A 57547-nucleotide genomic window follows, 5' to 3' on the forward strand; every position below is an offset into this window, starting at 1 on the left:
GCTCGGAGTTCATCGCATACTCCACCGCCACCAGCCCGACCGGGCCGTGGACCTACCGCGGCACGATCATGCCCACCCAGGGCAGTAGCTTCACCAACCACCCCGGAATCATCGACTACCAGGGCGGCTCGTACTTCTTCTACCACAACGGCGCCCTGCCGGGCGGCGGCGGCTACACCCGCTCGGTCGCGGTGGAGAAGTTCACCTACAACGCCGACGGCACCATCCCGACGATCAACATGACCACCACAGGGGCACCCCAGATCGGCACGCTGAACCCCTACACCCGCCAGGAGGCCGAGACCATCGCCTGGGAGTCCGGCGTCGAAACCGAGGCCTCCAACGAAGGCGGAATGAACGTCGGCTTCATCGACAACGGCGACTACATCAAGGTCAAGGGCGTCGGCTTCGGCACCGGAGCGACCTCCTTCTCCGCACGGGTCGCCTCCGGCGCCGGCGGCGGAAAGATCGAACTGCGCCGCGACAGCGCCACCGGCACCCTCATGGGCACCTGCGACGTCCCCGGCACCGGCGGCTGGCAGACCTGGACAACCGTCTCCTGCCCCGTCACCGGCGCGACCGGCACCCACGACCTGTACCTCAAGTTCACCGGCGGCAGCGGCTACCTGTTCAACCTGAACTGGTGGCAGTTCACCGGCGACGGGCCGACCACCAGCCCCTCGCCGTCTCCCTCGCTGTCTCCCTCGGCGTCTCCCTCACCGACGGGCACTCCGCAGGCGACGAACGCGATCCGGGGCACGGGCTCGGGCCGGTGCCTGGATGTCACCGAGGCCTCACAGGCCAACGGCGCGCAGGTGCAGATCTGGGATTGCAACGGGCAGTCCAATCAGCAGTGGGCCTCCACGAGCGCGGGTGAGCTGCGCGTCTACGGCAACAAGTGCCTGGACGTGAACGGCGCGGGCACGGCGGACGGCACGGCGGTGATCATCTGGGACTGCAACGGGCAGAACAACCAGAAGTGGCGCTTCAACTCCGACGGCACCATCACCGCGGTCGGGGCGAACAAGTGCCTGGACGTGTCGAACTACGGCACCGCCAACGGCAGCAAGGTGCACATCTGGACCTGCCACGGCGGCACCAACCAGCAATGGACCCGCATCTGACGCTGTCCCAGTCGCCCTGGCTGCCAGAGGATCGACCAGATCAGGGGCGGCGCGCTGAGCGCCGTCCCTGATGTGCGGGCGACAGCACAACTGTGAAGGATGAGCGGCGAACCCACGGAACCCGAGCGAGCGCCGAGCGCCGCCCGACGAGTGGGTTCGCAGCCTTCGCCGTCCGCAGGGCCGTCCGAAGACGCGCACGCCGCGGACAGGCCGCTCATGGCCGAGGGGACGACGCCCGCACCCGCACGCCCCGGCTCTCGGACCGGCCAGCCGCACGTCACGCGCGTCGGCGAGCGGCTCTCTCGATGATCGCCACCCCGGTCTCGGACTCCAGCGCCGGGGTGTAGCCGGCGGCGCGCAACCGGGCCAGCGTCTCCTCCTCGCCCACCGCACTGATCAGCACGGTCGGGGCGATCTTGCGCAGGCCCAGCGTGCGCAGCGCCTGAGAGCGGGCGAGTTCCTCGACGAGCGCTTCGTCGTCGGAACGGAGGCAGCACCCGGAGCGCACCACCCGGACGCGCCCGTGCGTACGGGCGGTGTCCTTGATCAGATATTCCAGCGGTTGCGGCAGGGGCGCCTCGGCCACCTCCGTGAGCCGCGCGAGCAGAGCGCTGGCCTCGTGCCCCCGATCGAAGGCCCGGCGCACGGTCGAACCGGAGAAGCGCCAGACCACGGCGTGCCCCTCCGACTCGCGGTCGGCGACGTCGTCGAGCAGTTCGGCGAGCTCCGGGCCGGGCATCCCGCGGACCACGGCCGTCAGGTCGGCCTGGAAGAAGGCGCTGGCCTGCGCGGGCGGGAGCATGACCGCCAGGGCGGCGGTCAGCGCGGGCTCCGGCGACGTCCACGCCTCACCGCTCAGCAACAGATCGCGTACGACACGGCCGACGCCGGTGAGGGCGCCCGCGGCGACCAGGCCGAGCGACTCGGCCTCACGCACGACGGCGCCGACCAGATCGTCGCCCGCCCCGGACTCGGCGAAGTGGTGCGGGCGGTGCCAGGCCGCCCGTTCCGTCACGTACGGCAGGCCGTCGGCGGAGACGCCCTTGCCCGGAGGAAGCGCGGCGAGCGCCTCGAAGACGGCGCCCCTGATGCCGACCGCGTTCGGATCGTCGGGCTCGGTGAGGGCGACCGGCGTCCCGGCCTCCTCCGGCCAGAACGTGTAGACGGCCGGTATGGTCGCCCAGGTGGCGATGATCGTCACCAGCCGCTCGACGGGAGACCGCTTCAGCCAGTCGTCGTACTTCGTCTTGGGCAGCAGACTCACGACCGGCTCAGGCAGCTTGCCGCGATGGCCCTTCGGCCGCTGCACCGGCTCGGCATGCAGGCCGAGCAGCCCGGCCTGCGTGGCCAGGTCGAGCCAGAACCGGGTGACGTCATCGGCCACGCCGGCCGCTTTGGCGATCCGCTTGGTGTCGCGGACCGCCAGACCGCCGGCCTTGCGCAGGAGGGGAGGCTGGTCGGCGCACGCGGCGAGCACGCGCTCGATCTGGGACAGCGCGGCGGTGGCGGCCGCCTGGGCGGAACCGTCGGCCCCGGCGGCGTCGGGCAGGCCGGCCGGGGGTCGCGGCGGCTCCGGGGCGAACGGAACGCGCAGCTCGCCGAGCGCGGCCACGGCGACCTCGATCGGCACCTCCGCCGTGTCGTACGGCCCGGCGGGCAGGAGGAGCCCGCGCGCGGCCAGCCAGTCGGTGTTCGGGTCGCCGGAACCTCCGGGCCGGAAGGCGTACTTCGGCGCCTGCTGGTAACCGAAGCCGCCGCGCGCCTGATAGGCGTGGGTGAGCACCTGCGATCCGTGCCCGATGATGTCGAGCAGCCACTCCCGGGCGTCCGCGGGGGCCTGTCCGAGCAGGGCCCGCACCCGCTCCTGGTCGGTGAGCAGGCCGAGCACGTTCCGCTCCGCGCCCTCCCGCGCCCTGGCCTTCGGGAATCCCAGGGTCTCGGCGATCGCGTGGACCTCCGGAGCGTTGAAGTGGAGCCTGATGAGCTCGGCCGCCGGGCGGCCCAGCCCCGCTGCCTCGGCGAGGTGCGCGTGGATGCCTGTGGACACGATCACCTGGTCGTCGTGCGGCGGAAGCACCAACGCCATGTCGGCGAGCGCGTCCAGAGTGGCGGCGGCGCGCGCCCGCAGGGCCGGATCACTCCCGGCCAGCAGGTCGAGCACGTCGGCGCGGGGCACTGCCCTCGTGGCCGGGTCCGCGTCATGCCAGAGGTTGAGCAGCGGCCCGTGCCGCTGCGCCGCCAGCCACGCGACGGCCGACAGCGCCTGGTGCTGAGGAAGGGTGCAGAACCGCGCGAGCGAGAGCGCCGCACGCGGCTGGAGCAGCAGCCGGGCGAGGTCCTGCGGGGTTACGTCGTCATCGGAGGTGAACCCGACCCGGGCGAGGATCAGCCGCCGGCCCTCTGGCGACTTCGTCTTCAGCCATGTCGCCAGGCGGCGCCGGGTGCTCACCACCGCAGCGTATTACGCCGCGTCCGGTGGCCGGACCTGTCGCCGGTTCACGCCCCGATGCGAGCCGCCGGGTGGAGTCGCTTCTCCACGGCATGGACTGCCGGACCCGCAAGCTCCCGGGCAAGCGGCACGATCCGTGCGCGCCGAGTCCCCCGGCGCGCAGGGGTTTCCCCGTACAGGCGTGGCGGCGCGCCCCCACCTCGTGGACCGATGGGCGGGCGTCGTGGTTTCACTCGGTGAGATAGCGCTGGACCGTGGGACTCAGCCAGGCGATGAGCTCTTCCTCCGTTGCCGCCGCCATCGGCGGGAATTTCAGGATGTAGCGGGACAGGGCCAGGCCCAGGAGTTGCGAGGCGACCAGGGAGGCCCGCAGGGGAGCGCGCTCCGGATCGCCGGTCAGTTCGATCACGAGCGGCATGACCTGGCCGCCGAAAATCGTCCGCATGCGTTCGGCGGCGGCCTCGTTCGTCACGCCGGTGCGGAGCAGGACCTGCAGCCCTTCGTCGGCCTCCCACTTGCGCAGGAAGTGGCGGACCAGGCCGGCACCGGCCTGGTCCGGCGCCAAGTCGGGCAGTTCCAGGTCGAATTCGGCCGCGGCGGCGAACAGCTTCTCCTTGGTGCCGAAGTAGCGCATGACCATGGCCGGGTCGATCCGCGCGTCGGCGGCGATGGCCCTGATGGTGGCCTTGTCGTAGCCGTCGGCGGCGAAGCGTTCGCGGGCCGCGGCAAGGATCACGGCCTTGGTCTCGGCGGAGGATCTCCTCATGTCAACGATTGTAGGCCAACAAGTGTTGACTTTCCATTCGTGGCGGGCTTACGTTCATGCCAACAACCGTTGACCAAGGAGGCGCCATGAACGCCGAAGTGCTCATCGTCGGAGCCGGACCCGCCGGGCTCACCGCCGCGATCGTCCTGGCGCAGCACGGGCGGCAGGTCATGATCGTGGACGCGCAGGCGGAGGGCGCCAACACCTCTCGCGCCGCCGTCGTGCACGCACGCACTTTGGAAGTCCTGAAGCCGTACGGCGTGGCGGACCGGCTGGCCGCGCACGGCATCCACACTCCGGTCTTCACCATCCGCGACCGCGACAAGGTGCTGATGCCGGTGCCCTTCGGCGGCCTGCCCACCGCCTACCCCTACACCCTGATGCTCTCCCAGGCCGACACCGAGGCCCACCTGCTGGCCCGTTTCCAGGAGCTCGGCGGCAAAGTGATCAGGCCCGCCCGGGTGAGCCGCGTCGAGCACGACGCCGACGGCGTCACCGCCGTCCTGGACGACGGGCAGCAGATCCGGGCCGCCTACCTGATCGGCGCCGACGGCCTGAACAGCACCGTCCGCCAGAGCGCCGGGATCGGCTTCACCGGCGGCACCTACGCCGAGTCGTTCGTCCTGACCGACGTCCGCCTGTCCGGCGGGGTGCCACGGAACGAGGTCATCCTGTACTTCTCGCCCGCCGGGCTGGTCGTCGTCGCCCCGCTGCCCGGCGGCCTGCACCGCATCGTCGCCACCGTGGACGAGGCTCCCAAAGAGCCCGGCATCCCCTTCGTGCAGCACCTGCTCGACACCCGCGGCCCCGAGGCCGAGCCCGCACGGGTGCAGGAGCTGATCTGGAGCTCGCGATTCCGGATCCACCACCGCATCGCCGACACCTACCGCCAGGGCCGCCTCCTACTGGCCGGCGACGCCGCCCACGTGCACTCGCCCGCCGGCGGCCAGGGCATGAACCTGGGCATCGACGACGCCGTACACCTGGGCGAGGCGCTGGCCCGGGTGCTCGACGGCGAACCGGACAGCCTGCTCGACTCCTACGCTGCCACCCGCCGCGCGCAGGCCGAGCAGGTGGTCGCCCTCGCCGGGCGGCTCACCAAGCTGGCCACCGCCGCCGCCGGCCGCCGCGTGCTGCGCAACCTCATCCTCGCCCTGGCCGGCCACATCCCCGCCGTCCGCACCCGGCTGGCCTGGCAGTTGTCCGGCCTGTGCAGACGGCACGCCGCGTGAACCTGTCCGCGTTCCTGCCGGGCCTCCTCTTCCGGCCCACCTTCCGCAGCTTCGTGCTGGCTGATTTCGCGGCGAACGGCATCGCCGCCCAGCCGATCACCTACCGGCGGCTCTGAAGCCGACCGTGACCGTCGCCCTGTCGATCCTGTGAGCGCGGCACGCTGGGGAACTCTGCCCGCTACTCCTCGGGGTCGCTCACGGCCACTGCCGGCGCGTCGCCGTACATCGCGTCATGCTGCTTGCGTGGGGCGCAGACGCTGGCCTTGGAGCAGGCGCAGCGGCGGCCGCCCTCGTTGAGGCGGACGATGACGGAGTCGGACGGCACGTTGTGCCCCACCACCGTGCCCGGACCCTGCGGGGTGTCCACCGCGAGGCCCGTACGCGGCGCCGACGCCCGGAACTCCTGGTAGAGCGGGTGCTCGTATTTCAGGCAGCACATCAGCCGGCCGCAGGCGCCCGCGATCCTGAGCGGGTTGACCGGGAGGTCCTGGTCCTTGGCCATCCGCACCGAGACCGGCTCGAAGTCCTTGAGGAACGTCGCGCAGCACAGGTCGCGTCCGCAGGGGCCGATGCCACCCTGGAGCCTGGCCTCGTCACGCGGGCCGATCTGCCGCAGCTCGACCCGGGCACGCAGGTTGCGGGCCAGGTCGCGCACGAGCGCCCGGAAGTCGACCCGGTGGGGCGCGGAGAAGTACACGGTGTAGACGTTGTCGGCGTCCAGGTAGTCGACGCCGACCACCTTCATCGGCAGCTCGTGCCGTTTGATCAGGCGCTTGGACACGCTGCGGGCCTCCGCCCTGCGGCGGCGGTTGGTCTCGTCGCGGGCCAGGTGCTCCTCGGCCGCGATGCCCTGGCAGACGGGCAGGCCCTCGACGTCCTCGCTCACGTACTGCGGCGCCCACACGCACTCGGCGACCTCGGGCCCGGAGTCGGTCGGCACGAGGACCTTGTCGCCCACCTTGGGAGAGTGGCCGCCCGGATCGAGGTAGTAGAGCCGTCCGTAGCGGGTGAAGCTCACCGCCATCATCATGCCCAAGCGCCGGCCCTCCTCGATCCGTACGGCTAACGCGTCCGAACCCACCATACGTGCCGTACGGCACCGGCAATCATCGCCTGTGGACAACCTCCGGCGGATCGGGAGACCCGGCCCGCCGGAGGACTCCGCCTACAGACCGCCTACCAGGCCGCCTACCAGGCCGCCGTCCGCGCGACGCCGCCGTCGTCCGTGAACAGCGTGCGGTATCCGGATTCCGTCACCTGTCCCGTCTCGTCCAGCCCGACCACCAGCACGAACCGCCCGGTGCCGTCCACGTCGACACGCTCGAAGAGAGGCCGTCTTTCCTCATCGCGATAGAGGGTCTGCACGGCCTGCCCGGTGCCGACGTCGTACGCCACGACCTCGGCGACGGCCCCCGCGAGCTTGGTCACACCCTGCACCTGCGCCAGCCTGCTCCAGCCCACCGTAGCCAGGACGCGTCCTCCGTCCGGCGTGAGGGCGACGTCATGGACCCCGCCCGTCGTCGGGGCGGACGATCCTCCCAGCGTGATCGTACGCACGTCGTCGAGGCCGCCGGAGGTGCCGGTGTCGAGCACCCACACGGTGCGGGACATCGAGCACTCCCAGGCGACCTCCGTCGCCGGTCTGGCGGAGGAAGGCGCCGTGCCCGAGACCGGATTCTCCGTCGGATTCTCCACCGCGCTGGCCGGTATCAGGCAGGTCCACCCCTTGGGCAGCGGCGGAGCGGAGGGCTCGGCCGACTCCGCCACGGGCTGCTCTCGCGGTGCGGCCCCCGCTTCCGGTTCCGCCGAAGCAGCCGGGAACGGCGCCGCCCCCGGTTCTTCCGGGGTCACGCGGGACTCCGGCAGGACGCCGCCGTCGTCCTGTGGGAGAGCCGATTCCACGGCGGCGGGGGATGCGGAGGTCGTCTCCGGCATGGCTTCCGGCTCCGCGGTGGCTACCGGCTTCGGGGTGGCTACCGGCTCCGCGGTGGCTACCGGCTCCGCGGTGGCTACCGGCTTCGGGGGCGCTTCCGCCGGGACGGCCGGCTCCGTGGTCGCCTCCGTCGACGTGCCCCAGACCGCACCAGCCCGGCGGAACACGAGGGTGCGCCCGTCCTCGCTCATCGAGACGTCCCGGACGGCCGACGTGCGCGCGGACGTCCAGGTGCGGCTGTCACCGGTCGCCGTATCCGTGACGACCAGAGAGGCGCCCTTATCGCTTGGAGCGCAAGAGGACAGCCCGTAGGCCAGCGTGGAGCCGTCCCCGTTCACCGCGAGCGAGGTGACGGCGGTGCCCTCCGGCGGCGTGAACGGGAGCGCGCCGATGGAGCCGACCTCCCCGCTGTCGCTGAGACTGAACCGGTAGAAGCGGGACCGGCACGTGTCCTGCTCGGTCACGGCGTAGAAGAGCCGGTTGTCCCGGGTGGCCTGCACCTGGGTGAACCGCTCGCCCCCCGGTCCCGGCACCGTGGCCGTCACGTGGCCGTCGGCGACGCTCCTGACCGCCATGTCCCCGGAGCGGATCTGCACGAGGAAGGACGGCTGGACGGCGGGGCCCGCCGTCGTGCCGGCGGCCGTGTCCATGGTCCCGCCGCCGTGGCGCGCGACCGCCGCCCCGCCCGCGACCGCGACCGTCACGGCGGCCGCCGCCGCGACCGGAATCAACCAGGACCTCGTCCGCCTGGAGCCCGCAGGCGTACGGCGGACGGGCGCGGTGGCCGGGTCGAACGGCGGGACGGCCTCGACCGTCTCCCCCACCGCGTGGGCGGCGTCCTGCAACCGGCGGATCACGTCGTCGTTCATCGGGTCTCTCCCAGGAGGCGGCCGAGCGCGTCGAGCGCCCGGGAGGTGGTGGACTTCACGGTGCCCCGGCTGATCTTCATGACCCGGGCCGTCTCCTCTTCGGACAGCTCGGCGTAGTAGCGCAGGACCAGGGCCTCACGCTGGCGCGGGGGCAGGCGGTGGAGGGCCTCCATGACCTCCCGCCGCTCCGCGCCGAGGATCGCGGCCGACTCGGCCGACCAGACGGGCGGGTCGTACGTGCCGGCGAACCAGGACGGCAGCCGCCGCCTGCGCAGCACGGAGCGGGCGTTGTTCAGCACCGCGGCACGCACGTAGACGAGCGCCTTGTCCCGGTCACGCAGGCCGTCGAAGCGCCGGTGCAGGCCGAGGAACGCCTCCTGCACCACGTCCTCGGCGCTCTCCCGGTCGCCGACCATGATCAGGGCCAGCCGGGTGAGGCCGAGGGCGTGCTCGGCGTAGAGCCCGCTGATCGTGTCGTCGGCGCCCGCCGACAGGGGCGGGACACTCACGGGCCCCCCGGATTGCTGATCGAGATCGAGCGTTTCGGCCTTCATGTACCAGAGACGCCGTACGCCCGCCGGGGTTGCTCGCGTCCTATGCGGGCGAGCGGAGAGCGAGGGTCATGGCTTCGACCGCGATCTGCGGGTTCACATTGGCCGCCAGCCGCTCCCGGCACTTCATGATCGCATCAGTACGGCGGAGCGTCTGCTCGGCGGTGGACGCGCGCGCGACCGCCTCCACCTCGTGCCTGCGGTCCTCGTTGGCCAGCTCGACCGGGGCCCCGAACTGCACGGCCAGCACGTCACGGTAGAACGCCACGAGTTCGAGCAGCGCGAGGTCGAGGGAGTCGCGCTTGATGCGGGTCGCCCGCGACTTCTGCATCGTCTCGAGTTCCTTGAGCGCTCCCGCGCCGCCCCGCACGAGGCCCTTGTTGAGCCCCTTGCCGGAGGAGCCCTCGCCGTAGACCTTGCGCAGCTCGGCGGTCTCGACCTCGTTCAACGCGGTCGTGGCCGCGTCCGCGTCCTCGGTGGAGGTTTTCACCAGCCGCTCGGCGGCGGTGATGCACTCCGCCACACCGGTCAGCGACCGGGGGATCGACAGCACGTCGTCGCGCCGGCGCCGCGCCTCCTCGTCCAGCGCGAGCCGCCGCGCCCGGCCGATGTCCCCCTGGGCCGCCCGCGCGGCGTCGAGCGCCACGTCGTGGGGCACCCCGTCGCGGGTCACCAGCACGTTCGCGACCGCCTCGGTGGAGGGCGTGCCCAGCGTCACGACCCGGCAGCGCGAGCGGATCGTGATGATCATGTCGTCCGGGGAGGGCGCGCACAGCAGCCACACGGTCCGCGGCGGCGGCTCCTCGATGGCCTTGAGCAGCGCGTTGGCCGCCGCCTCCGTCACCCGGTCGGCGTCGTCGAACAGCACGATCCGCCACCGGCCGAGCGTGGGCGCCCCCGCCGCCTTGAGCACGAGTTCGCGCGTCTGGCGCACGCTGTACGACAGGCCCTCGGGCCGGACGAACGTGACGTCCGGGTGCGAGCCGACCTCGACCTGATGGCAGTCGTCGCAGTGGCCGCACCCCTGGTCGGGGCAGAGCAGCGAGGCCGCGAACGCCGTGGCTGCCGCGGACCGCAGGGCCGGCCCGGTGAACAGCCAGGCGTGGGTCATGCCCGCGCCGCGCCCTCCGGCGATGGCCTCCGCGGCGGCCGACGCGGCCCGCCGCATCACGTCGATCGCCCGGTCCTGCCCGATCAGATCCCCGAAAACGGTCATGTGCGGCTACCCGAAGTCGCGGATGGCGGGCATCGTGCCGGTGGCCTCCTCGGCCTCCTGCGGCACCGGGTCGGGCAGGATCTCACGCACCCGGTCCTGGATCAGGCGCGTCACCTCGCGCTGGTCAAGCGTGCCGTCCACCATGAGGTAGCGGTCGGGGTCGGCCGCGGCCAGCGCCCGGAACTCCCGCCGCACCCGCTCGTGGAACTCCAGCGGCTCGGCTTCGATGCGGTCGGCGGGCGAGGCCATCCGCCGCAGCCCGACCGCGGGCGGCACGTCGATGAGCACGGTCAGGTCGGGGACGAGCCCGCCCGTCGCCCACCTGTTGATCCTCGCGACGTCCTCCTGGTCGAGAGAACGCCCGGCGCCCTGGTAGGCCAGGGACGAGTCCACATACCTGTCGGAGATCACCGTCGAGCCGCGCTGCAGGGCGGGCCTGATGACCTTCTCCACGTGCTCGGCCCGGTCGGCGGCGTAGAGCATGGCCTCGGCCCGCGGGGACAGGCCCTGGTGGGCGGCGTCGAGCAGGATCGCCCGCAACCGCATGCCGACCTTGGTCGAGCCCGGCTCGCGGGTCTGCACGACGTCGAAGCCCTGGTCGCGCAGCCAGATCGCGAGCAGCCGCGACTGGGTGGTCTTGCCCGAGCCCTCGCCGCCCTCGAAGGCGATGAACAGACCGCGCTCGGGGTCCGCCTCCTCCGGCACGAACCGCCGCCCGCGCAGGGCGGTCAGCAGGTCGACCGCGATGGGAACCCCCGGCCGGTCGTCCATGTGCCGCAGCGCGACCACCCCGACGGCGATCGCCAGCAGCGCGCCCAGGAGCAGCACGAGGTTCGTGCCGTCGAAGCGGTAGCTGATGCCGGCGACCCCGAGGGCGTGCGTGCCGAACAGCGCGGCCAGCGTCGAGGCCACCGCCACGACCAGCAGCAGCACCACCCGGGCCAGCGACTGCAGGAAGGAGAACGTGCGGCCGCGCAGCCCGTCCTCCACTTCTAGGCCGATCACCGTGTAGCCGATGATCCAGGCGATGCCGGCGCAGGCGCCCAGCAGCACGGTCAGCACGACCACGACGACCAGGTTCTGGATGAGCGCGACGGCGGCCAGCGTCAGCCCCGCGAGCACGATCGACAGCCCGAACAGCCGCCGCCTGGACAGGCCCTTCAGCAGCCGCAGGCCGAAGAACATGCCGAACGCCATGCCGAGGAAGACGGCGCAGAAAACGGCGCCGTACCCCGCGTCACCGCCGCCCAGGGCCTGCACGTACGCCTTGGCGACGCCCACGACGGCGCCACCGGCGGCGAACGCCCCGAGCATGCCGATGATCAGGCCGCGCACGATGCGATTGCCGCCGACGAACCGCCATCCCTCGGTGATCTGCCGGAGCACCGAGGGCGTGGACACGTGGCTGATGTGGTTCTTCGGAATGGCCCGCAGTGTGAAGACCATCACGGCGGAGGCGAGATAGGCCAGCGCGTTGGCGTACAGCGCGACGCTGGTGGCGGCGACGTCGAACGACGGGGCGGCCGCCGAGATCGTCGTGACCACGCCCGACACGATCGCGAACAGCGCCGCGGCCACGGGGGCGGTGCCGTACGTGACGAGGAGATTGAGCTGGTTGGCCTCCTCGAGCCGCTCCTTGGGCACGAGGTTGGGCACGGTGGCGTCCTTGGCCGGCACCCAGAAGAGGTTCACGCACTCGACCAGGAACGTCGCGATGATGACCCACTGGTAGTTGCCGACCAGCGGGATCGACAACACCACCGCGAACCTGGCGAGGTCGGCGACGACCATCGTCACCCTGCGGTCGAACCGGTCGGCCACCGCTCCCGCGAGCGGGCCGAGCAGGATCGCGGGCAGCATCTTGGCGACGAAGACGCCGCCGATGGCGAGGCTCTGCGCCTGGAAGCCGGACCTCGCGGTCAGGTTACCGGCCAGGGCGGTCAGCGCGATGATGTTGAGCCAGTCGCCGAGGCTGCACGTCGCCATCGCCGTCCACAGCCTGCGGAACGGCGCGTTCGCCAGCACGTGCGGCTGCTTGCGGCGCGCGGCGGCCCGGCCAGTGGTGCTCATGATGTCAGCGTATCCAGGTGCTCGCTGGGCTTGGGAGACGGACGAGCGGGCCGCTGGGGCCTGCCCGTCGCCTGAGGGTATTACGTCCGCCTCGTCCTCGCTGTCGAGATGGCGCCAATGCTCTGCCCGATTCCGCTTCCGGGGATCCGGAGCGGTCAGGCGCGCAGCTCGATGAGGGTGATCTCGGGCGGCGCGCCCACGCGGACCGGCGGCCCCCAGAAGCCCGCACCTCGCGTCACGTAGACCTGGGTGTCGCCGCCGCCCGTGCGCGGCACGCTCGCCAGCCCCGCCACCACGGGCTGCTGCAGCGGCACGAGCAGGTTGAACGGCGCCATCTGCCCACCGTGGGTGTGCCCAGACAACTGGAGATCGACGCCGTGCGCGGCGGCCTGCGTCACCTGGACGGGCTGGTGGGCCATGAGCACGACGGGCCGGTTCGCGTCGCGGCCCCCGAGCGCCTTGTCGAGGTCCGGGCCGTCGCCCGACGGCACGCCGTTGAGGTCGTTGACGCCCGCGAGGTCCAGTACGGCTCCCGCGTGCCGGATCTCGACTCGCTCGTTGCGCAGCGGCCGGACGCCCAGCGAGCGCAACTCCTCGATCCATTCCTGGGGGCCCGCGGCGGTGTAGTACTCGTGGTTGCCGGTCACGAAATACGCGCCGTAGCGGGATTCGAGGGACCTGAGGGGCGTGGCGAGACGGCCGAGCTCGGCGACCGTGCCGTCCACCAGGTCGCCCACGATCGTCACCGCGTCGGCCTCCAGGCCGTTGATCATCCGGACGATCCGCTCGGTGTGCCCCCGGCCGCTCAGCGGGCCGAGGTGGATGTCGCTGACGACCGCGATGCGCAGCCCGCTCATCCGGGGGTCGAGCCGGGGCAGGCGAATCGGCACCCGCTCGATCACCGGATCGCCGAGGGCCCGGCTCACGCCATACCCCACGGTCGCGAGCGCTCCCGCGGCCACGACCGCGGAGGCCGTACGGGAGATGAACAACCGGCGGTCGATCGCCGGGGCGTCCGCCACGGCCCCCTCCACCGCCGGCCTGCCTGTCGTGGCCGTGCCGTGAGCGGTGGCGCCTCCCCCTGCCGCCGCTCCGGCGAGGACCACCTCGTCCACCGGCGCCGTCTCCCCCTCGGCCCGCTCGGCCGGGGCCGCGGTCTCGGCCGTACGGAGGTGTCTGGACACGACGAACGTCGCGACCGCCCTGGGCACCTCCATGACCAGGCCGAACACGAACAGGTAGAACATCACGGCCAGCCACAGGTAACCGGGCCAGGCCACGACCCGCTCGACGTCCATGCCGAGGCCGAGCCGGCTCCCGGCGAAGGTCACCACCATCAGGGCGGCGAGGATCACGAGCGCCCACGTCAGCACCCGGCGCGGACGCGATCCCGGCGTCGTCGACGCCCTGACGAGCCGCCGCCACAGATACACGTGCACAACGACGACGGCCGCCAAAATCATGCCGACGAACCCCACGAGAACTCCCCTCGACCGGCTGGCGATCAAGGGCCGGCTGACGACGATGCTACGAGCTCACGCCGACAGCCGCGTCCGTTGTCCACAGGTAGGCCGGGTGTCCACAGGTAGGCCGGGTGTCCACAGCCAGGCCTGGGGTGTCCACAGGCGCGGCGACGCGATGCGCAGCCGCGCCCGGGCATGCCACCGCACCGGCCACCGCACCGGCCCACCGCACCTGCCATCACACCGGCCCACCGCACCTGTCACCGCGCCCTGGCGGGACCGCGAGACGCGGGGACCGGGGGTCAGGACTTCCCGGCGGGCTTCTTCGCGGCGGTCCTGGCCCGGGTCGTGCGCTTGGGGGCGGGCGCCCGCTCCCGCCGCTCGGCCAGCAGCTCCGCCGCCCGCTCCAGCGTGATGTCCTCGACCGTGTCGCCCTTGCGCAGGGACGCGTTGGTCTCGCCGTCGGTGACGTAGGGACCGAAGCGGCCCTCCTTCACCACGATCGGCTTCTTGGAGTTCGGGTCCTCGCCCAGCTCACGAAGGGGCGGCGCCGCGGCGGCACGGCCGCGTCCACGGGCCTTCGGCTGCGCGAACAGCTCCTTGGCCTGCTCGATCGTGACCGTGAGCAGGTCCTCCTCCGAGGTCAGCGAGCGCGAGTCGGTGCCCTTCTTGATGTAGGGCCCGAACTTGCCGTTCTGCGCGGTCACCTCCTCGCCGTCGATCTCGCCGACGACCCTGGGCAGCTGGAGCAGCTTCAGCGCCTGCTCCAGGGTGATCGTGTCGAGGGACATCGTCTTGAACAGCGAGCTGGTCCGCGGCTTGGGCGCGTCGGCCTTCTTCGTCCGCTTCTTTCCGTCGGCCGGCGCGGGCTCCTCGGGCAGGATCTCCGTGACGTACGGGCCGAAACGGCCGTCCTTGGCCACGATTTTCCGGCCGGTCGCCGGGTCGACGCCCAGCTCGCGGTCGCCACTCGGGCGCGAGAACAGTTCCTCGGCCTTCTCGGCGGTCAGCTCGTCCGGCGCCATGTCCTCGGGAATGTTCACCCGGGCGCCGTCGCGGTCGAGGTAGGGGCCGTAGCGGCCGACCCTGATCACGATGTCCGTCCCCTTGATCGGGAACGAGCTGATCTCCTTGGCGTCGATCTCGCCGAGGTCGGTGACCATCTCCTTCAGGCCCTCGTCGCCGTCGCCGCCGCCGAAGTAGAACCGGCGCAGCTCGGGCACCCGCTCGGCGCGGTCGTTGGCGATGTCGTCGAGGACCTTCTCCATCTCGGCCGTGAAGTCGTAGTCGACCAGGTTGCCGAAGTGCTGTTCGAGCAGGTTGACCACGGCGAACGCGAGGAACGACGGCACCAGGGCGGTGCCCTTCTTGAACACGTAGCCCCGGTCGAGGATCGTTCCGATGATCGACGCGTACGTCGACGGACGCCCGATCTCCCGGTCCTCCAGCTCCTTGACCAGCGACGCCTCGGTGTAGCGCGCGGGCGGCTTGGTCGAGTGCCCGAGCGCGGTCAGCTCGGCCGCCGTGAGCCGGTCGCCCTCGGTCAGCGTGGGCAGGCGCTTCTCCGAGTCGTCCCGGTCGGTCGAGGGGTCGTCCGCGCCCTCCACGTACGCCTTGAGGAAGCCGTAGAAGGTGATCGTCCGGCCGGTGGCGCTGAACTCCACGTTCTCGCCGGCGCTGGACGTGCCGCCGACCTTGACCGACACCGACTCGCCGACCGCGTCCTTCATCTGGGAGGCGACCGTACGCTGCCAGATCAGCTCGTACAGCCGGAACATGTCCCCGGACAGGCCGGTCTCGCCCGGCGTCCGGAACTCCTCGCCGGACGGCCGGATGGCCTCGTGCGCCTCCTGGGCGTTCTTCACCTTGCTGGTGTAGACGCGCGGCTTGTCCGGCACGTACGCCGAGCCGTACAGCTTGATCGCCTGGCTGCGGGCGGCGGCGACGGCGGTCTCCGACAGCGTGATGCTGTCGGTACGCATGTAGGTGATGTAGCCGTTCTCGTACAGCCGCTGCGCCACCTGCATCGTGTACTTGGCGGAGAAGCCCAGCTTGCGGCTCGCCTCCTGCTGCAGCGTCGTGGTCCGGAACGGCGCGTACGGCTTGCGCGTGTACGGCTTGCGCTCCACCGAACGCACGGCGTACGAGGCGCCGGCGAGCCGGCCGGCGAGGGCGGTCGCGGCGGCCTCGTCGAGGTGCAGGATGTCGGGGCTCTTGAGACGTCCGGTGGAGGCGAAGTCGCGGCCCTGGGCCACGCGCCTGCCGTCCACACCGGTCAGCGTGGCGGAGAACGTCCGGGTGTCGTCGCCCGCCCGGCCGGTGTCGAACAGCGCCTGCAGGTCCCAGTAGTTGGCGGCGGTGAACGCCATGCGCTCCCGCTCGCGCTCCACCACCAGCCTGGTGGCGACCGACTGGACACGACCGGCGGAAAGCCGCGGCTTGACCTTTTTCCACAGGACCGGGCTGACCTCGTAGCCGTAGAGGCGGTCGAGGATGCGCCGGGTCTCCTGGGCGTCCACCAGGCGGAGGTTGAGGTCGCGGGGATTGGAGACCGCGTCCCTGATCGCGTGAGGGGTGATCTCGTGGAACACCATGCGGTGCACCGGGATCTTGGGCTTGAGCACCTCGCGCAGGTGCCAGGCGATCGCCTCGCCCTCCCGGTCCTCGTCGGTGGCCAGGTAGAGCTCGTCGGCTTCCTTGAGAAGCTGCTTGAGCTTGGACACCTGCGACTTCTTGTCCGGGTTCACGACGTAGAGCGGCTCGAACTCGTGGTCGACGTTCACCCCGAGGCGGGCCCATGCCTCGCTCTTGTACTTCTCCGGGATGTCATCGGCCTTCTCCGGAAGATCGCGGATGTGGCCGATGCTCGACTCGACGATGTAGCCGCGCCCGAGGTACCCGGCGATCGTCTTCGCCTTCGCGGGCGATTCCACGATCACCAGGCGGGTTCCGCCGGCGTTGCCGTTGTTGGCTGGCACGCTGCTTCCTACCTCGCTGTCCGCTGTCATTCCCCGTGCTGCCGGGCTTCGTACTCCCGGCTCATGACACCCTCGTCATCCGGGCCGGGGGCGCTTACCCCCGTGGGGCGCCGACGAGGCGCCGCTTTGACGGTACCTGCCGCCGCACGTTCCTCCCCCTCGGGCTACCCGGTTATGTCCGGGAATGTAACCCGCCTGGCGCTGTTATCCACGGAGACGCAGAATAGAGCCCATCGAGTTCCCTAGCACGCCCCGGAGACCAATGGCTGTGCTCGACTACTCCTATCTGGACCTGTATCTCCCTCGGGGCACCCCTCGTGAGGTGGCGAGGCAGATGCTCACAGAGCATGCCGAGCACGGAGACTGGGAACTGGAGCGGCTACGCCTTTATCCCGACGGCAGCAGGCGCGTCCGGCTGCGTCGGAAGATCATACGGGCCGCCCGGACCATGTGAGCCCCGGGGGCGCGGACGCCACGGTCAAAAGGGCTTTGCCCATCCGCAATGTGGTCGGCGCCATGACCGTAAGTGCTCCATCCGTCCCGAAACAGTACCCGACAAAAGGGCTTTGCCCGCCCCGGGCCGCGCCCCCGGAACGGGCAAAGCGTTCGTGCCTCCCTCCACTGGCGGTGGGGGGGCGTCCTGGTCGCCCGCGCCGGGAGCACCTGTCGGACACTCCCTGGCGCGGGCGAGTGATATCCCTCGCCTCCGTCAGCCGCGCGCCGCCGGATCACTTCCGTACGGCCGTCGCCGCCGGAGGCGTTCCCGTGCCGTCACGCGCGGCCGTACGACTACTTGCGGCCGAACCGGAAGCGGCGGGTGACGGCGAACAGGCTCGCCGAGGCGGCGAACATGGCGCCGATGGCCAGGGCGAGGAACGACGCCGGGTTCATCCCGGTCAGGCCGACGGGCTGCTCGGCGCTCATCAGCTTGAGAGGGCTCAGCTTGCCCAGCGGCAGCACGTCGGCGCTCTTCCCGAGGTCGCCCGTCGGGAGGTCGCGCGCCGTGTCGGAGACGGGCAGCGAGGCGGTCGCGTCCTCCAGCGTCTGGTTCGTGGGCAGCGAACGAGTCGCGCCGTCGAGCGTGCCGCCGGCCTTGGAGACGGCCGCGGGGGTGCTGCCACCCTTCGCGCCCTTCCCGGCGGGGACGGCGGGCAGGCTCGGCGTCTCCGGCAGGCCGAGCATGTTCGGCAGGTCCCCGACCACCGGAGCGGAAGGAGTGGCGGCGGCGCTCATCGGCTGCACCGTGTGCTTGCCCGACAGCACCGACGCGCCCGGCATGGCGGGCATGACCCCGCCGCGGGCGGCCTTGTGCTGCGGGTGGGCCCAGTAGCCGTGGCCCTTCCAGCCGCCCACCTGGGCGCCGCCCAGGCACCCCGCGGCGGCGTCGCCGAGCACGGCGACGGAGTTGCCGCAGACGTTGATCGGGGCGGTGATCGGGGCGACGATCTGGTTGCCCGCGAGGATCCCGTGCCTGCCCGAGGTGATGTTGCCGCCCGCACCGGCACCGCCGCCGAGGACCGAGGCGCCGCCCCGGCAGCCCGCGTGGGACCGGCCGATGACGCTCACCGCGTTGCCGCAGACGTTGATCGGGGCCGTGATCGGGGCGACCACCTGGTTGCCTCCGAGGATCGAGCCGCGGCCGGACGTGACGTTCCCGCCGGCGCCCCAGCGGCCGCCGTGCCTGCTCCAGCCGCCGATCACGGTCGCGCCGCCGCGGCAGCCCGCGAAGGCGTGACCGACGACCGCGACGGCGTTGCCGCAGACGTTGATCGGCGCGGTGATCGGCGCGACCACCTGGTTGCCGCCGCCGACGCTGTGCACCCCGCTGGTGCGGTTGCCGCCCGCGCCGCCGCCGGACCAACCGCCGGACCAGCCGCCGTGACCACCGTGCCCGCCGTGACCACCGTGACCGGGCGTGGAGCCGCCGTGGCAGCTGCCCGAGCCGTTGCCGCACACGTCGGCCGGCGTGGTGATCGGCGCGACCACCTGGGTGCCGCTGCCGGCCGAGTAGCGGCCGTCGGTGTCGTGGCCGGTCGAACCGGGACGGTGCCAGTGACCGCCTCCGTGGTGGCCGCCGTACCCGCCGTGACCACCGTGACCGCCGTGTCCGTGGCCGCCGTGGCCGCCGGAACCGCCCACGGACGAACCGCCGCGGCAGCCCGAGAACGCGTCGCCGAGGACCGCGACGGAGTTGCCGCAGACGTTGACGGGCGCGGTGATCGGCGCGACCACCTGGTTGCCGCCCAGGATCGAGCCACGGCCGCTGGTGCGGTTGCCACCCGCACGGACGCCGTCACGGCCGCCACCGACGAAGGCGCCGCCACGGCACCCGGCGGTGGCGTCGCCGAAGACGGCGATCGAGTTGCCGCACAGGTTGATCGGCGCGGTGATCGGCGCGACCACCTGGTTGCCGCCCCCGATGCTGTGCACCCCGCTGGTGCGGTTGCCGCCCGCGTTCGCGCGCCGCCCCGAGCCCTTGACCGCCGCGCCGCCCCGGCAGCCCGCGTCGGACCGGCCGAAGACGGACACCGCGTTGCCGCAGGCGTTGATCGGCGCGTTGATCGGCGCGACCACCTGGTTGCCGCCGAGGATGCTGCCCTCACCGGAGGTCCTGTTGTGTCCGGCACCCACGCCCGCACCCTGTGCGGTCGCGCCGCCCAGGGAGGAGGCCCGGGAGTCGCCGGCGACCGCCACCGCGTTGCCGCTGATGTCGATCGGCAGGGTCACCGGGATGTCGACCTGGTTGCCGCCGAGCACCGAGTGACTGCCATCGGTGTCGGCGAAAGCCGTACCGCTGCCAAGGGCCATGACGCCGGCGGCCAGAAACGCCGCGGAGGCCGAGCCCTTCGCCCACGTTCGCATGATGAATGCTCCTAGTGGTTCTTCTAGGGGGGTTACCTGACAGCTCGCGACGCATGTCCAGGCCGCATGAGCACAGCGGAGCCGTGGACGGTCACGAGGATGGGAAATTCCGCGTCACCCGCGGGAGCCTGCCGCCCGGGCACCACGAGCGAGGGCAGGCGGTGGCACCGGTCGCCGTACGACGGGGACCGGTACGAAGGCGGGATCAGTCAGGAGAGAAAGACGGGTCGTCCGCCGCTGTGCGGACCACCGGGGGAACAACCGCCGCCAGTGGGGCGGGCAGCTTGGTGAGGCGCGGTTCGAACACATCCCGCGCGACATCCCCGAACAGGATGTTTCCACCGCTCGACTGCGGGACCAGGCCCTGGTCTGCGGGCGCGTGGTCCGCGGTGGAGGGCGGAGGGAGCAGAGGCTTCGACTGGCTGGTGAGCCCGTCGACCGTGCGCCCCGCCATCGCCTCGGCGTTCGCCGAGACGTCGTCCGCCGCCGTGGGGAAACCGTCGGTGCTCTTCCCGTGGGACTCGACCGCGCCCGGCGAGGGCGGCAGACCGAGGTCCGGACCTGAGAGACGATCGGGAAGAGCCGACCCGGCGACATCATGTGAGGGTGCGGTCCCGGCCACGGACGTCGCCGTGCCGAAGACACCGAAGTTCACGCCGAGCAGCCATCCGGCGGCGATCAGCCCGCCGATGACCAGCAGGCGGCCCAGACGGGAGCCGGCCGCGAACCGCGCCATCCGGCTCCGCTCCGCAGAGCCGGGAGACGTGACGCGCACGCCGGGAACGGCGGCGGGCGAACTCGCCCTCCGCTGTTCCTGCGACGTGCGCGTCACGCGACCTCCCCAAACCGCTGAGTCAACAGTCCGCTGGGTCAACCCGGTGCGGATCCAACCCCCAACGGAGAGTTACTGTAGCGGCACGGCATGTGATCGCAAGGGCTTTCTCAGCAGTATTCGAGGAAACGGTCAAGGACCCGGACGCCAAACCGGAGCGAATCAACCGGAACCCGCTCGTCGACGCCATGGAACATCCCGGAGAAGTCCAAGCCTTCGGGAAGGCGCAGCGGCGCGAAGCCGTAGCCGCTGATGCCGAGGCGGCTGAACGCCTTGAGGTCGGTGCCGCCGCTCAGCGTGTACGGCACGGCCCGCGAGCCCGGGTCCTCCTCGTGCAGCGCGTCCGCCATCGCCTTGACCAGCGGGCCCTTGAAGGGGGTCTCGACTGCCACGTCGTGATAGACGAACTCCCTGGTCACGTTCGGCCCGAGCAGCTCGTCCACGGTCTGGAAGAACTCGTCCTCGTACCCCGGCAGGAACCTGCCGTCCACGTGCGCGGTCGCGATCTGGGGGATGACGTTCGCCTTGTAACCCGCCTGGAGCATGGTCGGGTTGGTCGTGTTGCGGAGAGTGGCGCCGATCATCCGGGCGAGCGGCCCGAGGGTGGCCACCGCCGCCTCCGCGTCCTCCGCCTTTACCTCCGTGCCGAAGACCTCCTCGAAGAACGCCTGCACGGTGGGCGTGAGCCGCACCGGCCACTTGTGACGGCCGAGCCTGCCGACCGCCTCGGCGAGCTCGGTCACGGCGTTGTCGTCGTTGAGCATCGAGCCGTGCCCGGCCCTGCCCTTGGCGGTCAGGCGCATCCAGGCGATGCCCTTCTCCGCCGCCTCGATCAGGTAAAGCCGGCCCTTCTCGGTGGTCACGCTGAAGCCGCCGACCTCGCCGATGGCCTCGGTGCAGCCCTCGAAGACCTCCGGATGCCGCTCGGCCAGCCACTGGGCGCCGTAGTGGCCCCCGGCCTCCTCGTCCGCAGTGAAGACGAGGACGACGTCCCTGGGCGGCCTGCGCCCCTCGCTCAGCCGCCGCCGCACGACGGCGAGGATCATCGCGTCCATGTCCTTCATGTCGACCGCCCCGCGGCCCCAGACGCAGCCGTCGGCGATCTCGCCGCTCAGCGGGTGGTGGGTCCAGTCGTCGGCGTCGAACGGCACGACGTCCAGATGACCGTGGAGGACCAACGCGTCCCTGCCCGGGTCGGTGCCCTCGACCCGGGCGACCACGTTCGCCCGTCCGGGATCGGACTCGAGGATCGTCGGCTCCAGGCCGACCTCCGACAGCTTGCCGGCCACGTACTCCGCGGCCTCGCGTTCCCCGGGCCCCGCGTTGTCCCCAGCGTTGACCGAGTCGATGCGGATCAAGTCGCGGCACAGCTCTGCGACCTCGTCCTCCCCGTAGCGTGGGGTCATTACGCCTCCTCCTGCCGGGTGGGCCGGTCAGCGGCCCCCCGCCTTTCCCGTCGTACGGCTCGCGCCTCCATCCTGCCGCCGTACAGGCGTGACGTTCACCCCCGGGCTCCGGCGATCTGCGTGAGGGCCGTTTCCCGGTATGAACCAGGGGCGAGAGAGTGCTAACCTGTATCAGCCGACGCGGGATGACGATCCTGCGTGAGGCACCACGTCCGGGTGGCGGAATAGGCAGACGCGCTAGCTTGAGGTGCTAGTGCCCAGTGATGGGCATGGGGGTTCAAGTCCCCCCTCGGACACCAGAGAGGCCCCGAGAAGATGCAGGTCATCGGCTCGGGGCTTTGTCGTGCTCGCGCTTGTGTGCCTTCAGTAGCTGCCACGGTCGCCTCGTCGACATCGACGACGCGCGGCTTGCAGTCTTGGACGGCCCCTCCTCCGCACAGCCGGTCCAGGTCCGGTTCTACGTCTGCGGCCCTACGAGCAGTCTCCACGACGGGGAGAAATGGCCCGCCCACCCGACCGGCGATGTCGTGCCGGTCGTCTCCGAGGAGACGATGAAGAGCTGAGGTCCGTACGGCTCGCGCCACCCCACCTGGCGCGAGCCGTACGCTCGTCAGCTCTTCCTGAGGGACCAGACGCTATCAGCCTTGATCGTGACGAGGATCGTTCCGCCGGGGAGCGGGACTTCACCGTGCCAACTGCCGATCTCGTTGATGAGCAGTTCCCTGCTCGACTCGGTCCAGGCCTCTACGATGAAGTTCTCGCTCCCCGAGTGCCGCGCGTTCACCGTCGTGAGGCCGGAGCTCTGCGGCGAGACGATGGCCACCTCGTCGCCACGACCCGTGAGCGAGTCGCCAGACCAGACGCGGGCCATCGACAACGGCTTCAACGTGATCGTCCACGCCCCATCGGCTTGGATCTTCAGCGCGGCCGTCTCCTTGCCGTCGTCCTCGTTGAGCAGGACGCTCCCCTTGTAGTTGCCGATCTCGTTGACGATCGCGCCTTGCTCTGCGCCGCCGGGGTCGAGCGGGGAGACGATGAAGTTCGAGCCTCCGCGATGAGTGAGGGTGACCAGCCACACGGCCGACCAGTCGCTCTTGCGCAGCTTGAGGACCTTCGCCCCGGCGCCGCTGTAGGTGCGCGGCTTGGGCTGGGGTCGGCCGGCGCGCTCGACTTGCGGGCCTTCACGACGGGGCTCGTCGTGCTCGACGTGTTGGAGGCGAGGGAGCCGATGGCGGCCATGCAACCGAAGAGGAGGACGAACGGCAGCCCGATCACCAGCAGCCAGAAGACGGGTCCCTTGCCCTTCTTCCGGTGAGGGGGCGGTGGTTGCCAGGCGGGCGGCCGCTGACCAGGCCCGCCGTACGGAGGCTGTTGGGGGTTTCCGCCGTATAGGTGCTGGCCGGCGGGTGGTCCGTAGGGACCGTTCGGCGGGCTGGGCTGCTGATGCATGCCGTTACTCCAGAGGCTCGGGTTGCTCTGTGCGGTAGGGGGACGTGGTCTCGACGGGGAGGGTTGGCGGCCGAGATTGGAACGTTGCAAAAACTCGTTGAGCGCCGTCCGGGACCGCACGGAACGGGGGGAATGTCGGGAACGGGTCGAGGGCGCCGCGCGGTGCGTGTGGCCCCGCACCGTCCCGACGTGGCCTCGCCGCTGTACCCCCTCAGGTGCGCGGCGGGGCCACCGTCTCGGCCCGCCAGCCGTCCCGAACCGGCAGGCCGAGCCCTGCCTGTGCGTAGATGTCGGCCTTGTCGACCGTCTGACGCGGCCGCGCCCGCGCGGCGACGAGCCGCACGTTCTTCCTGATGCGCCGCCTCAGCCGAGCGCCAGCTCGGCGACCCGGCGGGCCAGCAGGCGAGCGGGATCGACGACGGGGACGGGGACGCGGGAACCGTCCAAGGCCAGGACGATCTCGGTGCACGCGGCGACGACGCGCTCGGCGCCGCGGTCCGCGAGGGCGCGGGAGACCTCCTCGAGCACGTGCCGGTGGGCCGGGCCGACGGCGCCGCTCTTGACCGCGCCGATGGCCGCCATGACCCGCCGCTGGTCGGCCTCGCCCGGCTCGATCACCGCGACGCCGCGCCGCCGCAGCGCCTCCGCGTACAGGCCCGCGCGCAGGGTGCCCGACGTGGCGAGCACGCCCGCCGCGCGCACGCCGGCGGCGGCGAGGGCGTCGGCGGTGACCTCGATGATGCTCGCCAACTCCAGCCCGGCCTCGTCCGCGAGGCGGGGGACGAACGCGTGAGCGGTGTTGCACGGCACGGCGAGCACCTGGCACCCGGCCCGTTTCAGGCCCTCGATGCCGCGTCGCAGGTATGGGGTCGGGTCCTCGCCGTCGCCGACCAGGCTCAGGGAGCGGTCGGGGACGCGGGGGTCGCCCCAGATGACGACGGGCACGTGCCCCTGGTCGCAGGTCGCCGGCGTCTCCTCCACGAGCTTGCCGTAGAAGTCGACCGTGGCCGCCGGTCCCATGCCGCCCAGGACGCCGACCAGACGGGGTCCGCTCACCGGCCGCCTCCGGCCGGGCCGCGGACCCGCCGGGTGCCGCAGAACCGAGTCACCGAGATTCGTCCTCTCCCCGAGTCGCACGGTTCCCCGCGCGGTCGCGGAAGCGTCAGCGCCGTACGTCCGGGAGCCGCGACGGCTACCCGCACAAGGATCGATCTATAAGGTGATTTCGGCCTAAGAACGCAGCAAACAGCCATTGGAGGGGTGATTGTGCAGGATTCCGGCACAGAGTCGCCTCGGTTGCTGTCGGAGGCCGACCTCGAACTGATCGACGCGCTCCAGATCAACCCGCGCGCGAGCTGGGTGGACATCGGGGCGGCGATCGGCGCCGATCCGGTGACGGCCGCCCGGCGCTGGCAGCGGCTGAACGCGTCGGGCGAGGCGTGGACCACCGTCGCCCTCGGACAGCGCCAGATGCACGCGATGAGCATGGCGTTCCTGGAGATCGACTGCGAGGCCGGAGCCGCGGTCGACGTGGCGGACCGGCTCGCCACGGCCGGGCACCTCATCACCGTGCAGCACGTCGCCGCGGGCCACGACCTGTTCGTGATCGCCGTGGCCGCGTCGATGCCGGCGCTCGCGGACTACCTGCTCACGGACCTGCCGCGGGTGCCGGGCGTGGCGAAGGTGCGCACCCACGTCGCGACGCGCGTCTTCGAGGCCTCGTGCCGCTGGCGGCTGCGCGTGCTGCCCCCTCGTGCGGCGGCCGCGCTGGCGCGGCGGCCCGGCCCGCCGGAGTCGACGAGGCGGATGGACGCACTCGACCGCCTGCTGTTCAAGGCCCTGCTCGCCGACGGCCGGGCCGGTTACTCCGAGCTGGCCCGGACCGTCGGCGCATCCGAGCGCACGGTGCAGCGCAGGCTGTCCCGGCTGGTCGCGACGGGCGACATCGACTTCCGCTGCGATCTCGCGCGCTCGCAGGCGGGCTGGCACTCCTCGGCGATCCTGTGGCTGCGGATGCCGGACGGCCTGCTTGAGGAGACGGGCCGGGCGCTGCTTGGCTGGCCGGAGACGCGCACCTGCGCGGCGCTCGCGGGCACCCGCAACATGCTCCTCACCGTGGGTCTGCACGGGGTCTCGGACCTGCACCCGCTGGTGGTCCGCCTGGAGGAGCGGTTCCCCCACGTCAGCGTCGCCGACCGGCAGATCGTGCTGCGGCAGGCCAAGCTGTACGGCCGGGTCCTCGACCGGCTCGGCCGCTGCACGGCCGTCGTCCCGGTGGACCCGTGGACCCTGCCGCGGCACGCCTGAAGGGTCAGCGGGGCTCGGGGACGCCGCCGCCCCGCGCCTCCCGGCAGAGCCCGGCGCGCAGGACGTCCGCCTCGCGGCGTCCCACCACCTGCAGGTCGCCGACCGCCAGCGCGGGCAGGCCGAGCGCGGACACGACGGCGGTGAGGCGGCCGACCTCGCCGCGTACGGCGGCCTCGTCGCACCCGAACCGGGGCGCGGGGCCGCCGAGTGTCGGCATGATCAGGAGATCGACCCCGGACATCTCCGCGCAGAACCGGGCCCGGACCGCGGCGAGCTCCTCGATCGCCCGGCGATACTCCCGGTGGCCGATCCCCGCGCCCTCCAGCTTGCGCCGCACCCCCTCGCTGTAGCTCTCGGCCGCCCTCGGATAGGTGGCCTCGTGCGTGCGGCGGGCCTGCGCGCCCACGATCGTCCAGTACGGCGGGAGGATGTCGTACGGCAGGGCGATCTCGCGGACCTCGGCGCCGAGGCCGGCGAACTCCCCGGCCTGCGCGCACCCCTCGGCGACGCCGACGACCAGCCCCGACAGCGAGTCCGGCGGCTCGACCGCCTCGCCGGAGAGCACCCGCCACACGCGGGCGCAGTCGGCGACCGAGGTGGTCATGGGCCCGACGACGTCGAACATGGGGGCGAGCGGCGCGACGCCCTCGGACGGGACGGCGCCGGCTCCGGGGCGCAGGCCGACCACGCCGCAGCAGGCGGCCGGGATCCGTACGGAGCCGCCGGTGTCGGTGCCGAGGCCGAACCGGGCGATGCCCGCGGCGAGCGCGGCCGCCGTGCCGCCGCTCGATCCGCCGGGAGACAGGTGCGGGTGGCGCGGGTTGCGCACGTCGCCCCAGTGCGGGTTCTCGCTGGTGACGCCCCAGGCGAACTCGTGCTGGTTCGCCTTGCCGACCAGCAGCGCCCCCGCGCGTTCCAGCGCCCTCACGCAGGGGGCGGTGGTCAGCGCCTCCTCGCTCCCGTACAGGGCGGAGCCGCGGGTCGTGGGGAGCCCGGCGACGTCGATCATGTCCTTGACGACGAACGTCCACGCCCACAGCTCCGGCGGGTCGTCGGGGGCGGGGCGCTCGTGGCGGGCGAGCCGCTCGATGACCGGCTCGGGGCCGGCCTCGATGAGGATGGCGTGCCCGCTGTGCAGGCGGATCGCCTCGGCGGACCGGGCGATCGCCGCCTCGCGTGCCGCGACCGCCTCGGTCGATCCGGTGATCGCCGCCTCGCGTTCCATGGCCGAGGGCCTCCTCACGCCTGCTCCGGCGGCGGGGGGGCCGTCCGGTGGGGACGGCGCGGCGGGTCGTCGCCGGCCGCGCCCATGATCCGGCAAATGCTGACATATCCCCCGTTCCGCGTCGAGAGCCCCGCGCGGACCGTACGGTCAGACCGCCAGCGCGTCCAGCAGGGACAGCAGGCGGGCGGTCTCCCGCTCGGGGCGGGCGAGGGCGAAGATGCTGCGGCTGGTGTTCAGCCACGGCACGTCGGCGACCACGACGCCCGGGCCGTGCCCGCGCAGCGCGAGGCCGGGGACGAGCGCGGCGCCCATCCCCGCCTCGACCATCGCCAGTGTGATCTTGAAGTCGTCGGAGTAGCCGGCCACCCGGGGGTGCAGGCTCCAGCGGGCGAACACGCCCTCGAAGAAGGAGGCGTCACTGCTGCCCGGGTGGTGCATGATCCACGGCAGGTCGACGAGCTGCTCGGCCCGGTACGGCGCCAGGTCGCCCCACTGTGCGGGAAGGACGACCTTGTAGCGGTCCTCGGCGATCCAGCGGCGGCCCAGCGCGGACGGCCACGAGAGGCCGGAGTTCCCCACCTGGTAGACGATCGCCGCGTCCATCTCGCCTCCGGCGCCGAGACGCGGGATGAGCTGGGAGGACTCACCAACGGTGACCCTCACGCCGGCCCGGTCCCTGTCCTCCATCCGCCCGAGCACGCCGGTCAGCACGTCGGCGAAGCTGGGGAAGATGCCCAGGTGGATGCGCCGCTCGCTGTTCCGGTGCACGGCCTGGACGGTGGCGATCATGCGTTCCATGTCGCTGAGCACGGTCGCCGCCTGCCTGGCCAGCACCTCGGCGGCGCCGGTGGGCAGCACACTGTGCGCGGACCGCTCGAACAGCCGCACGCCGATCTGCCGTTCCAGCGCGGCCATCTGCTGGGAGACGGCCGACGAGGTGTACCCGAGCCGATTCGCCGCGGCGGCGAAGGAGCCGAGCTGGACCACCTCGCGCAGAGTGCGTAGGTGTTCCGGCTTCAGCATCAGCGTTCCTTGCCCTCAGGGTTGCTAAATGTCGTGTTTATAGCGCTTCCGCCTTTTTTTCGCCACTCCTACAGTGATGGACCACCGTCCTCCGAACCCGTTTGAGAGTCACATGAGCATCCGCGTGTACCGCAACGCCGCCATCCACACGAGAGCCGGCGGCGCCCCGCCCGCCCAGGCCATGGCCGTGGACGGCGAGACGCTGCTCGCCGTCGGCACGGAGGCGGAGGTGCGCGCGGCCGCAGGCCCGGGAGCGGAGCTGATCGACCTGGACGGCGCAGCGGTGCTCCCCGGCTTCTACGACGCGCACATCCACACCGCGCAGTACGCCCAGAGCCTCGGCGCGGTGGACCTGCGCGACGTGCGCTCCCTGGACGAGGCCCTCGCCATGGTGGCGGCGCACGCGGCGCGGCTGCGGCCGGGCGCCTGGCTGTTCGGCGGCCGGTGGAACAGCAACACCTGGGATCCGCCCGCCCAGCCGGACCGGTACGCGCTCGACTCCGTCTGCCCCGACCTGCCCGTCGCGCTGCCCAGCGTGGACGGCCACACCGTGTGGGCCAACTCGGCCGCGCTGCGGCTGGCCGGCATCGACGCGGGCACGCCGGACCCCGTGGGCGGCGAGATCGTCAGGGACGCGAGCGGGGAGCCCACCGGCATCCTGCGCGAGGCGGCCTCCTACCCGCTGCGCGACCTCATGGTCTCCCCCGACCTGCGCGACCTGCTCCGCGCGGCGCAGGAGGAGCTGCTCGCGCTCGGCCTGACCAGCGTGCACGACATCGACGGCGAGGACTGCCGGGCCGCCTACCTGGAGCTGCGCGACGCGGGCGAGCTGAAGCTGCGCGTCCACAAGGCGATCCCGATGGTCCACCTGGAGACGGCGATCGCCGAGGGCCGCCGCACCGGGCAGGGCGACGACTGGTTCCGCACCGGCCCGGTGAAGATCTTCAGCGACGGGGCGCTGGGCTCGCACACCTGCCACATGAGCGAGTCGTTCGCCGACGATCACGGCAACACCGGCATCGCGGTCACACCGTACGAGGAGCTGGTCGCGCTGTTCTCCCGGGCGGCCGGAGCCGGCATCGCCGTGGCGACGCACGCGATCGGCGACCGCGCCAACCACCTGGTCATCGACGCCTACGAGGCGGTCGGCCCCACGCCGGGGCTGCGGCACCGCATCGAGCACGCCCAGCACCTGCGGCCCGGCGACCTGGCGCGGATGGCGCGGCTGGGCATCGTCGCCTCGATGCAGCCCGTGCACTGCACCAGCGACATCGACCTGGTGGACCACCTGCTGGCCGGCCACGAGCTGGCCTCCTACGCCTGGCGGGGGATGCTGAACGTCGGCGTGGCTCTGGCCTTCGGCTCCGACGCCCCCGTCGAGCACCCCAACCCCTTCGCCGCGCTGTACGCCGCGGTGACCCGCACCCGGACCGACGGCACCCCCGCCGGCGGGTGGCAGCCGGAGCAGCGGCTGAGCATGGCCGAGGCCGTCACCGCCCACACCCTGGGCGCGGCCTACGCCGCCGGCGAGGAGGAGCGCAAGGGCGTCCTGACGCCCGGCAGACTCGCCGACTTCATCGCGGTGGACACCGACCCCTACCTGGAGTCGCCCGAGGCGGTGCTGCGCACCAAGGTTCTGACCACCGTCGTCGGCGGCGCGGTCCGCTGGCGGCGCATCTGAAGGAGCACCCCCCCTTGAACACCCGGATCCTCACCATGCTCGCCGTCGGCGGGCTGCTCACCGCGACCGCCGCCTGCGGCGCCCAGTCCCTGGACGCCGGCGACTCCGGCGACTCCGGCGACTCCGGCGCGGCGGCCTCGGCGCCGGCCGTCGTCCTCGACCAGGCCCCCGCCGAGGAGAAGGCGGCCGACGTCATCAACGCCATCACCCCCGACCAGGAGCTCGCGGCCAAGGCGCCGGCGAGCCTGAAGTCCGGCGGCCTCAAGGTCGTCTCCTCCATCGGCTATCCGCCCATGGAGCTGTACGCGAGCGACGGCAAGACGCCGATCGGTTTCGACCCCGCCCTGGCGCGCGCCATCGCGAGAAAGCTCGGCGTCAAGGTGACCATCACCGACGAGGAGTTCAACTCGCAGATCCCCGGTGTGCTCACCGGCCGCTACGACTTCGTCATCTCCTCCATGAGCGACACGCCGGAACGACAGGGCCAGGTCACGTTCGTCGACTACGTGCAGGCGGGCGCCGCGCTGCTGGTCAAGAAGGGCAACTCGGCGGGCATCACCGGGCCCGGGGACCTCTGCGGCAAGACGGTCTCCGTCGTCGACAACGGCTCCTCGATGGAGCTGGCCGAGAGCTATGACGCCGACTGCAAGAAGGGCGGCAAGCCCGCCGTGGACATCCTGAAGTTCCCCGGCGACACGGAAGCCATGCTCCAGGTGAGCAACGGCCGCGCGCAGGCGAGCGTCACCGACTATGTGGTCGCCGCGTACAAGGCGGCCGACCCCGCGCTCGGCATGGAGGCGATCAGCCTCGACGGGACCGCCAGCCCCTGGGGGATCGGGATGCGGCCGGACAACAAGCAGCTCGTCGACTCCGTCAAGGGCGCGCTCGACTCCCTCATCAAGAGCGGGGAGTACGGCGGGCTGCTCAAGGCGTGGAACCTGGACGCGCTGGCCGTCGAGTCGGCCGTGGTCAACGGCGGTAAGTGACGTGCGCACCGAACCGATCGCCGACGGGTCCGGCACGCCGGTCCCCGTCGCGCGCACCTGGCACTGGGGCCGCTGGCTCGCCGCGGCCGTCGCGCTCGCGGTCGCCGGCTGGCTGGCCTACCTGGTGGTGGTCAACCCGCACCTCGACTGGGGCAAGGTCGCCGAGTATCTGTTCAACGAGCGGATCCTGTCCGGCGTCTGGGTCACCATCGAGATCTCCGTGCTGGCGACGGCACTCGGGCTGGTGCTCGGCGTCCTGGTCGCGGTCATGCGCCTCGCGCACAACCCGGTGCTGAGCGGGCTGGCCGCGTTCTACATCTGGTTCTTCCGCGGCACGCCGGTGCTGGTGCAGCTCATCTTCTGGTACAACCTGGCGTTCCTGTTCCCCGAACTGGTGGTCAAGATCCCGTTCACGATGATCGGCCTCAGGTGGGACACCAACCAGGTGATGACCGGCTTCACCTCGGCCATGCTGGGGCTGGGGCTGAACCTGGCGGCGTACTTCGCCGAGACCGTGCGCGCCGGGATCCAGGCGGTGGACCGGGGCCAGACCGAGGCGGCGTACGCGCTGGGCATGACGCCGGCCAGGCGGATGCGGGTCATCGTGCTGCCGCAGGCGCTGCGCATCATCATCCCGCCGACCGGCAACGAGTTCATCTCCATGCTGAAGACCACCTCCCTGGTGTACGTCGTCGCCGGGCACGACCTGATGACCAACGCCAGCCAGATCTACAAGGCGAACAACCGGATCATGGAGCTGCTGATCGTGGCGAGCGTCTGGTACATGGTCATGACCGCCGTGGCGACCTTCCTGCAGGGACGGCTGGAGCGCCGGTTCGGCTCCGACGCCGTACGCCTGGTGCGCGGCGGCGGCGTCGCGGCCCGGGTCCTGCCGAAGGTGGCCGCGTGAGCGCCGGGGAGGGCCACGGCGCGGCCCCGGTCGTGGTCGCGTCGGACGTCCGGATGGGCTACAACGGCGTGCAGGTGCTCAACGGGGTGGACTTCACCGTGGCCTCCGGCGAGGTGAGCTGCGTCATCGGGCCGTCGGGCTCGGGCAAGTCCACGTTCCTGCGGTGCCTCAACGGGCTGGAGCCGGTGCTGGGCGGCAGCCTGCGCGTGCTCGGGGAGGAGGTCGGCCACACGCTGCGGGACGGCAGATACCACCCCTGGACGCCCAAGCGGTTCGCCGCCTTCCGCAGGAACATCGGCATGGTGTTCCAGCGATTCAACCTGTTCGCCCACCAGAGCGCGATGGAGAACGTGGCCTGCGGCCCCGTCCATGTGCTGGGCACGCAGCCGGATCGGGCGCGGGCACTGGCGATGGAGCACCTGGACCGCGTGGGCCTGGCCGACCACGCGCACAAGCGGCCCCACCAGCTCTCGGGCGGCCAGCAGCAGCGGGTGGCCATCGCCCGGGCGCTGGCGATGAACCCGGCGCTGATGCTGTTCGACGAGCCGACCTCCGCCCTCGACCCCGAGCTGGTGGACGAGGTGCTGGAGGTCATGAAGAGCCTGGCCGCCGAGGGGATGACGATGGTCGTGGTGACCCACGAGATCGCCTTCGCCCGTGAGGTCGGCGACCGGCTGGCCTTCTTCGCCGACGGCGTGGTCGTCGAAGAGGGCCGCCCCCGCGAGCTTCTCGCCGCCCCGGAGCACGAGCGCACCCGCGCGTTCCTGTCCAGCGTCCTCGGCGCCCAGGAGGGCCCGTTCGAGAAGTGAGCGCCGGCTGCCGCCGTGTGCGCGGCGGCGGGGGTCGGGCTGGGGCCGCACACCGTGCTGCTCGGCTACGTGGCGGGCAAGATCGCGGCGACGGTCGCGGTCATCCCCGGCGGGCTCGGCGTCACCGAGCTCGGCATGGCCGCGACGTTCGTCGGAGCGGGGGTCACCGGCAGCATGGCGGCGGCCGTCGTCGCGCTCTACCGGCTGATCTCGTACTGGGCCGTGCTCGCCGCCGGCTGGGTCGCCTGGCTGCTGCTCCGCGACGGGGTCCGGGCCCGGCTGGCCACGGCCGGACGGTGGCTGCTCGGCGTCGTCGGCCGCCATGAGGACGAGGCGGGCGTGCGTCCGGTGGGGTGAAGCTCACGAATCCCGGGAAACGGGTGCCAGCCACAGCCCGACGAGCGCGTCGATCAGCCCGGTCGCCGTGCCGTGCCAGCTGGATCTGAGCGTGGGGGCGCCTTCGGCGAGGGCGCGCTCGTGTTCGGCGCACACGTGTGTGATCAGCTGCCGCGCCATGTCGCCGCGCTCCGCCCGGACTTCGGCGGGCAGTTCGGGCAGGCAGCGGATGAACCCGTCCAACGCCTGTCGCAGCGAGGTGTGCGTCTCCTCGGCGATGATCGCACGCAGCGCGGGATCGGTCACCACCTGGGCGAGGAAACGGGCGTACCAGGTCGGGTTGCCCTGCGCGGCCAGATGCTCGGTGACCGGGCGGACCAGGCAGGCCACCCAGTCGCGTACGTCGGCGGAGTCGCCGATGTCGGCCAGCATCCGCTCGCGTATCCGATCGACCGGCTCGGCGTGTCTGCGGGCGATCGCGCGTACGAGATCCGCCTTGGTGCCGAAGTGGTAGCCGACCGCGGCGTTGTTGCCCTGCCCCGCGGCCTCGCTGACCTGGCGGTTGGACACCGCGAACACGCCGTGTTCGGCGAACAGCCGCTCCGCCGCCGACAGAATCCGCTCGCGGGTCACGCCGGCCCGTTCGGCTCGTGACTTACCGGTCATCCTCACCAGCGCACCGGAATCGATGCGGCAAGTCAAGCAATTGAATTAAACGTCTTCCGGCGCTCGCGGGCGCGGACCGCCAGGGTCACGGGCACGGCGTGGCCCAGCACTCCGACGCCCCAGCCCAGAACGGGCCAGATCGGCCACGGATACCAGAAGTCCGTCGCCCGCCCGACGGCGAGCCAGACGACCACCATGAGAAGCGATGTGCCGGCATAGACGCCGGCGTGGATGCGCACGCCGAGCCTGGCCGCCCTGGCCTTGCGGGCCCGGCGCAGCGCCCGGTCCCTCGACGTACGCAGCTTGGCCGGCAGGTCGGCGAGGAGGGCGTCGAGCTCGGTGCGGTGCCGCGCTCGCGTGGCGACGTCGAGGCGCTCGTCGAACTCCTCCTTGGTCAGATAACCGGCGCCGAACGCGTCGCCGAGCAGTTCGACGGCACGGTCGCGTTCGGCGGCGCCGACCCGGGGCGCGGTGGCCGGGGCGGCGGCGGGCCTGGAGCGCAGCGCTGTGCCGGAGTCGGTGTCCAAGGGAGGCCTCCAGGGGTCGGGCGGGCGATGACCGCGAACGTGGGTAACCCGAGCATCGCACGAACGCGTTAGCTAACGCAATACGCTACAGTTGACATGTGTCAACAGAAGAGGGGGGGCAGACCGATGGCGGGGTCCTCGACGACCAGTCCTTCACGACGCCAGAGGGTGCGTGACGCCACGCTGCGTGAGCTGATCTCGGTGAGCCGCGAGATCCTGACGACCCAAGGCGTAGAAGCGCTGACAATCCGGGCGGTCGCCCGGGAGATGGGGATGACCCCGCCCGGGGTCTACCGCTACTTCGACGGCCACCGCGCCCTCCTCGACGCGGTCATCGTGGCGATCCTGGACGAGCTCACCGAGTTCGTCGCCACCCGGGTCGGCGAGGTGGACGAGGCGGACACGGCGGGCAGGCTCGTCGTCGCCAGCAGGGCGTTGCGGCGCTGGGCGGTCGAGCACCCCCGGGAGTTCCACCTCTCCCTGGTCGTGTCCCCGCCGGAGGAGGAGAACCAGGCCGTCCGCCGTGCGCGAGGCCAGGTGGGCAAGCTGTTCGGGGAGATCTTCGCCGGAGCATGGCAGGACTACGGCGGCGCCTCCCCCGCTCCCTGGCCCCGCGAGCCGCGGATCGAGCCGCTGGCCGAGCGGCTCGTCCAGATCCTGGAGATCACGATGCCCTCCACCGCCGCCGCGACCGCCTTCACCCGCTGCTGGACGCGGCTCTACGGAATGGTCTGCCTGGAGTCGCTCGGCCTCCCGCGGATCATCGGCGACGAGGCGGGCGATCTGTTCGAGGCGGAGCTGACCGACCTCGCGCGGACACTCGGCCTTCCCGAGGCCGCCCTGGGCGCCGCTCGCTGACGTCCCCCCCCACCACCATCCTCACAGGAGTGCCCAATGACCCCCCTGCAGCTCAGCCAGCCGACCCAGGTGATCGCCGGCGCCGTCCTGCTGACCGTCGTGACCATCGAGTTCGGCGGATGGTTCCTCACCCGGATCGTCCGCGGTGCGGTGCCGATGACGCCCTTCCAGCAGACGTTCGCCCGCGCCGGGCACGCGCACGCGGGGGTGCTGGTCACCCTCGGACTGGTGTGCCTCCTCTTCGTCGACGCCACCGGCCTCGACGGCGTCGCCCTGTGGACCGCCCGGCTCGGCGTGCCGGCCGCCGCCGCGCTGATGTCCGCCGGATTCTTCCTGTCGTCCCTCGGACGGGATGCGACCCGGCCGAACCGGCTGATCATCCTGCTCTGGCTCGGCGCGCTCTGCCTGGCGGCGGGCGTGCTTACCCTCGGCATCGGCCTGCTGACGTGACCGGGGCGCCCGGTCCACGGGATGTGCATGAGACCGGATTCCGGGGGTAAGCGAGAGCGGGAGAGTGCGCTACGGGGCCCGCGCGGGACGGCGGCGGACAGGTCATCCGTCACGTCCCGCGCGGGCCTCGCTCACCTGTCGTGGACGGTGACCGCGTACCCGTCGGGGTCGCTGAAGGAGAACGTCCGGCCGAACGGCCCGTCGACCGGCTCGGACAGGATCGGCACCCCCGCCGCGGCGAGCTCGTCGTGGAGCCGCTGGGCGTCCTCGGCCTTGAACCACAGCGCCACCCCGAGGCCCGGACGCGGGGCCGCCTCCAGGTCGACGCCGGGCAGCGGCTCGCGCACCGCGAACGGGATGGGCGCGGTGGCGAACACCACGGCGTGCGGCGGCCCCGCCGGGTCTCGTCGCAGCCCGAGGCGCTTCTCGTAGAACGTGGCCGCTGCCTCCAGGTCGCGCACTTGCAACGCCACGAAGTCCACTCCGGTGACGGTCACGGCTTTCCTCCTATGTCAGAGCTTTGACACAAGCGACCATATGTCAGAATGCTGACATGAGGCAAGGGAGCAACGACGCCGACCTCGGCCGCCTGGTGGGCTACCAGTTGAAGAGGGTCCAGGCGGCCCTGCGCTCGGCGATGGACGCCGCGCTGCGCCGCCACGACCTGACCACTCCGCAGTACGTCTGCCTGGAACTGCTCGACCAGCGGCCGGGGCTGTCCAACGCCGAGCTGGCCAGGGGCGCCTTCGTGACCCGGCAGTCGATGAACGTGTTGCTCCGCAACCTGGAGGACACCGGGCTGGTCGAGCGGCCGGCGTCCGCGCCGCAGGGCAGAGCCCTGCCCACCACCCTGACGGCGGAGGGCAGGGCCCGGCTCGCCGCCGCGCGCGGCGACGTGCTCGAGATCGAACAGCGGATGACCGCCGACCTGGACGCGGAGCAGGCCGACCTGCTGCTGGGCCACCTGGAGCGGATGACGGACGCCCTGGAGGACCGCCCGTCCCCGGTCCGCCGACAGCGGTAGCGGAGCCGCCACCCCGCAGGGCCGGGAAGACATGCCCCCGCCCACCCTCGGGATTTGCCTACTCTGACGTCAGAGTAGGGTGATGCGAGTCACGTGGTTCTCCCGGCCGACGCGGCAGCCGTCCCGCGACGTCCCCGCGCCCCGCGTCGTGACCGCCGGGAGGCCGGGGACCCGGGCGGCCCCGCCGCCCGCGGGGGCCGGCTCGCGCGGGAGCCTCCTCCGCGGTGGGTCCGGCCACACGAGAGACCGCACGTGGAGAGGAGGACGATGTCCGTCTACCGCGTCAGGATGTACAGCGGCTTTCAGCGCACCCTCACCGCCGACCGCGTCGTCGTCAACGGCGACAACGTCTGCTTCGAGCGGAGCAGGAACGGGTCCTGGGTGGCGGCGCTCCAACTGCCGACACAACTGGTCACCCGGGTCCGCCGGCGGTGCGTCCAGCCGGACGGCACGGTGACGTGGAACGTCGAGGAGCCGGAGCCCAGCACCTACTGATCGCACGCGCTCGCTCCGCCGGGCATCGGGGGGTTATTGCTCTATAACCTTCCGTGAGAGTAGAGTCTGCCCCGCTTGCGGTGGGACTCCGCTTCGCCGCGTGCTCGCCCATCGCAGGCGTCAACGCCACCGCACGGCCCGCCTGGCCCTTCCCCCTCGCCGGGCGCGCCGTCGCGGTGGGGGCCGGCGCTGCCGAGGGCTCCACCAGGGCGGGCTCGGGGCCTTATGCTTGTCCTCCCCTCCAGCCGGACTCCCGGACGAGAGATATCGTCACCGACGAGTTCCAGGGAGCTGTTCTGCGAAACCCTACCCATACGTGAGGGTAGGCCGTGAGTGGCGACGGTAGCCGCACGGGAGCGGCGACCACGGGGGGTAGGAAAGGTGAGCGGAGCGATGCCTGAAGGTCTGGTGCAGATCGGTGAGGTCGCCGAGCGGCTCGGGCTGTCCCTGCGCACCATCCGCCATTACGAGGAGGTGGGCCTGGTCGTGCCCGCCCGTACGCAGGGGGGTTTCCGGCTCTACAGCGAGGAGCACGTGCAGCGCCTGGCGCTGATCAGGCGGATGAAGCCGCTGGGGTTCACGCTGGAGGAGATGCGCGACCTGCTGGAGATCACCGATCGGCTCACCCGCGGCGACGACGACCCCGGCCTGCTCTCCCGGCTGCAGCTGTTCGAGAAGGCGGTCGCGGAACGCGCCGACAAACTGCGCGAGCAGCTCGCGATGGCCAGGGAGTTCGCCGAGCAGCTCCGGCGTCAGCGGTTGAACGTCCCGAAAACCACCTCCGCCCGCTGATCCGTCTCCCTCGTGCCTGTCTAAGTCCGTCCCAAGTGCCGCCTAAGCCCTGCCGCCTAGGTTCACCGGCGTGAGGAATTCCGCTGCGAGGGAGCATGGGATGTCCCTGTCGCCCGCGTCCGGCACGGCCGGGCGCACGAACTGGCCCGCCGAGATCCTTCCGGTGCTCGAAAACGCGCTGACGTGCGAGTACGCCTCGCTCACCCGTACCGGCGCGCCGATCACCTGGCCAGTGGGGCCCTACGTCGCCGAGGACGGCCGTACGGTCGACGTCTCGACCGGCCTGACCTATCCGTCCAAGGCCGAGCGGGCCAGACGCGACCCCCGGGTCGCGCTGCTGTTCTCCGACCCCACGGGGTCGCCCGTCTCCGGCCCTCCCGTCGTGCTCGTCCAGGGCCTGGCCACCGTACGCGACGGGGATCTGCAGGCCAACACCGATCTCTATCTGCGGCGGACGCTGGCGAAGTATCCGCGGGCGATCGCCCGGCAGCCGTGGTTCCTCGTGCGACGCCAGGCCTGGTACTGGGCGCGGATATGGATCGAGGTCACTCCGCTGCGCGTGCTGTGGTGGCCGCACGGGCGGCTCGACGCGCCTCCTCAGCGGTGGGAGGCGGCCCCGGAAGCGACCGCGCCGCCGTCGGATCCCGCCCCCACAGGAGCCGGCGCTCCGGGGTGGCTGGAGCCGCCCGCCGACTGGCGCCCGCGCGCCGACCACGCCGTCCGCCTCGGCGATCCCGTGCTGACCGTGATCGGCGAGGACGGCTGGCCCCTGCCGCTGCGTTCGCTGGGCGCGACCCGTGTGGACGACGGCTTCCTCGTGCGGACCGGCCCGCCCGGCGTCCTGGCGCGTGGACGGGCCTGCCTGACCTTCCACACCCATGGCGCCGACATGAGCGGCCAGGAGAACGTCGTGCTGGTCGGCGAGGCCACGCCCCTGCCCGACGGGGTCCACGTGCGGGTCGAGCGCGCCCTGGCCGACTTCAGCCTCAGCGGGAGCCGTCTCGGGCAGGTGCGGAAGATGATGCGGACCGCCCGCGCCCTGGCACCGCGACTCGAACGGGAGGCCGCGCGACGCGGGCAGCCCGTTCCCGCGCTCCGGCGTCCTCGCTGATCACAGGCGCGCGAGCGCGTCACGAGCCGCCTTCTCCCAGTGGGGGGAGCCCACCTGCCGGGCCACCTCCACCGCACGGGCGTAGTGTCCCGCCGCGGCCTCGGGCCCGCCGAGGAAGACGGCGAGGTCGCCGAGCGTGTGGGCCACCGGACCGAAGGTGACCGACGCGCTGCTCATCCCGGCCATCTCCCCCTCCACGGGGAGGAGCTGGCGGTAGCACTCTCCGGCGGCCTCGCGGTCCGCCAACGCGATCGCGGTCACCGACCGCGCCGCCATCATGCCCACCCAGGAGAAGTCACGGCGCGGGAGGGCCGCCGGCCACACGGCCCTGGCCTCCTCCAGGCGGCCGGCCGCCACGAGAGCGCGGGCGTACAGCTCTTCGACCTCCTGCGGGATCCGCTCCCACACCGGGGTGATCGCCTCCACGCACTCGTCGAAGCGTCCGGCCGCGAGACGGACCGCGAAACAGCCCACAGCGCCCATGAGGGACGATATCGACGCCCCCGACTCCGCCATCCGCTTGCCCAGCGTCGTGTACGCCTCCTCGGCCTGCTCGAACTCTCCCCGCAAGAGCAGATGAAGGGCGTCGAGGAACGCGAGGATGCCGAGGGCGTGGCCGAGCTGGCCGCTCGTCGAGTGCTCCGCCGCCTGGTCGGCGTGGTGCCGGGCGCCGGCCCAGTCGTTTCGGCTCAGCGCGACCATGCAGAGCGCCGCGTGGCCGAGCGTCTGGTAGCCGAGCAGCCCGGCCGACGAGGAGACCCGCAGCAACTCGTGCCCCAGTCCTTCGAGCTCCTCGCGCCTGTCCGGGGCTTGGCAGGCCCAGTATCGGGCGTTCAGCGCCATGCACAGCAGGTGGGGGTCACCGATGTCGCGGGCGATGGCCACCGCCTCCGTGCTCGCCGTCTCCACCCGGGCGCCGTCGTGTCCCTCGACGGCGTGGCACAGCGTGACCAGCAGAAGGCAGCGTGGCTCGCCCGTCTCCCGGGGAATCGCGTCCTCGATGGCGTGCACCAGATCGCGATCGAGCCTCCGCTCCGGCTGGATGGTCCAGATGACGGGCGCGTCGAAGGCCACCGCGGCCCGGGCGACGGCCTTCGGATCGGCGGTTCTCCTGGCGACGGCCAGCGCCTTCGCCCGGGCGTCGAGCGCCCCTTCCACCTCACCGGCGTGCGCCAGCGCGGACACCAGGCGGCACATCAGGTCGAGTCGCAGCGCATCGGGCGGGTCAGGCGCGAGATCGAGCGCACTCAGCGCGCCGTCCAGGAAGGCCGCCGCGTCCCGGTGGGCGTACAGCGCGGACGCCTGGGCCGCCGCGCGCGACGCGTACTCCGCCGCGGCCGGCGCGGTCGCGGTGGTCGCGGCGGCGAGGGCGTGATGCCCAAGCGCCCCGACGTCCCCGGGCCGCACGGTCTCCAGGGCCGTCACGACCTTGCGGTGCATCCGGGCGCGCCGCAGCCGGGGAATGTCCTCGTAGAGGGTCTCGCGGACCAGCACGTGGGCGAAGCGGACCCGGCCCGGCCGGGGTTCCTCCAGCAGCCCGGCCAGCACCCCCGCCTCCAGCCCGTCGAGCACGGTCTCCTCGTCGGCCCCCGGCATCGCGATGAGCACGTCGGCGTCGACCTCCCTGCCGAGCACCGCCGCGTTGCGCAACGTCACCTGGACCGCGCCGGGGAGGTGGGCCACCCGCCGCCGGATCAGGTCCCGCACCCCGGGCGGCAGCACGTTCACCGCGGAGGGGCCGTCGATCGCGAGAAGCCGCGCCGTCTCGCTCACGAACAACGGGTTGCCGCCGGTGCGCTCGCTGACCTTCCGCGCGGTCGCCCGATCCACCTCCATGCCGGACCGCTCGGTGAGCAGCCGGGCGACCTCGTCCGGTGCGAGACCGCTCAGCTCCAGGTTCTCCACGGTCTGGACGGCGAGGGCGGCGGCGGTCGCCATCAGGTCGGCGCTCGACTCCCCGGGCCGGTGCGTGAGCAGGACGAGGACGGGTGTCGCGGCCAGCCGTACGGCCAGGTGGCGCAGCAGCTGAAGGGTCTCCTCGTCGGCCCTGTGGACGTCCTCCAGCACGATCAGCAGCGGCCCCGGCACCCCGTCCACGTAGTCACCCACGGCCCTGGCCAGCCAGAACTGGCCGACCGGTGCGGCGTCGTCGGTCAGCAGCGGCGCCAGCCGCGCGGCGGTCTCCGGCGGGGGCGGAGTGGTCGCGGCGAGATCGCGCAGCACCTCGCTCCACGCCCACGCGGGCGGCACCCCGCCCGTCGTCTCCGGGCAGCGGCCGACGACGGTCCGCCAGCCCCGCGACGACAGGTGCCCCACCAGGGCGTCGGCCAGGGTGCTCTTGCCCAGCCCGGCCTCCCCGCCGAGCCACGCGACCCGGAACCCGTCCCCGGCCTGCTCCGCGGCGGCGGTCAGGCGGGACAGCTCCCTCGTACGGCCGACCATCCTGCCGGGGGACGGCGGGCGCGGCCGGTCGGGCGGAACGACCAGCGGCGCCGGCACGGGCTCCCGGATGATCAGGTCGAGGGAGGGGGCCTGGGCGAGGATGTCCGCCTCCAGGCTCCGCAGGGCGGGCCCGGGGTCCACGCCGAGCTCATCCGCCAGCAGGGCCCGGGTGCGGCGCAGGACCGCGAGGGCCTCCCCCTGACGGCCGGCCCGGTAGTAGGAGAGCGTCAGCAACCGGACCGCGTTCTCCCGCAGTGGGTGGGCGGCGACATGCCGTTCCAGCTCGGGGACCAGTTCGGCGTGGCGGCCGAGCGCCAGGCCCGCCTCGGCGCGGTATTCGACCGCGACCGCCCGCAACTCCAGCAGGTGGCCCACCTCGGGCACGGCCCACTCCTGGTCGGCGAACTCCGCGTACGCCTGGCCGGTCCACAGCGACAGCGCCTCGCTGATCGTGTCGAAGGCGCCGGCGGGTTCGCGCCGGGCGAGGAGGCCGGCCGCGGCGTCGACCAGCTTGGGGAAGAGCCAGGCGTCCACGTCCTCGGTGTCGAGTGCGAGGCGATATCCGGGCGGCGCGCTCACCAGCACGCGGGCGGCGGCCCGTGGCGCCCGCTCGGGCTCCAGGACACGGCGCAGGTTCGAGACGTACACCTGCAGGGCGCCGAGCGCCTTCGGCGGCGGCTGGCCCTTCCACAGGTCGTCGATGAACCGGTCGGTGGACACGATGTGCCCCTGTGCGCAGACCAGCCGGGCCATCACGGCCCGGTGGAGTGACGTGCCGAGCTCGACAGGACGGCCCGCCACCTCCGCGCCGATGTGACCCAATACCAGAACGCGCACCATAGCGGGAAAAGCATAGGTCTGTTTCCTTTTACGGTGACAGCTCGTTGGGGTGAGCGCTCGATTCCCGCAACGGCGGCCCGCCGTCCGCCCGGGCCTGCGGGTAATGGTTCGTTATGCGGATACCCGCCCTCGCCTTGGGGATAGCGTGCCTTCGTATGGCCTGCCTAATCTGCGATAAGTGACGCTCTTCCCGACCGTACGACGCGCCGCGCACGGAGCGTCGGGGTGCTTCGCCACGGGAGGTGCCCGCTGGTGACCAAGGAGCACGACACGATGAACTCGCAGACCATGGACCGGGCCGACGTCTCCGCGGCCGAGGTTGTCAGTTCCGTATACACGTGTCCGGTGCCGCACTCTCCTCAGGAGGTCAGCGGCGTGCGACGCCATGCGCTCGGTGTCCTGGCGGCCTGGGGAACGCCCGGGACCACCGCGCAGGAGGTCGTGCTGGTGATCTCCGAGATGGTGACCAACGCCGTACTCCACGCCCTGCCGCCGGCCGAGCTCCGGCTCTTCGTCTACGCCGACGGCGATCGGCCGGTCATCCGGGTCGAGATCACCGACGGCGGAGCGGCGCCGGTGTGGCCGGGAACCGCCCCGTCCCCGGACGAGAGCGGGCGCGGCGGCGTCGTCGTCGACGCCCTCGCCATCCGGCACGGCTCTCTGAGCCGTCCCTCCGGCACCACCACGTGGTGGGCGGACCTGCCGGCCCGCTGAGCGGCCGTACGCCCGCGCTCAGCGGCGCAGGGTCTCCGACGGGGACTCCCCGAAACGCCGGCGGTAGGCGAGGGCGAACCGCCCCAGATGGACGAACCCCCAGCGGTAGGCGACGTCGGTGACCGTGGTGGCGCCCGGATCGTGGACCGTGAGTTCGGCACGCACCCGCTCGAGGCGCACCTCCCTCAAGTAGCTCATGGGCGTCGTCTCCAGCTGACGCCGGAACCCCTCCTGAAGCGCCCGCGCGCCGACGCCCACCGCCTCGGCGATCTCCTCCACGGTGAGCGGTTCCGCCGCCCGCGCCTCGATCACGTCCACGGCCCGTTCCACCGCCGTCGGCGCGACGCGGGGCTGCCCGCCCGACAGCGCCTCGCTGTAGTTGCTGGGCTGGGCCAGCAGCAACTGCGTCATCAGCAGCCCCTCCAGCTGTCTGAGCGCGACGGGCTGCTCCAGCATGGCGCCGCCTGTCTCCGCCTCTCGCCTGAGCAGTTCGACGACCGAAAGCCACGATCGGGCGGGGGGCCGGGTCAGGTCCATGCCGAGGGAGAAGGTGAGCGGACTGCGGGGCGTGCGCCCCATGAGCTTGCCGAGGTGGGCTTCGAGCACGGCGCGGTCGAAGCGGACGATCAGCGACTCGTGCCCGGGGGCCCATCGCATGGACATGGGCCGCGTCAGCGACAGTACGGAGGCGAGCTCGGGCGTCGACACGATCCGTTCACGGCCGTGGGACACCTCCGCCCTGCCGGTCAGCGGGATCTCGACGAGCAGGTAGCTGTCCAGCGGCTGCGGCGTGATCAGCACCTCCGTGCCGTAGCCGAGCGAGTACAGCCCGACTCCGTCGAACGTCATCCCGTTCAAGCGGGCGTCGAACCGGGTCTCCGAATCCACCGGGCGCAGCCCGTGGTCGCCGAGGTCGTTTCCGACCCGCGTACGGGCCTCGTCGACGTCGTGTGTGTACAGCCGCACATGCGCGGCGAGTGGTAGCGATTGTTCGGCCATTTCGCCTCCCCAAGCGGGCAGGCCCCCCGTTCCCGCAGGTGGCGGGCGCGACACAAGCCTACGCGCGCGGCCCGCTGCGGCGGGACACGGCCGCGGTGAGGACCGGCCGGACGGTCAGATCAGGCGGCGGGAGACGATCCCGCTGCCGACGTCGTGGCCGCACCACAGGCGGAAACGCTCCCCGGGGCGCAGATACTCGACCGCGTCGTCGTCGGTCGTCGCGATGGTCACCACGTGCAGCCAGTCTCCCGGGCTCAGCGGCTCCTCGTCGTCCGCGGTGATCGCGACCTGGAACGGCCGGCTGAACCGCATGCCCTCCTCTCCGGCGCAGGCGCAGATCACCAGCGACTGCGTGCGGAAGGGCAGTTCGTGCGGCAGACCGCCCTGGTCGGAGGGCAGGAGCGTGATGAGTGCCTTTGCTTGGACGGTCATCGAGACCACCAACTTTCACGCGACCATTGCACAGTGACTCTTGCATAGTGCAACGTTCGCCCCGGCCGATTGCTTCCCCAAGCCTCACTATCCAGTGTGCGCCGCGGGGGCGGTCGAGCCGCGCACCACGAGTTCCGTCGCGAGTTCGACGTGGTGGGACTCGACCTGTTCCCCGGCCGCCAGGCGCAACGCCGTACGCACCGCGACGGCGCCCATCTCCCGCAGCGGCTGCCGCACGGTGGTCAGGGGCGGCGAGGCCATCCGGGCGATCTGCGTGTCGTCGAAGCCCACGATGCTGAGGTCCTCGGGCACGCGCAGCCCCCGCGCCCTGGCCGCCTCCAGCACGCCGAGCGCGATGTCGTCGCAGCCCGCGAAGATCGCTGTGGGCGCCTCGGGCAGGCCGAGCAGGGCCGCTCCGCCCGCCATGCCGTCGTGGTAGTGGAAGTGCCCGGTCCGCACGTAACCGGGCAGGACGGGAGCCTCCCCTGCCTCCATGGCGGCCCGGTAGCCGTGCAGCCGGGCCTGGTTGCAGGCCGCGGTGGCCGGGCCGCCGAGGTAGGCGACGCGCCGGTGGCCGAGCGCGAGCAGGTGCTCCGTCGCGGCCATGCCACCGGCGAAGTTCGTCGAGCCGACGCTGGTCACCCTGGCCCTCGGCAGGTTCAGCGGGTCGATCACGACCAGGGGCAGCCGTGCCCGGGCCAGGGCGGTGAGCTGCCCGGCGGTCAGTTCGCCGGTGACGGCGACCAGCGCCCGCCGCCCGGCCGCGACCAGGTCGCGCGCCCACCCTCCCGTGCGGTCGGCGTCGCGCCGGATGCTCACCACCACGGCCACGTCGAGATCGGCGCCGGCCTGCACCGCACCCTGGACGATCTCCGTGGAGTACGCGTTGAGGTCGGCGTCGAACTCCACCTCGATCGTGTCGGGCGCCGCCTCGCCCCGGCGCTGCGGCGGTGCGACGTAGTCGTGCTGCTCCAGCAGCGACAGCACCAGGGAACGGGTCTCCGGCGCGACGTCGCTGCGGCCGTTGAGCACCTTCGACACGGTCGCGACCGATACCCCCGCAGAGGCCGCGACCGTGGCGAGAGTGGCCCGCCTACGACTGGGCGGCATCTGTTCCTCCCTGATCGGGGACCGCCGCCGGTCGCACCTCCACGGGAGTGACCAGCCGCCGGTCGTGGCCGACGTGGCGCAGCGGGCCGGTCAGCCGTACACGGCCCTGGCACGGCAGGTCCGACGCGGAGGTGCCGACGAAGACGTCGATGTCCCCGGGCTCGACGATGCGCCGCAGGTCGCGGCCGGTGAAAGCGGTCCTGTCCGCGTGCACGGTGAAGGTCGCCCGCGCGCTCTCGCCGGGCTCCAGCCGCACCCGGGCGAACCCGGCGAGCTGCCGCACCGGCCTGGTCACCTGCGCCAGCACGTCGTGCAGGTAGAGCTGGACGACCTCCTCGCCCGCCCGGCCGCCGGTGTTGCGCACGCGCACCGACACGGTGAACTCCCCGTCGGTGGAGACCTCGGAGTCGCTGATCTCCAGGTCGCCGACCTCGAAGGCGGTGTAGGACGCGCCGTAGCCGAACGGGAACAGCGGTGTCGGGTCGAGGTTGCTGATCCCGTGGCTGTCGGAGCCCAGCGGCGGCTGCAGGTAGGTGCCCGGCTGCCCGCCCGGGGTCCGCGGGATCTGCACCGGCAGCTTCCCGCTGGGCTGCACCCGGCCGGACAGGACGCCCGCGATGGCCGCCCCGCCCTCCTCGCCCGGCATGAACGCCTGGACGAGCGCGGCGGCCCCCTCGCGCACCCGCCCCAGCGCGTACGGCCGGCCCGACACCACGACCACCACGACCGGCGTGCCGGTGGCGGCCAGCTCGACCAGCAGGTCCTCCTGCGTCCCCGGCAGCCGCAGGTCCTCGGCGTCGCAGCCCTCGCCCGACGTGCCCTGCCCGAACAGCCCGGCGAGGTCGCCGACGACGGCCACGCACAGGTCGGACTCGCGGGCCGCCGCGAGCGCGGCGGCGAAGCCGGACCGGTCCTCGTCCCGCCAGTCGCAGCCCCGCTCGTGGACGATCTCGGCGTCCGGCAACTCGGCCCGCAGCGCGTCGAGCAGGCTGGGCGCCTCCACGCCGAGCCCGAGCTTCGGGTGGCGGGGCAGCACATGGTTGGGGAAGGCGTAGCAGCCCATGAACGTGCGCGGGTCGTCGGCGCAGGGCCCGACCACGGCCACCCGGCGCGGCCCCGGGCGCCCCTCCCCGAGCAGCGGCAGCGCGTCACCCGCGTCGAGCAGCACGATCGACCGCTCGGCCAGCTCCCGGGCCAGCGCCCGGTTGTCCGGCGAGTCGAGGTCCACGGCGTCCGCACCGGCGACCGACCCCTCCGGCGTCCAGTCCGGATCGAGCAGCCCGAGCTGCACCTTCTGGGTGAGCAGACGGCGCGCGGCCCGGTCCACCAGTTCCTCGGGCAGCTCGCCCCGCCGCACCCGCTCGACCAGGTGCCGGCCGAAGCCGAGCGTGTCGGGCAGCTCGACGTCGATGCCCGCGGTCAGCGCGAGCACCCCGGCTTCTTCGTGGTCCGCGGCGACCTGGTGCATCTTCGCGAGGAACGCGATCGCCCAGTAGTCCGACACGACCGTGCCGGTGAACCCCCACTCGTCGCGCAGCACCTCGGTCAGCAGCCAGGGGTCGGCGGCGGCGGGCACGCCGTCCACGTCCGAGTAGGAGTTCATGACCGAGCGCGCACCACCCTCGGCGATGGCGGCCTCGAACGTCGGCAGGATCATGTCCATCAGCTCACGGCGGCCCATGGGGACCGGACCGTGGTTGCGGGCCGCCCGTGAGGCGGAGTAGCCGGCGAAGTGCTTGAGCGTGGCGATGACCCCGGCCTTCTCGAGGCCGCGCACGTAGGCCGCGCCGAGCATCGCGACGAGGTACGGATCCTCGCCCAGGGTCTCCTCGACCCGGCCCCAGCGGTAGTCGCGCACCACGTCCAGCACCGGCGACAGGCCCTGGTGGACGCCCACGGCCCGCATGTCCCCGCCGATGGCGGCGGCCATCCGCTCCACCAGCTCGGGGTCGAAGGTCGCGCCCCAGGCGATGGCCGCCGGGTAGACGGTCGCGCCGTAGGTGGTGAAACCGGTCAGGCACTCCTCATGGACCAGCGCCGGGATGCCGAGCCGGGAGTGCTTCACCACCTCGCGCTGCAGCCGCACCACCTCCGCCGCGCCCTCCACCGCCGTCACCGGAACACTGCCGAACACCCGCGTCAGGTGGCCGAGCCCATGGCGTGCGGCCTCCTCGATGGGCACCGTCCCCGAGGCGGCGAAGACGTCCTGCATAGGGGCCACGTTGTGCGCGTTGTCGGGCTCGACCTCCTCGGGCGCCTGCATGTCGTTGCCGATCCACCGGCTGCCGAGCTGGCCGACCTTCTCCTCAAGGGTCATCTCGGCGAGGAGGGCCTCGACCCGGTCGGCCACGGGAAGTGCCGGGTCCTGCCACGCCCGGAGCGTCCCGTCCGCCGCGTGCGTCCGATCTGGGGCCGTCATCTGCTCTCCTCAAAAAAGTTTCGAAACATTTCGGCGTCGCGGTCAGTTCTGTCGTCAATTTTCGGCCGACCATGATCACAAGGTGTGACGCCTGTTCGTCGGTACTTTACACACGCATCACGTTGAGCTGGAGAGCTCGTGAGAGCGCTCTTGACAGTCAGGTATCGCAAATCTAGATTGGCGTGCCACGCGGCTTGTGTCGAAATATTTCGAAACGAGCTGACTTCAAGAAGGAGTGGACAGTGGCACCGGGGTGCCGATCCACGTCGCCCCCCGCCGCGTCCGAGTTACTTTTCAACGAGCCGCGGCCAGCCTCGGCGTTCGACGTACGGAGATCAGCGTGGAGTCCAGGACATCATCCCGCCGCACCTTCCTCACCCTCTCCATGGGCCTCCCCCTCGGTGCCGCGTTGGCGGCCTGCGGCACGTCCGGCCCCGCCCCGTCCGGCGGAGGCACGGGTGGCGGCGCCGCCGGGGGCAACGGTGGCGGCGGGGGCAAGGCCACCTACTGGTTCCTCCAGGGCCCGCCCGGTGAGGCCCCCCGCACCGCGTCCGTCCAGCGGTTCAACAAGGCCAATGCCAGCGGCCAGATCGCGATCACCACGATCCAGAACGACGCGTACAAGACGAAGATCAAGACGGCGATCGGCGCGAACCAGGCGCCCACCATCATCTGGGGCTGGGGCGGCGGCGGTCTGCGCAGCTACGTGCAGGCCGGCCAGGTCGAGGACCTCACCTCGTGGTTCGGCGAGAACGCCGCCGTGAAGGACCGGCTGTTCCCCGGCGCCTTCGGCGCCGCGACGATCGACGGCAAGATCTACGCGATGCCGTGCGAGACTGTGCAGCCGATCGTCCTGTTCTACAACAAGAAGGTCTTCGAGAAGGTCGGCGCCCAGCCGCCGCAGTCGTACGGCGACATCCTCGACCTGGTGAAGAAGTTCAACGCGGCGGGAATCGCGCCGTTCTCCCTGGCCGGCCAGTCGCGCTGGACGAACATGATGTGGCTGGAGTTCCTCTTCGACCGCATCGGCGGCCCCGAGGTGTTCCAGGCCGTCTTCGACGGTGAGAAGGACGCCTGGAACAACCCCGCCTCGATCGAGGCCCTGACCAAGATGCAGGAGCTCATCAAGGCCAACGCGTTCATCAAGGGCTTCTCCTCGGTCACCGCCGACTCCAACGCCGACCAGGCGCTGCTGTACACCGGCAAGGCCGCGATGATGCTGCACGGCAGCTGGTCGTACGGCATCCAGCAGGCGCAGGGCGGCGACATCGTCCCCAGCGGCGGCCTCGGCTGGATGAACTTCCCGGGGGTCGACGGCGGCAAGGGCGACCCGACCAACACCGTCGGCAACCCCGGCCAGTACCTGTCGATCTCCTCCAAGGCGACGCCCGAGCAGAAGGAGATCGCCAAGAAGTTCTTCGCCACCGGCGTCCTCGACGACCAGGAGCAGAAGGACTGGGTCGGCACCGGCGGCGTGCCGATCGTCAAGGGCTCCGACAAGCTGTTCGCCGGCTCCAAGGACGCCGAGTTCCTGAACTTCATCTACGGCGTCGCCAGCAACGCCAAGGTGTTCGCCCAGTCGTGGGACCAGGCGCTCAGCCCGACCGCGGCCGAGGTGCTGCTGGACAACATCGCCAAGCTGTTCCAGCTGTCGATCACGCCGCAGCAGTTCGCCACGAACATGAACGCGGTCATCGGTAAGTGAGCATGTCCGCTATCAACGCAAGAAGGACGTCGTCCGCCGTCGCGCCCAAGGCGCGCGGCGGCGTCATCCTGCCGTGGCTGGCCACGCCGGCGCTGGTGGTCTTCGCCGCCTTCGCGCTGATTCCGCTGGTCGGGGTCCTGCTGCTCAGCTTCACCTCCTGGGACACGCTGGGCGAGATCAAGCTGACCGGGCTCGAAAGCTGGCGGGCCGTGCTCAGCGACCCCGGTCTGCCGCACGCGCTGTGGGTGACGTTCCTGATCACAGCGCTCTCCTGGGCGGTCCAGACACCGGCCAGCATCCTGATCGGCGTGTTCCTGGCGGGCCGTCAGCGCTACCGCGAACTGCTCGCGGTGCTGTACTTCATCCCGCTGCTGCTCAGCTCGGCGGCCATCGCGATCACCTTCAAGGCGCTGCTCGACCCGAACTTCGGGCTCGGCGCGGGGCTGCACATCGACCTGCTCAACCAGGACTGGCTCGGCACGCCCAGCCTCGCCATGGGCGTCGTGATCTTCATCGTGTCCTGGCAGTTCATCCCGTTCCACGCGCTCCTCTACCAGGGCGGCGTACGGCAGATCCCGCGTTCGCTCTACGAGGCCGCGGAGCTGGACGGCGCGGGGCGGGTCCGCATGTTCTTCAACATCACCCTGCCCCAGCTCAAGTACACCGCGATCACGTCCTCCACCCTGATGATCGTCGGCTCCCTGACCTTCTTCGACCTGATCTTCGTGCTGACCGAGGGCGGCCCCGGCGACGCCACCCGCGCGCTCGCCCTGGACATGTACAAGCGCGGCATCCAGGCCAACCTCATGGGTCAGGCCTGTGTGATCGGTGTCATCCTCGTTCTCGTGGGTCTCGCCCTGGCGCTGCTGCTGCGCCGGCTGGGCGGCCGCAACCCCAACGCCAGCCAGCTGGAAGGGGCCTGACCGTGACCGCGACCCACACCTCGAGGGCAGCCCAGCGCACCGCGGCGCCAGGGGCGCACGGACGCCGCCGGCACAAACCGGCCTCCCAGCGCCCCAACTGGCTGGCCGGGCTGATGGGCTGGCTGTGGCTGGCGGTGGTGATCATTCCGATCTACTGGATCGTGATCACCAGCTTCAAGACGCAGTCCAACTACTACATCACCAACCCGCTGGTGCCACCCGGCGATCCGACGCTGGACAACTACCGGCTCGTGCTCGACCTGGACTTCCCGCTGTACTTCCTCAACAGCCTCCTCGTCGCCATCGGCACGGTCGTCCCGTCGGTCCTGTTCGCGTTCATGGCGGCGTACGCGATCGTCCGGAGCGCCGGCGCCAGCCGCTTCCTCCGCGGGGTGAACTCGCTGTTCCTCATGGGCCTGGCCATCCCGCTGCAGGCGACCGTCATCCCGGTCTACCTGCTGATCATCAAGTTGCAGCTCTACGACTCGCTGACGGCGCTGATCCTGCCGTCGGTCGCCTTCGCGATCCCGCTGTCGGTGCTGGTGCTGTCCAACTTCATCAGGGACGTGCCCAAGGAACTGTTCGAGTCGATGCGGATGGACGGCGCGACCGAGTGGAAGACGCTGTGGGGCCTGGCCTTCCCGCTCACGCGCCCGGCCGTGGTGACAGTGTCGATCTACAACGCGCTGCAGGTCTGGAACGGGTTCCTGCTGCCGCTGATCCTCACCCAGAGCCCCGACAAGCGCACGCTGCCGCTGGCGCTGGCGGCGTTCCAGGGCGGACCGTACGGCGTGAACGTGCCCGCCGTGCTGGCCTCCGTCGTGCTGACCATCCTGCCGATGCTGATCCTCTACACGGTCGGCCGCCGTCAGCTGCTCAGCGGCCTGACCGCCGGTTTCGGCAAGTAGACGGAGGATCTCACGCTCCGCCGTACAGACGGCCCAGGTCGACGAGTTCCACGTCGGGCCGTCTGTCGGCGAGGCGGACCAGCGCGGGGGAGAACCCCGAGCGCGCGAACAGGAGCAACTTGGGCAGGGCGCCGACCTTGCCGGCGGGCAGCAGCCCGCGCAGGTGCTCCAGGCGTTCCAGCTGAGGGACGTCGACAGGGGCCTCGGTGCTCTTGGCCTCGCCGATCGCGGTGATCCGGTCGGCGGCGAACGAGGCGGACTCCGTGACGACGACGTCGAGCTCGTGCCCCCGGCGGTGCTCCCGGCACGGCAGTTCCGTCGGACGCACCGCGCTCGCGACCCCGCCGAGCGTGTCCGGTGAGGCGTGCTCGAAGCACCACTGCCGCGCGAGGTCCTCGAAGTGCGCGCCGTAGATCTGCGAGGCGACGGTGTCCGCGTTGGTCTTCCAGACACGCTCGGCACGCCCGGCGACCAGCTCCGCCTCGTGGCGTTGGATGACGAGCTGGTGCAACCGCACGACGGGCTCGGCTATGCGGTAAACGCTGCGCTTACCCCGCAGGGCGTCGTCGATGTGCTCGATCAGTCCGATGTCCTCGAGGCCGCCCAGCAGATGGGCGAGGGCGCTGCTGGGGCGCCCCAGCGCCGCCGCTATCTCCGAGCGCCGACGGTTGCCGGCGCTGATCGCGCTCAACGTGGCCGAGTACGAGGTCGGATCGGCGATTGAGGGCTCCTCCCGGAGCAGCAGGCCGCCTTCGCGGAACATCGCGGAGGCCGGGTTCAGCAGGCGCCGCTGAACCCAGCGGTCGAACTCGGGGACTCCGGCGGGCCCCGATCCCCCGCTCATCTCCAGATAGGCAGGGGTTCCACCGAGCAGGGCGTGCAGCCGGAACGCCAGCTCCGGATCGTGATCGACCCCCCAGAACGCCGCGGCCTCACGGAACCTGAACGGGCGGACCACCAGCTCCATACCGGCACGGCCACGCAGGGGCGCACCACCGGAGAGCAACTGCGCCATGGTCGTCAACGCACTGCCACACAGGATCATCCGGGCCCGAGTGTGTTGCTTCGCGTAGCTCAACGGGCTGAGCGCCTGCTGGAGGTAGGAGGGCAGCGCGGGCGTCGCCGAGACGAGATAGGGGAACTCGTCGATGATCAGTGGGGTGGCCTGGTCCTCCCCGAGCCGGAGCAACTCGTCGATGGCTTCACGCCACGTACGGAAGGCGACGGGCTGACGCAGGCCACGGTGAGCGGCATAGGCCGCCCCGAGGTCGGTGAGGTTCTGCGTCTCGGTCTGCTGTGTCGCGCCGAACAGGAACCCGCCGGTCTGCTGGGCCAGCAGTTCGAGCATGAGGGTCTTGCCCTGACGGCGGCGGCCGTAGACCAGCCCGAGCGTCGCCCCGGACATGGGGGACCCGACGAAGTCGGCGAGGTTCTCCCACTCGGTGTCCCGGCCGAACAAGCGTTCCGGCTTCTCCAGCAACGGCTGCTCCTTACGTGAAGTAATGATAGCCGCATCTATCATAGTTGTAACTATCATTCGTCGCTCACCACCCTCCGGTGGAGGGCTGCCCAAGCACACCCTCACCGGCTACTGGCACAACTTCGTCAACCCCGCCGTCGAGCTCACGCTGTCGCAGGTGCCGCAGGACTACGACGTGGTGGCGATCGCGTTCGGAGAGGCGACCACCACACCGGGGCAGGTGACGTTCGCCCTCGACCCCGGCCTGTCCACCGCCCTCGGCGGATACACCGAGGCCCAGTTCAAGGCCGACGTGCAGGCGCTCAGGCAGCGCGGTCAGAAGGTCATCCTCAGCGTCGGCGGCGAGGCGGGCCACGTGCAGGTGGCGAGTTCCGGAGCGGCCACGGCGTTCGCGAACTCGGTCTACTCGATCATGCGGACCTACGGGTTCGACGGCGTCGACATCGACCTGGAGAACGGCCTCAACGCCACCTACATGGCCCAGGCGCTGCGCGAGCTGCGGACGAAGGCGGGCGTCAAGGACATCCTCACCGTCGTCAACATGCAGTACTACAACTCCGGGGGATGCTCGGCTGCGACCAGAAGGTCTACAGCCAGGGGTCGGTGGACTTCATGACCGCGCTGGCCTGCATCCAGCTGGAGAACGGCCTGCGCCCCGACCAGGTCGCGCTCGGCTTGCCGGCCGGTCCCGGCGCGGCCGGCGGCGGCGTCGTCTCCCCCGGCACGGTCACCGGCGCGCTCAACTGCCTGGCGCGGCGCACCGACTGCGGGTCGTTCGTCCCCTCGCGGACCTACCCCGACATCCGGGGCGCGATGACCTGGTCGATCAACTGGGACGCCGCGAACAACTGGAACTTCTCCAGAACCGTCAAGCCCTTCCTCGCCACCCTGCCCTGAACCACTGGACGCCCCGCACTCGGGTGCGGGGCGTCCAGTCGAAGCGTCAGGCGTAGAGGAACCAGAAGTTACCCCCGCCGGTTCCCCATTCGCAGCGGAAGGAGGTCCACCAACCCCACTGGATGCCGAGGTTGCCGCCGTTGTAGCAGTCCGACTGGTAGTAGTAGGCGTACCGGATGCTGTCCGCGTGTGCCGGCGCCGTGGCGACGGACACCAGGCCGGCGGTCAGGACGGCGGAGACGAGTAGAGCCCGTACCGTACGCATGCGATCCTCCCGGGATAGACGCCCGCAAGGCGAGCGGCACCCGCACTATCGCATCGCTGATCATGGGCGACCAGAGAGCGCCGGAGGGCACGGTCCCCACCTGCCCGGCCGCCGCGGCGGCCCTGAAAGATTCACGAACCCCTGGTCACAGGGCCACGGTGCGGAAGCCGGCGTTGGCCATGGAAGAGTCGGGGGTGTTCGACGACCGCGCCGAGTTGCGGTAGCGGTTGCAGTAGGAGTCGTGGCACAGGAACGAACCGCCGCGCAGCACCCGGGCCCTGCCGCGCAGCGGACCGCGCGGGTTGTCCGAGGGCGAGTAGACGTAGTAGTCGGGCGCGTACCAGTCCGCGCACCACTCCCAGACGTTCCCCACCGTCTGCCACAGCCCGTACGCGTTGGGCGCGAACGTACGAACCGGAGCGGTCGTGAGATAACCGTCGTCCAGGGTGTTTTCGGTAGGGAAGACGCCCTGCCAGATGTTCACCCGCCACTCGTCCTGAGGCAGCTCGTCTCCCCAGGGGTAGCGGGCGCCGTCGAGGCCGCCCCGGGAGGCGTACTCCCACTCGGCCTCTGTCGGCAGCCGCCGGCCCGCCCACGAGCAGTACGCCATCGCGTCGTTCCAGCTCACGTGGACCACCGGGTGGTCGGGCTCGGCCTGCGACAGCCGCCCGTCGGGGTGACGCCAGTCGGCGCCGCGCACGCCCACCCACCAGGGGGTGCCGGGCACGGGCCCCATCACGTCGTCGGGGTGGGCGCGCATCGCCAGGTGGAAGACGGCGGAGAAGCCGTACTCCTCCGCCTCGGTGCGGTAGCCGGTCGCCTCGGCGAAGGCGGCGAAGTCCGCGACCGTCACCGTCGTGGCGTCGATCGAGAACGGCGCCACGGTGACCGCGTGCACGGGCCCCTCGCCGTCGCCGGGGTTGCCGTCGCCGGTGGCGTCGCCCATCCGGAACTCGCCGCCGGGCAGGCGCACCTGCTCGATCCCATGAACACCGTGTGCCGTGAAGCGCACGGGTTCCAGCGGCTGTCCCGGCGTGGCGGGCGTGCAGCAGCTCCCCGACATGGTCAGACCCCCGTGATTTCCAGCGATCGGGGCACCGGCTGGCTCGGGTGCGGCTCGTCGCCGAGGGCCGCCTGCGCGTGCCACATGCGGACCTTCATCTCCTCGCGGACCTCGTGGTAGGCCGGGTCGTCGTAGACGTTGCGCAGTTCCTCCGGGTCGGCCTCCAGGTCGTACAGCTCCCACTCACCCGGGTAGGTGAACGCGCCCGTGCCGGGGATGCCCATGCCGTCGTTGTAGAAATAAATGATCTTGTAGCGGGACGTCCGGTAGCCGTAATGGGCCGGCGCCTTGTGGAAGACGTCGTCGTGCTCCCAGTAGCGGTAGTACATGCCCTCCGCTGGCGGCGGGCCCGGCTCGCCGGTCAGGTCGGCGAGGAAGCTGCGGCCCTGCATCCGGGGGTGGTGCGCCACCCCGGCCGCGTCCAGCACGGTCTGCGCGAAGTCGACGTTCGTGACGATCCCGATGTGCACCTGGCCGCCCGGGATGCGCCGCGGATAGCTCAGCACGAGCGGCATCCGCAGCGACTCCTCGTACATGAACCGCTTGTCGAACCATCCGTGGTCGCCCAGGAAGAAGCCCTGGTCGGAGCAGTACATCAGCAGCGTGTCGTCGAGGTCGCCGCGCTCGCGCAGCCAGTCGACCACCCGGCCGACGTTGTCGTCCACCGACGCGACGACGGCCAGGTAGTCCTCCATGTAGCGCTGGTACTTCCACAGCGCCAGTTCCTCGTAGGACAGCCCCTCGGGCGGGTCCTGCTTGAGGTCCTCGGCGTTGAGGTGCTCGGCGATCCGCATGGCGGCCCGCCGGGCCGACGACGAGCGCGTCGCGTAGTCGTCGTCGAACGTCGAGGGCACCGGGATGGGGTCGGTGTACATCCCCGCGTGCTTGTCGTCCGGCTCCCACGGGCGGTGCGGCGCCTTGTGGTAGATCAGCAGGCAGTAGGGATCGTCGCCGTCGAGCGAGTCGGCCCAGCTCAGCGCCATGTCCGTGATGAGGTCGGTGGCGTAGCCGGGGACGGTCCGAAGGCCGTCCTCCGACAGGAACGACGGGTCGAAGTACTCCCCCTGGTCGATCAGCACGTCCCAGTAGTCGAACCCCTGAGGGTTGTGCCCCGGGCCGTCCCCCATGTGCCACTTGCCGACGATCGCGGTGCGATATCCGGCCGCCTTCAACTGGCTCACGAACGTCGGCTGCGCCGCGTCGATCGGCGTGACCAGCGTCGAGACGCCGTTCACGTGCGAGTAGGTCCCGGTCAGGATGCTCGCCCGGCTCGGCGAGCACAGCGCGTTGGTGGCGAAGCAGTTGTCGAACCGGACGCCGAGGTCCGCGATCTCGTCGATCCGCGGCGTCCGGTTGACGACCGAGCCGTACGCGCCGACCGCGTGCGACGCGTGGTCGTCGGTCAGGATCATGACGATGTTCGGACGCCTGCTCACCGGTAGGTCGCCTCGTCCAGTCCGCTCAGCGTCGGGTCGTAGGAGACGTCGCCGACGTCGTACATCGAGGTCATCCAGTGGTAGAAGTTGTCGCCCCGGTCGCGCAGCACCTGGTAGAGGCGCCGCATCAGCCGTCCGCGCACCTCCGCCATCTCGGGGTGGTCGTAGACGTTGAGCAGTTCGTCCGGGTCGGTGAACAGGTCGTACAGCTCGTTGGTCGAGTCGGGGTTGACGACCAGCTTGTAGCGGTCCGTCCTGATCATCCGCTGTGGATACGGGAAGTGGTGCCCGTGGAACTCGCAGACGATGTCCTGCTCCCACGGCACCTCGCGGGTGGAGGCGAGCGGCACGAGGCTGCGCGAGTCGACCGCGGGGGCGGGATCGATCCCGGCCAGCTCCAGGATGGTCGCCGTGCAGTCCAGCAGGCTGACGAACTCCGTACGGACGACCCCGGGCTCCTGGCCGGGGATCCGCAGCAGGCCGGGCGTGCGGTAGATGTCCTCGTACATCGCCGGGCCCTTGTCGTGCAGCCGGTGGGCGCCGGTGAACTCGCCGTGGTCGCAGGTGAAGAACACGGCCGTGTCGTCGTTCAGGCCGAGGCGCCGCATGGCGTCCATGACCCGGCCGATCTCCATGTCGATGAGCGCGACGTAGCCCCAGTAGACCGCGATGAGCTTGCGCGTCACCTCCAGCGGCATGGTGTCGAACGTCCAGTGCGCGCTGTAGTTGGCCTGCACCCGCGGCTTGCCGGCGAAGGTCTCGGCGATCGACTTGGGCAGCTCGACCAGCTCGGGGTCGAACATGTCGAAGTACTCGTCCGGCACGATGTACGGCAGGTGCGGGCCGAAGAAGTTGAGCTGCAGGAAGAACGGCTTCGGCTCGGCGGCGTACCGCTCCAGCATCTCGATCGCCCGGGTGGCGAGGTAGTGCTCGAACGTCGCCTCGACCGGCTGGCGCAGCCGCGCGGCGAGCAGGTTGCCCGGCCCGCCGTTCGGCAGCGTCCCGCGGATGCGGTCGTGGATCTCGTAAGGCGGCAGGTCGTTCGCCTTGAGATAGTCGAGGTAGTCGGGGTGGTCGACGGGGTTGTGCCACCCCGGCAGGTCCGGCCCGTCGAACCCGAAGTCGGCCGCACGCCGGTGGTGCCCGACGTGCCACTTGCCGATGAGCCCGCAGTTGTACCCGGCGTCCCGCAGGGCCGTGGAGAAGGCCCATTGGTCGTCGGGCAGGTCCTCGATGTAGCCGACGTTCCTCTCGTGGTTGGCGAGCAGCTTGTGCCGGAACGGCGCCTGCCCGGTGAGCAGGCTCGCCCGCGCCGGGGTGCAGATCGCGGTGGGCGTGTACCAGCGGTCGAACCGTGTCCCGGTCCGGGCCAGCTCGTCCAGCACCGGGGTCGCGGCGAGACGGTTGCCGTACGTCCCCAGGGTGTCGGCCCGGTGCTGGTCGGTCATCAGGAACAGAACGTTCACCGGGCTCGTCATTGGGCCGCGCCCGTGAACAGATCGCCGGTGTAGTAC

52 protein-coding genes and 1 tRNA gene (1 of these 53 cut by a window edge) are annotated in these 57547 nt (G+C 71.5%); 22 read left to right on the forward strand and 31 right to left on the reverse strand.

Annotation, left to right across the window (positions count from 1 at the left end):
- On the forward strand, positions 1–1124 hold a 1124-nt coding region (locus HHX35_RS42755), incomplete at its 5' end, for a lectin (RefSeq protein ID WP_259405467.1).
- 277 nt (positions 1125–1401) lie between these two features.
- Here HHX35_RS42755 and HHX35_RS44795 read toward each other — a convergent pair.
- Positions 1402–3573, reverse strand: coding sequence for a helicase-associated domain-containing protein (locus tag HHX35_RS44795; RefSeq protein WP_182901633.1), 2172 nt, complete (start codon positions 3571–3573; stop codon positions 1402–1404).
- A 229-nt stretch (positions 3574–3802) separates the two neighbouring features.
- Entirely contained in the window at positions 3803–4339 is a 537-nt protein-coding gene (locus tag HHX35_RS27575; RefSeq protein ID WP_182901634.1) for a TetR family transcriptional regulator, read from the reverse strand.
- A gap of 56 nt (positions 4340–4395) precedes the next feature.
- Between HHX35_RS27575 and HHX35_RS27580 the strand changes: the two genes are divergently transcribed.
- Complete coding sequence (locus tag HHX35_RS27580) at positions 4396–5571, forward strand: NAD(P)/FAD-dependent oxidoreductase (protein ID WP_182901635.1); 1176 nt, start codon at positions 4396–4398, stop codon at positions 5569–5571.
- Positions 5572–5749: 178 nt separating this feature from the next.
- On the opposite strand, the gene HHX35_RS27585 is transcribed toward HHX35_RS27580, so the two are convergent.
- The 7 genes from HHX35_RS27585 to topA form a co-directional block, all read right to left on the reverse strand.
- Positions 5750–6601, reverse strand: coding sequence for a regulatory iron-sulfur-containing complex subunit RicT (locus tag HHX35_RS27585; RefSeq protein ID WP_182901879.1), 852 nt, complete (start codon positions 6599–6601; stop codon positions 5750–5752).
- A gap of 158 nt (positions 6602–6759) precedes the next feature.
- A complete protein-coding gene (locus tag HHX35_RS27590; RefSeq protein ID WP_182901636.1) occupies positions 6760–8373 on the reverse strand; it encodes a hypothetical protein in 1614 nt (537 codons plus the stop codon).
- Positions 8370–8882 carry a SigE family RNA polymerase sigma factor gene (locus HHX35_RS27595; RefSeq protein WP_240809040.1) on the reverse strand — a complete coding sequence of 171 codons (513 nt, stop codon included), beginning with the start codon at positions 8880–8882 and terminating at the stop codon, positions 8370–8372. Before HHX35_RS27595 ends, HHX35_RS27590 begins: the two co-directional genes overlap by 4 nt.
- 85 nt (positions 8883–8967) lie before the next feature.
- On the reverse strand, positions 8968–10140 hold the full coding sequence (locus tag HHX35_RS27600) for a DNA polymerase III subunit delta' (RefSeq protein WP_182901637.1): 1173 nt from the start codon (positions 10138–10140) through the stop codon (positions 8968–8970).
- 6 nt (positions 10141–10146) lie between these two features.
- Positions 10147–12210, reverse strand: coding sequence for a dTMP kinase (gene tmk / locus HHX35_RS27605; RefSeq protein ID WP_182901638.1), 2064 nt, complete (start codon positions 12208–12210; stop codon positions 10147–10149).
- A 155-nt stretch (positions 12211–12365) separates the two neighbouring features.
- Positions 12366–13688 (reverse strand): metallophosphoesterase, encoded by a 1323-nt coding sequence (locus HHX35_RS27610; protein ID WP_310739342.1) that lies wholly within the window; start codon positions 13686–13688, stop codon positions 12366–12368.
- A gap of 287 nt (positions 13689–13975) precedes the next feature.
- A complete protein-coding gene (topA, locus tag HHX35_RS27615; protein ID WP_310739343.1) occupies positions 13976–16651 on the reverse strand; it encodes a type I DNA topoisomerase in 2676 nt (891 codons plus the stop codon).
- A 268-nt stretch (positions 16652–16919) separates the two neighbouring features.
- On the opposite strand from topA, the gene HHX35_RS27620 reads away from it, so the two are divergent.
- Positions 16920–17105 carry a DUF5703 family protein gene (locus HHX35_RS27620; protein ID WP_079320786.1) on the forward strand — a complete coding sequence of 62 codons (186 nt, stop codon included), beginning with the start codon at positions 16920–16922 and terminating at the stop codon, positions 17103–17105.
- 335 nt (positions 17106–17440) lie between these two features.
- Here the strand turns inward: HHX35_RS27620 and HHX35_RS43835 are convergent, their stop codons facing one another.
- The 3 genes from HHX35_RS43835 to HHX35_RS27635 form a co-directional block, all read right to left on the reverse strand.
- On the reverse strand, positions 17441–19513 hold the full coding sequence (locus HHX35_RS43835) for a chaplin family protein (protein WP_182901640.1): 2073 nt from the start codon (positions 19511–19513) through the stop codon (positions 17441–17443).
- A 205-nt stretch (positions 19514–19718) separates the two neighbouring features.
- On the reverse strand, positions 19719–20345 hold the full coding sequence (locus tag HHX35_RS27630; RefSeq protein WP_182901641.1) for a hypothetical protein: 627 nt from the start codon (positions 20343–20345) through the stop codon (positions 19719–19721).
- Between the two features lie 110 nt (positions 20346–20455).
- Positions 20456–21751: a M20/M25/M40 family metallo-hydrolase gene (locus HHX35_RS27635; RefSeq protein ID WP_182901642.1), complete on the reverse strand. Its 1296-nt coding sequence runs from the start codon at positions 21749–21751 to the stop codon at positions 20456–20458.
- 210 nt (positions 21752–21961) lie between these two features.
- Between HHX35_RS27635 and HHX35_RS27640 the strand changes: the two genes are divergently transcribed.
- Positions 21962–22050 (forward strand) — tRNA-Leu (locus HHX35_RS27640).
- A 311-nt stretch (positions 22051–22361) separates the two neighbouring features.
- On the opposite strand, the gene HHX35_RS27645 is transcribed toward HHX35_RS27640, so the two are convergent.
- The 3 genes from HHX35_RS27645 to HHX35_RS27650 form a co-directional block, all read right to left on the reverse strand.
- Positions 22362–22994: a hypothetical protein gene (locus HHX35_RS27645; RefSeq protein WP_182901643.1), complete on the reverse strand. Its 633-nt coding sequence runs from the start codon at positions 22992–22994 to the stop codon at positions 22362–22364.
- Positions 22995–23411: 417 nt separating this feature from the next.
- On the reverse strand, positions 23412–23543 hold the full coding sequence (locus HHX35_RS43840) for a hypothetical protein (protein WP_259405468.1): 132 nt from the start codon (positions 23541–23543) through the stop codon (positions 23412–23414).
- A gap of 20 nt (positions 23544–23563) precedes the next feature.
- A complete protein-coding gene (locus HHX35_RS27650; protein ID WP_220505972.1) occupies positions 23564–24256 on the reverse strand; it encodes an aspartate/glutamate racemase family protein in 693 nt (230 codons plus the stop codon).
- A 204-nt stretch (positions 24257–24460) separates the two neighbouring features.
- Between HHX35_RS27650 and HHX35_RS27655 the strand changes: the two genes are divergently transcribed.
- A complete protein-coding gene (locus HHX35_RS27655) occupies positions 24461–25507 on the forward strand; it encodes an Lrp/AsnC family transcriptional regulator (protein WP_182901644.1) in 1047 nt (348 codons plus the stop codon).
- 4 nt (positions 25508–25511) lie between these two features.
- Here HHX35_RS27655 and HHX35_RS27660 read toward each other — a convergent pair whose 3' ends face one another.
- A complete protein-coding gene (locus HHX35_RS27660) occupies positions 25512–26732 on the reverse strand; it encodes an amidase (protein ID WP_182901645.1) in 1221 nt (406 codons plus the stop codon).
- 147 nt (positions 26733–26879) lie between these two features.
- A complete protein-coding gene (locus HHX35_RS27665; protein WP_182901646.1) occupies positions 26880–27755 on the reverse strand; it encodes a LysR family transcriptional regulator in 876 nt (291 codons plus the stop codon).
- Positions 27756–27867: 112 nt separating this feature from the next.
- On the opposite strand from HHX35_RS27665, the gene HHX35_RS27670 reads away from it, so the two are divergent.
- The 5 genes from HHX35_RS27670 to HHX35_RS27690 are packed head-to-tail and all read left to right on the forward strand — an operon-like array spanning position 27868 to position 32498.
- Positions 27868–29436 (forward strand): amidohydrolase, encoded by a 1569-nt coding sequence (locus HHX35_RS27670; protein WP_182901647.1) that lies wholly within the window; start codon positions 27868–27870, stop codon positions 29434–29436.
- Positions 29437–29450: 14 nt separating this feature from the next.
- Positions 29451–30422 carry an ABC transporter substrate-binding protein gene (locus HHX35_RS27675; protein ID WP_182901648.1) on the forward strand — a complete coding sequence of 324 codons (972 nt, stop codon included), beginning with the start codon at positions 29451–29453 and terminating at the stop codon, positions 30420–30422.
- A 1-nt stretch (position 30423) separates the two neighbouring features.
- Positions 30424–31332 (forward strand): amino acid ABC transporter permease, encoded by a 909-nt coding sequence (locus HHX35_RS27680; protein WP_182901649.1) that lies wholly within the window; start codon positions 30424–30426, stop codon positions 31330–31332.
- A gap of 53 nt (positions 31333–31385) precedes the next feature.
- The gene (locus HHX35_RS27685) at positions 31386–32141 is read left to right on the forward strand and encodes an amino acid ABC transporter ATP-binding protein (protein WP_182901882.1); all 756 of its coding nucleotides are present in this window, start codon (positions 31386–31388) and stop codon (positions 32139–32141) included.
- Between the two features lie 15 nt (positions 32142–32156).
- Complete coding sequence (locus HHX35_RS27690) at positions 32157–32498, forward strand: flippase-like domain-containing protein (RefSeq protein ID WP_182901650.1); 342 nt, start codon at positions 32157–32159, stop codon at positions 32496–32498.
- Between the two features lie 3 nt (positions 32499–32501).
- Here the strand turns inward: HHX35_RS27690 and HHX35_RS27695 are convergent, their stop codons facing one another.
- Complete coding sequence (locus HHX35_RS27695) at positions 32502–33143, reverse strand: TetR/AcrR family transcriptional regulator (RefSeq protein WP_182901651.1); 642 nt, start codon at positions 33141–33143, stop codon at positions 32502–32504.
- Between the two features lie 32 nt (positions 33144–33175).
- On the reverse strand, positions 33176–33670 hold the full coding sequence (locus HHX35_RS27700; protein ID WP_220505973.1) for a DUF1707 domain-containing protein: 495 nt from the start codon (positions 33668–33670) through the stop codon (positions 33176–33178).
- 168 nt (positions 33671–33838) lie between these two features.
- Between HHX35_RS27700 and HHX35_RS27705 the strand changes: the two genes are divergently transcribed.
- Both HHX35_RS27705 and HHX35_RS27710 read left to right on the forward strand, forming a co-directional pair.
- Positions 33839–34528 (forward strand): TetR/AcrR family transcriptional regulator, encoded by a 690-nt coding sequence (locus HHX35_RS27705; RefSeq protein WP_182901652.1) that lies wholly within the window; start codon positions 33839–33841, stop codon positions 34526–34528.
- Positions 34529–34564: 36 nt separating this feature from the next.
- Positions 34565–34978: a hypothetical protein gene (locus HHX35_RS27710; protein ID WP_139575659.1), complete on the forward strand. Its 414-nt coding sequence runs from the start codon at positions 34565–34567 to the stop codon at positions 34976–34978.
- A 131-nt stretch (positions 34979–35109) separates the two neighbouring features.
- On the opposite strand, the gene HHX35_RS27715 is transcribed toward HHX35_RS27710, so the two are convergent.
- Positions 35110–35475: a VOC family protein gene (locus HHX35_RS27715; RefSeq protein ID WP_182901653.1), complete on the reverse strand. Its 366-nt coding sequence runs from the start codon at positions 35473–35475 to the stop codon at positions 35110–35112.
- Positions 35476–35531: 56 nt separating this feature from the next.
- On the opposite strand from HHX35_RS27715, the gene HHX35_RS27720 reads away from it, so the two are divergent.
- From HHX35_RS27720 to HHX35_RS27735, 4 genes are all read left to right on the forward strand, one after another.
- Positions 35532–36002 (forward strand): MarR family winged helix-turn-helix transcriptional regulator, encoded by a 471-nt coding sequence (locus HHX35_RS27720; RefSeq protein WP_182901654.1) that lies wholly within the window; start codon positions 35532–35534, stop codon positions 36000–36002.
- A 267-nt stretch (positions 36003–36269) separates the two neighbouring features.
- Entirely contained in the window at positions 36270–36497 is a 228-nt protein-coding gene (locus tag HHX35_RS27725; RefSeq protein WP_182901655.1) for a hypothetical protein, read from the forward strand.
- A 393-nt stretch (positions 36498–36890) separates the two neighbouring features.
- Entirely contained in the window at positions 36891–37289 is a 399-nt protein-coding gene (locus HHX35_RS27730; RefSeq protein WP_182901656.1) for a MerR family transcriptional regulator, read from the forward strand.
- A gap of 100 nt (positions 37290–37389) precedes the next feature.
- Positions 37390–38400: a hemerythrin gene (locus HHX35_RS27735; protein ID WP_182901657.1), complete on the forward strand. Its 1011-nt coding sequence runs from the start codon at positions 37390–37392 to the stop codon at positions 38398–38400.
- On the opposite strand, the gene HHX35_RS27740 is transcribed toward HHX35_RS27735, so the two are convergent.
- Positions 38401–41682: a BTAD domain-containing putative transcriptional regulator gene (locus HHX35_RS27740; RefSeq protein WP_182901658.1), complete on the reverse strand. Its 3282-nt coding sequence runs from the start codon at positions 41680–41682 to the stop codon at positions 38401–38403. It lies immediately after the preceding gene.
- 252 nt (positions 41683–41934) lie between these two features.
- On the opposite strand from HHX35_RS27740, the gene HHX35_RS27745 reads away from it, so the two are divergent.
- Positions 41935–42396 (forward strand): ATP-binding protein, encoded by a 462-nt coding sequence (locus HHX35_RS27745; protein WP_220505974.1) that lies wholly within the window; start codon positions 41935–41937, stop codon positions 42394–42396.
- A gap of 18 nt (positions 42397–42414) precedes the next feature.
- Here the strand turns inward: HHX35_RS27745 and HHX35_RS27750 are convergent, their stop codons facing one another.
- The 4 genes from HHX35_RS27750 to HHX35_RS27765 all read right to left on the reverse strand — a co-directional run bounded on the left by HHX35_RS27750 (position 42415) and on the right by HHX35_RS27765 (position 47356).
- Positions 42415–43395, reverse strand: a complete 981-nt coding sequence (locus HHX35_RS27750) for an AraC family transcriptional regulator (protein ID WP_182901659.1) — start codon at positions 43393–43395, stop codon at positions 42415–42417.
- Positions 43396–43509: 114 nt separating this feature from the next.
- Positions 43510–43827, reverse strand: a complete 318-nt coding sequence (locus tag HHX35_RS27755) for a hypothetical protein (protein WP_182901660.1) — start codon at positions 43825–43827, stop codon at positions 43510–43512.
- 87 nt (positions 43828–43914) lie between these two features.
- Entirely contained in the window at positions 43915–44937 is a 1023-nt protein-coding gene (locus HHX35_RS27760) for a LacI family DNA-binding transcriptional regulator (RefSeq protein WP_182901661.1), read from the reverse strand.
- Entirely contained in the window at positions 44921–47356 is a 2436-nt protein-coding gene (locus HHX35_RS27765; protein ID WP_182901662.1) for a glycoside hydrolase family 3 N-terminal domain-containing protein, read from the reverse strand. The genes HHX35_RS27760 and HHX35_RS27765 overlap by 17 nt, the downstream gene beginning before the upstream one ends.
- A 340-nt stretch (positions 47357–47696) precedes the next feature.
- Between HHX35_RS27765 and HHX35_RS27770 the strand changes: the two genes are divergently transcribed.
- From HHX35_RS27770 to HHX35_RS27780, 3 genes are read left to right on the forward strand one after another with little or no spacing between them, the layout of a single operon-like run.
- The gene (locus tag HHX35_RS27770; protein WP_240809037.1) at positions 47697–49061 is read left to right on the forward strand and encodes an extracellular solute-binding protein; all 1365 of its coding nucleotides are present in this window, start codon (positions 47697–47699) and stop codon (positions 49059–49061) included.
- 2 nt (positions 49062–49063) lie between these two features.
- Complete coding sequence (locus HHX35_RS27775; protein ID WP_139575724.1) at positions 49064–49984, forward strand: carbohydrate ABC transporter permease; 921 nt, start codon at positions 49064–49066, stop codon at positions 49982–49984.
- A gap of 2 nt (positions 49985–49986) precedes the next feature.
- A complete protein-coding gene (locus HHX35_RS27780; protein WP_396780951.1) occupies positions 49987–50892 on the forward strand; it encodes a carbohydrate ABC transporter permease in 906 nt (301 codons plus the stop codon).
- A gap of 10 nt (positions 50893–50902) precedes the next feature.
- Here HHX35_RS27780 and HHX35_RS27785 read toward each other — a convergent pair whose 3' ends face one another.
- A complete protein-coding gene (locus tag HHX35_RS27785) occupies positions 50903–52372 on the reverse strand; it encodes an ATP-binding protein (protein WP_182901663.1) in 1470 nt (489 codons plus the stop codon).
- A gap of 22 nt (positions 52373–52394) precedes the next feature.
- Between HHX35_RS27785 and HHX35_RS43845 the strand changes: the two genes are divergently transcribed.
- Positions 52395–52988, forward strand: coding sequence for a glycosyl hydrolase family 18 protein (locus HHX35_RS43845; RefSeq protein ID WP_259405470.1), 594 nt, complete (start codon positions 52395–52397; stop codon positions 52986–52988).
- A complete protein-coding gene (locus tag HHX35_RS43850; protein WP_259405471.1) occupies positions 52937–53269 on the forward strand; it encodes a hypothetical protein in 333 nt (110 codons plus the stop codon). The genes HHX35_RS43845 and HHX35_RS43850 overlap by 52 nt, the downstream gene beginning before the upstream one ends.
- Positions 53270–53315: 46 nt before the next feature.
- On the opposite strand, the gene HHX35_RS27795 is transcribed toward HHX35_RS43850, so the two are convergent.
- The 5 genes from HHX35_RS27795 to HHX35_RS27815 form a co-directional block, all read right to left on the reverse strand.
- Positions 53316–53534 (reverse strand): hypothetical protein, encoded by a 219-nt coding sequence (locus tag HHX35_RS27795; RefSeq protein WP_139575597.1) that lies wholly within the window; start codon positions 53532–53534, stop codon positions 53316–53318.
- Between the two features lie 145 nt (positions 53535–53679).
- Entirely contained in the window at positions 53680–54597 is a 918-nt protein-coding gene (locus HHX35_RS27800) for a formylglycine-generating enzyme family protein (RefSeq protein WP_182901664.1), read from the reverse strand.
- A 2-nt stretch (positions 54598–54599) separates the two neighbouring features.
- Positions 54600–56033, reverse strand: a complete 1434-nt coding sequence (locus HHX35_RS27805; RefSeq protein WP_220505975.1) for a sulfatase — start codon at positions 56031–56033, stop codon at positions 54600–54602.
- Positions 56030–57499: a sulfatase-like hydrolase/transferase gene (locus HHX35_RS27810; protein ID WP_310739344.1), complete on the reverse strand. Its 1470-nt coding sequence runs from the start codon at positions 57497–57499 to the stop codon at positions 56030–56032. The genes HHX35_RS27805 and HHX35_RS27810 overlap by 4 nt, the downstream gene beginning before the upstream one ends.
- A gap of 8 nt (positions 57500–57507) precedes the next feature.
- Positions 57508–57547, reverse strand: partial view of an aliphatic sulfonate ABC transporter substrate-binding protein gene (locus tag HHX35_RS27815; protein WP_182901666.1) — the 3' end only. Its footprint extends 959 nt past the window's final position; only the last 40 of its 999 coding nucleotides appear in the window; its start codon lies off the right edge, out of view; the stop codon is at positions 57508–57510.

Source organism: Microbispora sp. H10830 (assembly GCF_014161375.1).
Lineage (GTDB): Bacteria > Actinomycetota > Actinomycetes > Streptosporangiales > Streptosporangiaceae > Microbispora > Microbispora catharanthi.

Excerpts from the sequence above, each read along its gene's own strand:
- HHX35_RS27575 (WP_182901634.1), bottom strand. The coding sequence starts at position 4,339 with ATGAGGAGATCCTCCGCCGAGACCAAGGCCGTGATCCTTGCCGCGGCC.
- HHX35_RS27580 (WP_182901635.1), top strand. The coding sequence starts at position 4,396 with ATGCCAACAACCGTTGACCAAGGAGGCGCCATGAACGCCGAAGTGCTC.
- HHX35_RS27585 (WP_182901879.1), bottom strand. The coding sequence starts at position 6,601 with ATGATGATGGCGGTGAGCTTCACCCGCTACGGACGGCTCTACTACCTC.
- HHX35_RS27590 (WP_182901636.1), bottom strand. The coding sequence starts at position 8,373 with ATGAACGACGACGTGATCCGCCGGTTGCAGGACGCCGCCCACGCGGTG.
- HHX35_RS27600 (WP_182901637.1), bottom strand. The coding sequence starts at position 10,140 with ATGACCGTTTTCGGGGATCTGATCGGGCAGGACCGGGCGATCGACGTG.
- tmk (WP_182901638.1), bottom strand. The coding sequence starts at position 12,210 with ATGAGCACCACTGGCCGGGCCGCCGCGCGCCGCAAGCAGCCGCACGTG.
- HHX35_RS43835 (WP_182901640.1), bottom strand. The coding sequence starts at position 19,513 with ATGCGAACGTGGGCGAAGGGCTCGGCCTCCGCGGCGTTTCTGGCCGCC.
- HHX35_RS27635 (WP_182901642.1), bottom strand. The coding sequence starts at position 21,751 with ATGACCCCACGCTACGGGGAGGACGAGGTCGCAGAGCTGTGCCGCGAC.
- HHX35_RS27660 (WP_182901645.1), bottom strand. The coding sequence starts at position 26,732 with ATGGAACGCGAGGCGGCGATCACCGGATCGACCGAGGCGGTCGCGGCA.
- HHX35_RS27665 (WP_182901646.1), bottom strand. The coding sequence starts at position 27,755 with ATGCTGAAGCCGGAACACCTACGCACTCTGCGCGAGGTGGTCCAGCTC.
- HHX35_RS27670 (WP_182901647.1), top strand. The coding sequence starts at position 27,868 with ATGAGCATCCGCGTGTACCGCAACGCCGCCATCCACACGAGAGCCGGC.
- HHX35_RS27685 (WP_182901882.1), top strand. The coding sequence starts at position 31,386 with ATGGGCTACAACGGCGTGCAGGTGCTCAACGGGGTGGACTTCACCGTG.
- HHX35_RS27695 (WP_182901651.1), bottom strand. The coding sequence starts at position 33,143 with ATGACCGGTAAGTCACGAGCCGAACGGGCCGGCGTGACCCGCGAGCGG.
- HHX35_RS27710 (WP_139575659.1), top strand. The coding sequence starts at position 34,565 with ATGACCCCCCTGCAGCTCAGCCAGCCGACCCAGGTGATCGCCGGCGCC.
- HHX35_RS27720 (WP_182901654.1), top strand. The coding sequence starts at position 35,532 with ATGAGGCAAGGGAGCAACGACGCCGACCTCGGCCGCCTGGTGGGCTAC.
- HHX35_RS27725 (WP_182901655.1), top strand. The coding sequence starts at position 36,270 with ATGTCCGTCTACCGCGTCAGGATGTACAGCGGCTTTCAGCGCACCCTC.
- HHX35_RS27730 (WP_182901656.1), top strand. The coding sequence starts at position 36,891 with ATGCCTGAAGGTCTGGTGCAGATCGGTGAGGTCGCCGAGCGGCTCGGG.
- HHX35_RS27735 (WP_182901657.1), top strand. The coding sequence starts at position 37,390 with ATGTCCCTGTCGCCCGCGTCCGGCACGGCCGGGCGCACGAACTGGCCC.
- HHX35_RS27740 (WP_182901658.1), bottom strand. The coding sequence starts at position 41,682 with ATGGTGCGCGTTCTGGTATTGGGTCACATCGGCGCGGAGGTGGCGGGC.
- HHX35_RS27750 (WP_182901659.1), bottom strand. The coding sequence starts at position 43,395 with ATGGCCGAACAATCGCTACCACTCGCCGCGCATGTGCGGCTGTACACA.
- HHX35_RS27755 (WP_182901660.1), bottom strand. The coding sequence starts at position 43,827 with ATGACCGTCCAAGCAAAGGCACTCATCACGCTCCTGCCCTCCGACCAG.
- HHX35_RS27760 (WP_182901661.1), bottom strand. The coding sequence starts at position 44,937 with ATGCCGCCCAGTCGTAGGCGGGCCACTCTCGCCACGGTCGCGGCCTCT.
- HHX35_RS27765 (WP_182901662.1), bottom strand. The coding sequence starts at position 47,356 with ATGACGGCCCCAGATCGGACGCACGCGGCGGACGGGACGCTCCGGGCG.
- HHX35_RS27775 (WP_139575724.1), top strand. The coding sequence starts at position 49,064 with ATGTCCGCTATCAACGCAAGAAGGACGTCGTCCGCCGTCGCGCCCAAG.
- HHX35_RS43845 (WP_259405470.1), top strand. The coding sequence starts at position 52,395 with ATGATAGCCGCATCTATCATAGTTGTAACTATCATTCGTCGCTCACCA.
- HHX35_RS43850 (WP_259405471.1), top strand. The coding sequence starts at position 52,937 with ATGCTCGGCTGCGACCAGAAGGTCTACAGCCAGGGGTCGGTGGACTTC.
- HHX35_RS27795 (WP_139575597.1), bottom strand. The coding sequence starts at position 53,534 with ATGCGTACGGTACGGGCTCTACTCGTCTCCGCCGTCCTGACCGCCGGC.
- HHX35_RS27800 (WP_182901664.1), bottom strand. The coding sequence starts at position 54,597 with ATGTCGGGGAGCTGCTGCACGCCCGCCACGCCGGGACAGCCGCTGGAA.